The following is a 48,469-nucleotide window of genomic DNA, read 5'->3' as shown; positions in this document are numbered from 1 at the left end:
CAACCGCCCACTTTATTTCTTTAGAATAAACGTTTTTGCCCATGCAAAAACACCTCCGAGAATGTACTTAATTGATTGTACCATTTCGAAGGTGTTTTATATTGTCCCATTATTTTAGGTTAGTCCACTTATTAAAGAACCAGGGGGAAGTTTTTTTAATTAGCGCTCATCCATACCTTCCATAATCAGCTTGTTGACCATTTGCGGGTTTGCTTTCCCTTTTGTTTCTTTCATTACTTGGCCTACAAGGAAGCCGAGAGCTTTATCTTTTCCGTTCTTGTAGTCTTCAATAGACTGTGTGTTATTATCGAGGATACCCTCCACAATTTTTTTCAATTCGCCTTCATCCGAAATTTGCACCAGACCTTTGTCTTTTACTATTTTTTCTGGATTTCCGCCTTCTTTCATCATATCAGCGAATACCTTTTTGGCGATTTTACTTGAAATGGTTCCTTTTTCAATTAAAGTGATCAGCTTCGCAAGACTTTCTGGTGTCAGGGCGGTATCTTTTAATTCGAGGCCTTCTGCATTCAAATAACCATTAACCTCACCCATCAGCCAGTTAGCTGCCTGTTTTGCATCTGCGCCTTGATTGATCGTCTCCTGGAAGAAGTCAGACATGTTTTTAGATTGAGTAATTACACCTGCATCATATTCAGGCAATCCATACTCTTCGATGTAACGAGATTTTCGCGCATCCGGAAGCTCAGGAATATCTTCCTTAATTTTAGACTTCCAGTCTTCATCGATATAAAGAGAAACAAGGTCTGGTTCTGGGAAATACCTGTAATCGTCAGAGCCTTCTTTAACACGCATTAGAATTGTTTCTTTTTTCGCATCATCCCAGCGCCGCGTCTCCTGCAGAATTTCTCCGCCGGAAAGTAATTCTTGTTCCTGACGCTTCTCTTCAAAAGCAAGTCCCTTTTGGACATTGGCAAATGAGTTTAAGTTTTTCAGCTCGGTTTTTGTTCCAAACTCTTTTTGCCCTGCAGGCTTCAATGAGATGTTAGCATCACAGCGAAGCGAACCTTCTTCCATTTTACAATCTGACACTTCCGTGTACTGCAAAATAGCTTTTAACTTTTCCAAGTAAGCGTAAGCTTCTTCTGGTGTTTCGATATCCGGTTCAGAAACGATTTCAATTAATGGTGTTCCCACCCGGTTGAAATCAACAAGGGAATAATCTCCATATTCATCGTGAGTCAGTTTTCCAGCGTCTTCTTCCATATGGATACGTGTTATCCCGATCTTTTTCTTATATCCTTCTACTTCAATTTCAATCCAGCCATTCTCTCCGATTGGCTTATCAAATTGAGAAATTTGATAAGCTTTCGGGTTGTCTGGATAAAAGTAGTTTTTACGGTCAAACTTTGTTTCTTCTGCAATTTCGCAATTTAGTGCAAGAGCTGCTTTCATTGCATACTCTACTGCGCGTTTGTTTAATACCGGCAGCACCCCGGGGTGGCCGAGACAGACAGGGCACGTGTGGGTATTCGGCGGCGCTCCAAATTCTGTTGAGCAGTTACAAAAGATTTTAGTGTTCGTTTTGAGTTCAGAATGTACTTCTAGTCCAATAACCGTATCAAATTTCATACTTCTTTTCCCCCCTTACAGTTCCGGCTTTGCTTTGTGATGTTCCGTCGCCTGTTCATAAGCATGTGCTACTCGGTACACAGTACCTTCTTCAAATGGTTTAGCGATGATCTGAAGCCCCACCGGCAGCCCTTCTGAAAATCCACAAGGTACCGAAATAGCAGGAACACCAGCTAAGTTTACCGGGATAGTTAAAATATCATTAGCATACATCGTTAACGGGTCATCAATTTTTTCGCCCATTTTAAAGGAAGTGGTAGGCGCAGTTGGACCTATAACAACATCATAATCTTCCCAAATTTTATCAAAGTCTTGTTTTATCAAGGTACGAACTTTTTGAGCTTTTTTGTAATATGCATCATAATAACCGGAGCTTAACGCAAACGTCCCCAGCATGATACGTCGTTTAACTTCATCTCCAAATCCTTGACTGCGTGTTTCTTTATACATGTCAATTAAGTTATTTGGATTTTCAGCACGAACTCCGTAGCGAACGCCGTCAAAACGAGCAAGGTTGGCAGATGCCTCAGACGAAGCCAGCAAATAATAAGCAGCGACTGCATATTGAGAATGAGGCAAGGATACTTCTTCCCATGTCGCTCCTTGTTCTTCTAATACTTTTAAGGCATCGAGTACACGCTGCTTTACGTCCTCATTAACCCCTTCTCCAAGATATTCTTTCGGTACAGCAATTCGCAGTCCCTTCACGTCTCCTGTGAGTAAAGAAAGATAATCCGGGACTGCAACGTCAGCAGATGTGGAATCTTTTTTACAGTGGCCTGCAATTTGTCCAAGGATAAGGGCATTGTCTTCTACTGTACGTGTTAGCGGGCCGATTTGGTCAAGAGAAGACGCAAATGCAACAAGCCCAAAACGGGACACGCGTCCGTATGTCGGCTTCAAGCCTACCACTCCGCAATAAGAAGCTGGCTGGCGTATGGAGCCTCCTGTATCAGAACCAAGCGAAAAAGCTACTTCTCCTGCTGCAACAGAAGCAGCTGAACCGCCGCTTGATCCTCCCGGAACATATTCAATATTCCAAGGGTTGCGCGTCGTTTGAAAACCAGAATTTTCGTTGGAGGAACCCATCGCAAATTCATCCATGTTCAATTTCCCAATGGTAACTGATTCTGCCTGGTCCAGTCCTTTCATTACGGTGGCACTGTGTACTGGTTGAAAGTTGGATAACAGCTGGCTTGCGCAAGTCGTGCGCAGCCCATTTGTTACAATGTTGTCTTTTATTCCTGCCGGCAAACCAAATAAAATCCCTCTTGTTTCATCTTTATCAAGCGCTTCATCTAATTTTTTTGCCTGCTCCCTAGCACCTTCTTCATTTAATGTCAAAAAGGCCTGCACTTTATCATCTACTTCTTTAATACGTGTATAAGACGCATCAACAAGTTCAGAAACCTTTATTTCTTTATTGTGAAGCTTTTTATGTATCGATGAAAAGCTTTCTTCTAAAATCGACATCAATATTTCCCTCCTCTACTCTAGCACTGACGGAACTTTAACTTGTCCTTCTTCGTGGTCAGGCGCATTTTTTAATACTTCTTCACGATCTAATGAAGGACGCTGCTCATCTTCGCGTAACACATTATGGATATCAAGTACGTGAGTAGTAGGTTCTACTCCATCAGTATCAAGCTCATTAAGCTGCTCAGCAAATCCGATGATAGCATCGAGCTGTTCTGTAAAAGTATTCACTTCTTCTTCTGATACAGAAAGACGCGCAAGATGGGCTACGTGTTTTACTTGGTCTTTTGTGATACGGGCCATTTCCGGTCACCTCCACCTTATTCGTTCTTTTACAATATATAGATGATACCAAATAAGAATAGGACGGGCAACGTATCAAAGCCATCGCCCGCTAACTTATTTATCAATACACATGAATAAACGGCTCTTCTCCAGGCTCTTTTATTATCAATGCTTCCTGGCCGCCGGAAGAAGAAATTTCCACCTCAATATCCAGCTCATCCGGAAAGCGATTTTCTAATCGATCCGTTACATGCTGGGTGAACGCAATCACCTCAGTTTTACTGTAAAACGTAATAGGGATCTCAATAGAAAGACTTCTTAGATCATCATTTTGATAATACCCTTCTCCAACTACTCCAACATAGTTCTCGAAAAATTGATTCACATCATCTCTAAACTGATTAAAATTCTCTGCATCATCTCTCTGTTCTTCGTCTGCACTGCTGGACGGAAAGAGGTAGTGCTTTTCATTTATTGATTGCCAATTGCCAACCTCTTCTCCAGGCTGGGCTACAGCTGTTGCAATAAACTCCCCTGGAATGGCAGAGTCTCTTGCAGCTTCTCGAAAGACTGCAAACATTATAGGAACACTAGATAACGCTCCTTCCTCACGCTCTTCACTTCTTAACCTTTCAAGCACTTGATTGGCGATGTCTTTACTCTCTTCCAGGCTTGTTTCTTCATCTATGGTCTCATTCAGCCAGGGGCCGTAGGTGCCGTCGTCATTTTGTTCTCTGAAATAATAAACGCTGTTCATAGACAGTCCTATAACCAGCCCACCTACTTGTAAGTTTCCTTCATCATTTTCAAACACATAATTGTGTTCAAGAATATTAGACAGCACTCTTGGCTGTGAGCTTTCCCTTTCTTCAAAACTATCTCCGCTTCCCAGCGGCGGGTTCAGCCCTTCTGGATTTCCTTCTTCCTCTTCTGTTTCTTCTTTTTCTCTCATAAGCCAGCTGTTTAATTCATTTCTTTCAATAAATTGGCCTTCTCTAAAGAAATAGTCTTCTTGATTAAATTCCTCTAAAGCAATTTCCTGCATGCCCACTTCCATTCTTTCTAAATCCATCCGGTTGTAAACAACATCAGTATTAAAACCTCTTGTGTTACCATGAATATATTTACCGTCCTGTAAGATACTGCGATAATAATTGTCTAAACTTGGTATTTCCGGACTTACTTTCACTTCCGCCTCTTCGTCCGTCTCTTCTTGTTCAATGTCCACCCCTTCTTCATCTGGTTCTAAACCAGGTATACAGCCTGAAAGCAGTAGAAGAGAGGACAAGGCAAGTATCCCCGCTTTTTTCCACATGTTTCTATCTCCTCATTTCCCCGGGAACTTTCCATGGCTTGTGTATGTATATCACCTTATTATAAAACAGCTCAAATTCCATCATAGAATGACAGAAAGGGATTCTCAAGTGAAAAAAATAATGATTTCAAGGAGAAAGGGGTTATCCTCTCCCATTTTGAAAAATTAAAGAAGCCTAACAGGAATACACGGGTTTGTGCCGGAATTGTAATTATCTTAGTAATAATCCAAGATTATAATTCGGCTTCTTCTAAAAACCGGTCTTCTTCCCATATTTCTACGCCGTATTCTTTAGCTTTTGTTAACTTTGAGCCTGCATCAGCACCAGCGATAAGCAAGTCAGTGCTTTTACTTACGCTTCCAGTTACTTTTCCGCCAAATGCTTCAATTTTTTCTTTAGCTTCTTTTCTCGTTAACTTTTCTAAGGTGCCAGTTAAAACAATTGTTTTGCCATTAAAAATAGAATCAGATGCTGCTTCTGCTTTTTTCGGCCCTTTGTATTTCATATTGACACCGAGTGCATCCAGTTCGTCTAATAAAGCTGCAGCTTCGGGTTTATCAAAGTAACTAACAATAGAATCTGCCATCTTTTCACCAACTTCGTGAATGGCAAGCAAGTCATCGTAAGAAGCATTACGAAGTTGTTCCATTGTTTTAAAGTGCTCAGCCAGCGTTCGTGCTGCTTTCGAACCGACAAATCGAATACCGAGACCAAATATTAATTTTTCCAAAGAATTTTGTTTGGACGCTTCAATCGCGTTTAATAAATTTTGGACGGATTTTTCTCCCATACGTTCAAGCTTTAGAAGCTCTTCTTTTTCCAGTTTATACAAATCAGCAATCCCTGCAACCAGTTGATGAGTGAAAAGCTGCTGAATCACTTTTTCACCTAGACCGTCAATATTCATAGCATCTCTTGACACAAAGTGAATGAGGCCTTCTTGCATTTGAGCCGGGCACTGCGGATTGATACAGCGTAGTGCTACTTCTTTCTCAAGCCTAACGAGTTCACTTCCGCACGCCGGACATTCTGAAGGCATTTCAAAATCTTTTTCATGTCCTTCTCGTAAATCATCCAGCACTCTCACTACTTCTGGAATAATATCTCCAGCTTTTTTTACCACAACCTGATCTCCTATTTTAATATCCTTTTCCCGAATAAGATCCTCATTGTGAAGAGAAGCTCTTTGAACGGTTGTTCCAGCCACCTTTACAGCTTTCAACTCTGCAGTTGGAGTAACCACTCCTGTACGCCCAACCGATAGGGTGATACCAGTCAGTGTAGTAATTTTTTCTTCGGCCGGAAATTTATAAGCAATTGCCCAGCGGGGGCTTTTCGCTGTATATCCAAGTTCTTGCTGCTGCTTTAAGTTATCAACTTTTATAACAATACCATCTATTTCATACATTAAATCGTTGCGCCGGTCCACCCAGCTGTTAACATACTCGACAACTTCCTCTATGCTTTGGCAAAGCTGGCTTTCCGGATTTGTTTTAAACCCTAATTCTTTCATATAAGCAATAGCTTCGTGGTGAGTTTTCAAGCCCATCCCTTTATCATCAGCTATGGCATATAAAAAAATGTCCAGGTTTCTTCTAGCGGCAATTTTAGGGTCCAGCTGCCGTAAAGACCCTGCTGCTGCATTCCTAGGATTGGCAAATAGCATTTCGCCCGCTTGTTCTTTGTCTTTGTTTAAGTTTTCAAAGGAGCGTTTGGGCATGAACACTTCTCCGCGAACTTCAATGTCTGCTGCCTTTTGCAAACGGAGAGGTATAGATCCGACTGTTTTCAAATTACTCGTAATGTCTTCTCCGGTGGTGCCGTCTCCGCGTGTCGCCCCTTGAATAAAGCTTCCATTTTCATAAGACAACGAAACAGCAAGACCGTCTATTTTCAGTTCACACGTATATTGGACGTCGTCTCCTGTTACTTGACGAACTCTTCTATCAAAATCGTATAAATCCTGTTCGTTAAAAGCATTTCCCAGACTCATCATTGGGATTTCGTGCTGCACTTTCTCAAAGGCTACTAGCGGCGGCCCTCCTACACGGACGGTAGGGGAATCATTGCTTTGAAGCTCGGGAAATTCTTCTTCCAGCTTCATGAGTTCCTGCATTTTTTCATCATACTCAGAATCTGGAACAAGCGGTTGATCGAGCACATAATAGTAATAACCGTATTTATCTAGTAACTGCCGGAGCTCTTTGACTCGCTCTTCCGCATCTTTTCGGTCCATTGCCTACCTTCCTTTCTGGCACTATACGTTAAGCTTTTGTTATCGGGGCAAATTTGGCATAGAGCCGTTTAACCCCTTCTGTAGGAAAAGCAACATCAAGTTCAATATCTTCGCCTTCTCCTTTAATACTGACCACAGTACCGGTACCCCATTTTTTATGCTGTGCTTTATCGCCTACCTGCCAATCAAAACTGCTTCCTTCAGTGGAGGCAGATATCGTGCGCCCTCTCGCCGGTGCTACTGCAGCTTTGCGCTTTCGTTCAAATGGAGAAGCTGTATGACCAGAACCACCTATACTTGTTTTCATCCAGTCTGGCTTATTTTCTTTTTCCATTCCATCAATAACATCCTGCGGAAGTTCCTGAATAAAACGCGACATTGGATTAGCCTGTGTCCGTCCATACAATTGACGCATATGGGCATGAGTAAGATGGAGTTCTTCCTCTGCTCTTGTAATCCCTACATAAGCAAGGCGCCTTTCCTCTTCCATTTCTTCATTCTCAAATAAAGAACGGCTGTGAGGAAATACTCCTTCCTCCATACCAATTAAAAAAACAACTGGAAACTCGAGTCCTTTTGCTGAGTGTAAGGTCATCATAACGACTGCACTCTCATCATCGTCTTCTTCCTGATTTATATCAGAAACAAGCGCAAGATCTGTCAGAAATGCTATTAAAGATTTGTCTTCGTTTTTCTTCTCAAAATCTATTGTTACGGATATAAACTCGTCAATATTTTCTAGTCTGCTCTGAGACTCTAAAGACTTGTCTTCTTTTAAAGCATCACGGTAACCCGTTTTTTCAAGCAATTCCTCCACCAGCTCAGTAACCGATAAATAATCCTGCAATTGAATCCAGTGACCGAGCTGCTCAGCAAATTCCAGAAGTTTTTTAGTTGGGCGTGCACTTAATCCAATTTGGTCTGCTTCCTGCAATGCCGCAAACATAGATATACCCTGGCTGTTAGCATATGCAGCAATTTTATCTACTGTAGTAGCACCGATACCACGCTTTGGTACATTTATAATACGTCCAAGGCTGATATCATCATCCGGATTTGCTACCACTCGTAAATAGGCAAGTACATCCTTTATTTCTTTTCTGTCATAGAATTTGGTACCGCCAATCATGTTGTAATTAATATTCGATTTTAAAAACATTTCCTCAATAACACGGGATTGGGCATTGGTCCGATATAACACAGCAATATCAGAATAATCATAGTCCCCGTTTTGCACCGCTTCTTTTATTTTTTCCACTACATAGACTGATTCATCCCGTTCATCAGCAGCCTGAAAGTAGTGAATATTTTTCCCCTCATCATTTTCTGTCCAAAGGTTTTTAGGTTTGCGCCCGCTGTTGTTTTTAATAACTTCATTGGCTGCTTGCAAAATTTTCTTGGTGGAGCGGTAGTTTTGTTCCAAAAGAATCGACCTGCATTCTTCATAGTCGTTTTCAAAAGAAAGGATATTTTCAATATCGGCTCCGCGCCATTTATATATTGATTGGTCTGAATCTCCCACTACACATAAGTTTCTATGATTTTCCGCAAGTAAGTTTACAAGTATATACTGCGCTCTGTTTGTATCTTGATATTCATCCACGTGAATGTATTGGAATTTTCGTTGATAAAACGAAAGTACTTCTGGCACCTGTTGAAACAATTTAATTGTCATCATAATTAAATCATCAAAATCAAGCGCATGATTAGTGCGCAGACGACGCTGATATTCTTTATAGACGTCCGCTGCTGTTTCTTCAGCAGGTCCATAAGCTTTTTCTGCAAATTTTTCCGGTGTTTCCAGCACATTTTTAGCAGAAGAGATCATTCCAAGAATACTGCGGGGATCGAATTTTTTTGAATCGATATTTTGATCTTTTAAAATTTGTTTAATAACCGACAATTGATCTGAACCATCAAGTATAGAGAAATTTCGATTATATCCTATCCGGTCTATTTCACGCCGGAGTATTCTCACACACATCGAGTGAAAGGTAGACATCCAAATGTCTTCGGCCACTGGTCCGACCAATTCAGCAACACGGTCTTTCATTTCACGGGCTGCTTTATTAGTAAACGTGATGGCCAAAATAGCATAAGGAGGTACGCCTTTTTCACGAATTAAATAAGCTATCCTATGAGTAAGTACACGGGTTTTACCGCTCCCTGCCCCCGCCATTACCAGAAGAGGCCCCTCTGTGTGCTGTACAGCTTCTTTTTGTTCCGGATTCATTCTATCGAGCATCTTTTCTATAATTTGTCGTTGCATGGGAACACCACCTCAAACATATGTTCGAATATATTATACGTTTTTTCCGTCATCTCTTCCAATGTTTTTTACAGCCTCTACGGTTTTTAAAGCTGTCTTCACATCTTCATACACTATATTTCCTACGACTACGGTATCAGCATAAGCTGCCATTTCTGCAGCCTGTTCTGCACTGCGGATACCGCCGCCATAAAATAGTCTGGCGTTTTTTAAAGCATCAGCAGCAGCTTTGACGATAGCCGGGTCTCCATATACACCGCTGTATTCCAAATAAAAAACAGGAAGATGAAACAGACGGTCTGTAAGCATTGCAGCTGCTTCTACATCCTCTTGGTCAAGTGTTGTGTCAGCTTCTGTCAGTGCTGATACTTTTGCATCTTTATTTAGTATACAATACCCTTCTGTGACAATTTCGTCCCAATTCATCATCGTTCCATACTCTTTTAAGGCCTGCCGGTGCATACCGGTAATCCAGCGCGGGTCGCCTGCGTTAAGCACGGTAGGAATAAAAAAATAATCAAAGCCTGGAGTGATAGAGTCCAGCGTTGAAATTTCAAGGGCGCAAGCAACCGAATAACGGCGTACCTTCGCTAAAAGAGCGAGGGTATTATCTAAAGTAACGTTATCGCTTCCGCCGACTATAATAGCATCCGTTCCTGATTCGCACACCGCTTCTAAATCTTTATTATCCAGATCCTTTGCCGGATCAAGTTTAAATACATGTTTCCACTCTCTATATGAAAGCATTTCTGCTCCTCCAAATTAATAATGCAATACTTGTCTCAACGATTGATTATAGCAAACTTTATACATTTCCCTCAAAAGCTTTCACAGGATTCTTGGAGACTTCTTCACATTCTGTTTTTTTATTCCTTTTTTAAATTTTCATCGATTCTCCTTACGGTGATGATTTTATCGAGAATTTCATAAATTCCAAATCAATAGAATAATTATCCATATTATAGCCGATCACATCTATCTCTGAACGAGATAGTTTAGAATCTGGAATTCCTAAGAATTGTCTTGCCTGCCGTTTTGAAACGGTGGTGTTAATATGTTCGGAAGCAATGGCTTCTACAGCCAGAGCATCTTCATTACCAGGAACATAAAATTCACATTTTCCATAAGTATATTTCTGCATGCCGTTTTCACTCTGAACAGCGTCTGGAGGGCCTAATAATCCTACAAGGGATTCTGCTGTCAGGCCGGCCTCTAGCATCGTACACCCAGGTGCATAGCCGCTCCACTCTTTAACCGATAAAACAAGTTCTTCTAAAAAAAGATGTGCAGATTCCGTCATATAATCAATACCGCTGCTTTCTCCTGGATAATAATCTAAGCTTCCTTCTTTATCTGGCTGCGGCAAATTCAGCTCAACCATGTTATCGTTTGCATATATCCTCTCCTGTGGGGATAAAACTATTTTTAATAAGTGCGGACTTATTTCTCCTATTTCCACCTGAGTTAATTGTTCATTTTCGTCTTCTCCTTCGTATATAAAAAGTAAATGATGTTCCAGTATTTGATACAAAGCGCGTGTTTCCCGCTCATTCGCATTTATGCTTAATCCTTCAGGATTTCCGAGAAGTTCCATTATGTCTTGCGGAGAAGGCCCCCATTGCTTCACTTGGTTTCCGACAGAAAAAATATCTCCTGTGTTTTTATTATCTTTTTCATAATAGGTGCATGAATCAAATTGATAGTAAAAACGATCGTCGACTACTGATTCAGCGTCACTATAACCATACCTTGTCAACAAGTGCTGGAGCTTTCCTCCCTTATCTATCTCTTCACATCCAGGCATCACCAGCCTGCTTTCATACTCTCCAGTTTGCACCTTTTCAAGCCATTCCATCCATTCCTCTTTTGAGGGTTCTGTACTTTCGTCATTCGAATTACTTATTTGCGATTGGCTTCCAGATAAAACATTCATCATCCAGGCCGCTGCCAGAGTGGCTTTAATTCCTGCAATCACACTTTTTCTTCCACCATACAAAACTGCTCATGATTCTTCGAAGGAGGGGATTAAAAATCTTTTTTTACACTATGTTTTTTTCGGGCTGTAAAGTTTCTTCTAGCTCCGAAAATTTTTCGATTTTAGAGGTAAGATTTGGGAATCTCCAGTAGAGAGAGCTGCCAAGGAAGTCTGTTTCTTTTTATGATAAATTTGTAAAGGGTAAAGAAGGGGACAATTCCAATGGGGGTCTGTTTCATGAAATGGAGAATAATCATGGATAGCATGAACCCATGTTGAACTGCCCACCTGGCAAAAGGTTCAGTCAAATCCTTTTTTTCTTGCAAATGCTGTGTCCATTCTTCATAAGCAGAGGTGGAAGAAGGATTTATTTTTTGGAGTGAATAAACTGTCCCCTCTTCAAGCATATCTATCAATACTTTAATGTCCTGTCTGTCTTCTCCATACAAAGAATACGAGCGTGTTTAAGATGATTATCTTTTTGGCACCATTCAAGGCCAAAACGTTCACAAAGGAATGTGGACGCTGTTTCCTATATAATCTTTCATTTTAGCGGCCCTCCCTGTTTTGCTTTCTGATTACTATATTATCTTGTATTGTTTGCAAAAGCTAAAATTATGTGCTTGGGCTTTTTGAGTTATAAAAAATTTGCTTTGCTGCCAGGCCCTTTACCATACTGAGTTTTGGAAAAAATGCGTTCTAAGAACAAAAGCGCAAGCGCCCTGGTAAGCCTCGACAGGTAAATGTTCTCCAGGCAATAAAGGCACTCTTTGCCTTAAATGACTGGAGGTTATTTAACCCCGAGAGGCTAGGCGCTGAAGTTAGACGATAATCAAACAGTAGGGAGATCGTTATCACAATTCGAAAGATATAATTTCCTAAACAATAAATAAAACTACTCTTCTGGTGTTTCCTCTCACCAAAAGAGTAGTTTCTCTATTCCCACGACGTTTTTCTATTTTTGATTTTCTTTCTCTTCTTCCCGCACACGATCTAATGTCATCTGGTAGCTTTCATTGCCATAATTCAAGCAGCGTTTCACTCGAGAAATAGTTGCTGTGCTTGCCCCGGTTTCTGTTTCAATTTTATGATACGTATACCCGTGCTGAAGCATTCGAGCCACTTCAAGCCGCTGTGCGAGCGATTGAATTTCGTTAATGGTGCAAAGATCATCAAAAAACTCATAACACTCTTCTAAATCTCGCAGGGAAAGAATTGCTTTAAACAATTGATCTAATTCTTTGCCTCTTAACTTATCGATTTGCAATTAGCTCCACCTCGTTTCAGTCCAAATACTCTTAACGCAGCATTCAATAAATTAATGTAATCCTTCTACTATGTCATTAAGGGCAGATGCTGATGGAACAACATTAATCCAAGTTTGCCCTGGCACAAACGGTATTTCTTCTCCTTCTTTCATTGGAAGAATTCGACCGTCTTTATTTTTCCATTCTACCGTTAACGCTTTTCCTTTTTGAAGTAATAAACCTTTTCCCCCTGCTTCAATGTTTATTTGCCGGCGGCCTTTATTGTCGACTACTTGGTGAGGGGCTTCGATTATAAAAACATTTTCTGGAGCAACCCTTTTATTTTCTCTCTCATCTATGGTCGGCTCGTTATCACTGGAACGTTCGTAAGCTTCTTTTTTGTCATTGTACTCAAATTGAACCGAATATTTATCTTGATACCAAATTTGAATTTGTTTTCCCTCTTCTGCTTCCGAAGATGAAATGCCTTGGTCATTAAACAAGTTTGGCTCTACCTCATTTTTTAGTTCGTACCCTTTCCCTTCTAAGCCCTCCATTGCGTCTTCAAAAGAGATATAAGAGTTATGGGGCGGGTTCCGATCGGAAGAACGTTGAAAAAGAGTACCCTCATGAAACAATCCATTGAGAAACGGCGCTGTACCGCTTGACAGGTATTGTTCGGCTTCTGGACTCCAGCCATGTGTTACAAAAAACGACTTATACCCTTGAGCCAAATCAATAAAGTACTTTCGAGCGCTTCTAACGGGCCCAATTTTTTCAGGCTGTTCACTATGGTAAATCGCTAAAAATCTAGTTACGCTGCCTTCTGTGAGCACTTCGTAAACCATATCAGCGTCACTCAAGCTGCTTTGCGGCCGTGCAGCCGGATGGTTGTTTACCATTACTGCTATCGGACGATACGGTGAAACCTCTTTTTTTCTTTCTCCAGTTAAAGGGTATGTCTCATCATATAGCTGGTTTTCTTGGTTTTCTTGAGAAATTGATGGCTCTTCTTGTTTTCCAGCCCTGGCTTCTTCTTTTTTGGTATATACTGCTTCACTTTGGCTTTGTTCCGACTCTGACTTTTCTTGCTGCTCCCCTCCGAAACAGGCAGAAAGAAGAACACACAAAGCACATGAGGTTAAAGCCCATTTTTTCATACTCCCCAAATCCTTTTTTATCATTGTTGGTCAAGTGTGCTTTATCGATTGAACAGCATGTTTTTTAATCCCTGTACTTTTACAGTTTAACGCATAATCGAAGGAAAGAGTACCGTTTTCTTATGAACATCAAAAATTCCTCTTTGAGTCACCCTGATATAAGGAAGATGTGTGGAAGAAAAGAAAAGGAGGCTGTAGATCGGATCTTCATGCGGGTATCCTCTTTCCTTTAAAGCATGTTCTAAACTCGCATGCTTTTCGATCACGTCATCCATCGGTTCTAAAGACATAGCACCGAATAATTTTAAAGGAACACTTTCAATTAATTCTCCATCCTCCACAAGAAAAATTCCTCCATCATGCTGTTTCAATTCTTCAAATGCTTTTCTCATATCCCTTTTATTTTTTCCAATTAATACAATATCTCCTGTATTGGAAAAAGTAGTAGCAAGACCTCCAAGGTTGGTGCCAAATCCTTTTATTACAGTGTTAATGCGCCATTTTCCATGACGATCCAGCATCACAAAGAAACACTCATCATGTTTTTCTGAAAGATGTTCATTTGTAACATCTACACTTATCTGGTAAGGCTTTAAAATAACAGAGTTGACCAGCTCGATTCCCACCGGCATGGAAAAATGGAGATCGTCTTCAGTTAATTCCCAGTCAATCATAAAGGGATGCATCCCGTAGTCTTCCCATGAAAAATGCCGGTCAGGATAATGACTTTGCCCGTCTTTAAACACCCATTTCCCTTTAGCTAATACACTTTCAGGAACAGGATTATTAACATCCCTTAAAATATTCAGATGGGCAATACGACCTGGAGCAATCATTCCAATTTGATCATCTAAGCCGTAATGTCTTGCAGCATTATAACTTCCCATTTCATATGCTTCTATAGCTGGTACGCCTTTCTCTAAAGCAATAGCAATCGTTTTATCAATCACACCTTGTCTGTAAAACGCAGGGGTTGAACCATCTGTGTTTAAAGTAAAACGGCTGAAATCTGTAATCCCGGCCTCAAGTAATTCCTCTAATAATTTTGGCAAATCAGGCCGAATGGAAGAGTAACGAAGAGAAGTAGTCATTCCAGCATCTAATCTTCTTAATGCTTCTTCTCCGTTCATGGCTTCATGATCACCGCTCACACCTAACAGAGCCATTTGTGTAATAGTGCTATATGAAGCACCCGGCAGGTGGCCTTCAATCGGTTTGTTTAATTCTTTTGTATGCTGCATCCAGTGAAGTACGGTTTCGTCCCCTGTCATTACTTTTGGCCATGACGTTAATTCTCCACCCTGGACCACAAGAGGATGCTCAAGCCATGACTTCATGTTTGACGGTGAAAACAATGCATCTTCTTCCTCCAATTCGGTCTGGGCATCATACCTGCCCCACCAAAACATTGAAGTAGGTAATTCATTTAACTCTTCAATGAGTGAAAGCGCTTTCCTTTTTTCGATATTTAAAAAGAAAAACATGTTGTCATTAATTAATGTAGTTGTTCCGCGCACAGATGCATATTCCGCAAGTGTGTGGGGATTATATAACTGGAATGGATGGGCATGCGGTTCGATATAACCGGGCACTATGTGTTTTCCTTGACAATCGACAATCTCTGTCCCTTCCGTTTTCTCAGGCAAATATTTACCTGTGTAAACAATTCGATCTTCGTATATCCAGATATGGCCCTCCATCCATGTTTTTCGTGCGCTGCTTAGATAGGTTGCGTTTTTTAGTACAATGGTTGGCGCCATTTCACCGCGAATTACGGAAAGCTGGCGTCTTAATGTTTGTTTATTCCAGCGAAATAGCTGAGTTGCCATAATCGTCACCTGCTTTCTTAATGTCCTTTTTGCATATTGCTCTTTAAAAAATTGACTTATCACCGTGTTAAAGGAAGCTAACACCAGCAGCCAATCCGTTAGGAATATAACGACAGTAGTTGCATTAGAACTTCTGCTGAACACACACACGCCCTGTAGCATTGTAGTACGTCCTGTGCGTTATGTTTCCCTATCGTATCATATTTTCACTCATTACTCCATGAAAGTAAGTGACAAGATTTCAAAGATTTTTTTAAGGAGGCTAGTCATGAAACCTAATATTGGCACTTTAAATGCAATGGTTCGAATCACTTGCGGTTTAACTATTCTGGCATGGTCCACAGCAGAATTAACCAGATACCGCCGTAATAGCAGACATCTTGTATGCACCATGATGGGAGCGATGAAAGTAGCAGAAGGTATTACTCGTTTTTGTCCGCTGACTAAGATGATAACAGACAGTATTTCTGCGCAAAGAAATCATGCCGAATCAGAAGTATCCCCAACAGATCCTTCGATGAATGAATTGTAAAAAATATAACTTAAGAAAACAATATGATGATAGTGTAGCAAGAGATTCTGGTTTTTTCCTACTGATTTAAGAGATTATCTAACAAACAAATGTAAATTCACATTATTAGGAACAAAAGCGCAAGCGCCCTGATCAGCCTCGACAGGTAAATGTTCTCCAGTCACTAAAGGCGCTCTTTGCCTTTAATGACTGGAGGTTATTTAACCCCGAGAGGCTGGGCGCTGAAGCTAGACGCGGATCAAACAATATGGAGATAGTTATCCACAACTCGAAAAATATAATTTCCTAAACACTCAAAAAACCGGTCCGGCACGGGAATATCCCAATACCGACCGGTTTCTTTTAAAAGGCGAAAGCCAAGATTTTCTAAGAAAGGAGAATTGGTTATGCTTGTACCTTTTCTGCGGGATTTTGCTCTTGATACATTATTTGTTTATGCCATGATTATTGGTACAATAGCGGTGCTTATCATAGGTTTCACTAGGTATCGTCGCGAAAGATAGCTTTATCCCCAATATCTGTTCGGTAAAAAAGATATTCAGTTTCGAGCTTTTCAAGCTTTTGATATACTGCTTCTTTTGCTTCTTTCAACCGGGAGGCTTTTTCCGCTGCTAAAAGTACACGGCCTCCCGCAGTTAAAAGTTGGTCTCCTTCTTTCTCTACTCCTGCATAATATAGATATTCCGAAGAAGGCAGTGAAGTTAACGGTTTATATTTTTCATAAGAACCTGGGTAGCCTTTAGAAGCTGCGACCACTCCTAAAACAGCTTCACTCGACCATTCCAGCTCCGGGACTCCTCCGTTTAACAGCTCAAGAATGACTGAAGAAAGATCTGATTTTAACCTGGGAAGTACCACCTGTGCTTCAGGGTCTCCGAAACGAGCATTAAACTCAATAACTTTCGGTCCTTCCTCCGTCATCATCAGTCCCGCGTATAATATTCCGGTGAAGGAGCATCCTTCTTTTACTAAGCCTGAAGCTGCCGGCTGCAGCACCTCGCGGACAGCTCTGTCAATATCATTATTTGTAAATTGCGGAACCGGGCTGTAAGCTCCCATTCCTCCGGTGTTTGGACCTTCATCTCCGTTATATGCTCGTTTATGGTCCTGTGCCCCGACCATAGGAATAACTGTTTCTCCGTGAACAAAAGCCATCAAGGAAAGCTCTTCTCCTTCAAGATATTCCTCTAAGACAACTTCTGAACCGGCATCCCCAAACTTATTGTCTTCTAAAATGTCAGACAGAGCTTCTAATGCTTCTTTTTTGGAAAAAGCTACTGTTACGCCTTTTCCTGCCGCCAATCCGTCTGCTTTAATTACAATAGGAACTCCATTTTTTTCAATATAATCAGCAGCCTCATCGTATTGGGAAAACACTTTATAAGAGCCTGTCGGAATGTGATAACGCTCCATTAACGACTTAGCAAACGACTTGCTGCCTTCAATAAGAGCCGCTTCCTGAGTAGGGCCAAAAACTTTAAGGCCGGCTTCTTGAAAATGATTTACTATTCCATCAAGCAGCGGGGCTTCAGGTCCGACTACGGTAAAGGTAACCTCATTATCTTTCGCAAAATGGATTAAACGCTCATGATCGTTTTCTTTCACATCTATACACTCTGCCGTATGCTGCATTCCCGGATTTCCAGGGGCAGCGTACACTTTATCCACCTTATTACTTTCAGCTAATTTTGCAGCAATAGCGTGTTCTCTGCCGCCGCTTCCGATTACCAGCACTTTCATTTATAAAGGATCCTCCTTTGAACATAACAACCCAATTTAGTGTTTAAAGTGGCGCATCCCTGTAAAGACCATTGTAATCCCTAGTTCATTTGCTTTTTCAATGGATTCTTCGTCTCGAATTGAACCACCTGGCTGAATGATAGCGCTAATACCAGCTTTTCCTGCTTCCTCTACTGTATCTTTCATTGGGAAAAATGCATCGGATCCCATCGCGCTTCCATTTGCTTTCTCGCCGGCCTGTTCAATTGCTATTTTCGCAGCACCCACGCGATTCATTTGTCCGGCACCAACACCAATAGTCATATCATCTTTTGTAAGCAATATTGCATTTGATTTAACATGTTTTACCACTTTCCAAGCAAGCTTCAGATCCTGCCATTCTTGTTCTGTTGGTTCCCGTTCTGTTACAACGCGCACACCTGCATCTAAGAACCCTTTTCGATCTTCTTCCTGAATAAGAGCCCCTCCATGAACCGACGTGATTTTAGAGCGCTCTTGAGGCTCTTCGTCCAAAGTAACTGTTAATAAGCGAAGGTTTTTCTTTACTGTCAAAATATCGAGTGCTTCTTGTGTAAAGGTTGGAGCGATAATAATTTCAAGGAAAATTTCTTTCATTTTCTGTGCCGTTTCTTTATCTACTTCCCGGTTCAGGGCGATAATACCACCAAAAATGGAGACAGGATCGGCTTCAAATGCTTTTTCATACGCATCAAAAATATTTTCTCCTACCCCAACTCCGCATGGATTCATATGTTTTACAGCTACAGCTGCCGGCTGGCCGAATTCTTTCACAATAGAAAGGGCTGCCTCAGCATCATTTATATTATTGTATGAAAGTTCTTTTCCGTGCAGCTGAATGGCGTTAGCAATAGAACTTAACGGACCAATTGGCTCACGGTAAAAAGCAGCGTTCTGATGAGGATTTTCCCCATAACGAAGATCTTGTTTTTTCTCATAGGTGACCGTATATGTTTCAGGATACAGCTCTCCTGATTGTTCCGTTAAATAATTAGCAATAAGGGCATCATAGGAAGCTGTGTGCCGAAACACTTTTGCAGCAAGGCGTCTTTTCGTTTCCGTTGAAACGTCTCCATCTGTAAGCCACTCTTGCAATACTGTTTCGTAATCTTCGGGATCCGTTACTACGGTGACATACTTATGGTTTTTAGCCGCTGCGCGCAGCATGCTTGGACCGCCAATATCAATGTTTTCAATAGCTTCTTCAAAATCTGTATCTGGTTTTTCGATCGTTTGCTTGAAGGGATATAAATTGACTACAACAAGATCAATGGGGGCAATTCCTTGTTCCTTTAACTCGGCAGCATGCTCTTTTTTATTACGCATAGCAAGAAGTCCACTATGAATATTAGGATGCAGTGTTTTGACTCTCCCATCAAGGATTTCTGGAAATCCGGTAACTTCCGTAACTCCAGTAACATTAACGCCGCCTTCTTTTAAAATACGGCTCGTCCCGCCTGTAGAAATAATTTCTACACCCTCTTCTTCCAGCTGTTTAGCGAAAGGAAGAATGCCTTCCTTATTTGAAACACTAATTAATGCTCGTTTAATGCTCATTTTTAATTTGGCTCCCTTCCAACGTACGTTTCTCAATAATTGATTGAATCGTGTCCGGATATAAGCGATGTTCTACGGCTTGAATAGCTTTTGTCAGTGACTGGAGAGAATCCGTAGCTTTAACCGGAATTGCTTCTTGTGCAATTATTGTTCCAGTATCCATTCCTTCGTCTACCATGTGAATAGTAGCACCCGTTACTTTTACCCCTGCCCGCCATGCCTGGCCAATCGCATCCTTTCCAGGAAATGCCGGCAGAAGAGAAGGATGAATATTAAAAATACGACCCTCGTAGGAATGAAGAAGTGTTGGACCAATTAGTCTCATATATCCAGCTAATATTATCATATCAATTTCTTGCTGCCGAAGCTGCTTTACAATTTCTTCTTCAAAAGCAGCTTTGCCGGAATACTCTTTTGGGTGAAAGGAAAAAACAGAAATGCCATGTGTTTGAGCTCTTTTTTCTGCGTATGCCCCTGGTTTATCACATACAAGCAAAGATATTTCTGCTTGAAGCCTTCCTTCTTCAACTGCATCTACTATAGCTTGAAAGTTAGATCCGCTCCCTGATGCAAAAACAGCCAGTTTCATGAGAGACTCCCCCTCTCAATCACAAGCTCCCCTGCTTCCGTAACCGCACCAATGATACAAGCATCTTCTCCATTCTCTTTTAAAACAGCGACTGCTTTTTCTGCCTCTGCTGCATCAACGGCAGCAACTAAACCAATTCCCATATTGAAGGTACCATACATGTCACGCAGAGAAAGATTTCCGTGTTTCTCGATAAACGAAAAGATTAGCGGCAGTTTCCAATTGGATGGATCAACAGCTGCTCCTAAACCGTTTGGAAGCATACGAGGAATATTTTCATAAAAACCTCCGCCGGTAATATGAGCCATCCCTTTCACTGCCGCATTTTCTCTTAACGCTTTTATTGCTTTCACATAAATGCGTGTAGGTTCTAAAAGTATTTCTCCAAGCGGCCGGTCAAACGGAGAATACGTCTCATTTAGATCCAGCCCAGCTTGTTCAATCAGCACTTTCCGCACAAGGGAAAATCCATTGCTGTGAATACCATATGACGGCAGCCCTATTAAAATATCTCCAGGGGAGATATTTTCCCCTGTAATAATAGAGCTTTTTTCGGCCGCCCCGACGGTAAAACCAGCCAGGTCATATTCATCTTCCTCATACATTCCCGGCATCTCCGCCGTTTCTCCGCCAATCAGCGCACATCCTGCTTCTTCACAGCCATCAGCAACGCCTTTTACAATTGCTTCAATCTTCTCAGGCTCTGCTTTTCCACATGCAAGATAATCTAGAAAATAAAGAGGCTCTGCGCCTTGAACAGCAATGTCATTCACGCACATGGCAACCGCATCTTTTCCAATCGTATCATGTTTGTTCATGGCAAAGGCGAGCATAAGCTTTGTCCCAACCCCATCTGTGCCAGAAATAAGGACCGGTTCTTTATAAGGCAGGGAGGAAAAATCAAACATTGCTCCAAATCCTCCCAGTCCCCCCATTACTTCCGGCCGAAGCGTGCGGCTGGTGTGTTTTTTCATTCTTTCTACTGCTTCATAGCCAGCTTCTACGTTGACACCGGCTTTTTTATATGCCTCAGACATGAAAATGAGCCTCCTCTTATTGCTCTAAAATCTTAACAGTTCGTCACTTTATCATGGGGATGAAGAGTATCTTGATAAATTTCCGTCGGATAATTTCCGGTAAAACAAGCCAGGCACTGACCACAATTGGAATCATAATGTTCCCGGCCGATTCCATTCAACATGCCGTCAATACTAATAAAGGATAGAGAATCTGCGCCCATTCTTTCTTTCATTTCCTCTACGGAATGACTGGCTGCAATAAGTTCTGACTTAGTAGAGGTGTCTATTCCATAAAAACAAGGATGGGTAATAGGAGGCGAACTAATTCGCACATGAACTTCTGCTGCCCCGGCATCTTTTAGCATACGCACGATGCGGCGGCTAGTAGTTCCCCGAACGATGGAATCATCCACCATCACTACACGTTTTCCTTCTACGACTCCACGTACAGGTGAGAGTTTCATTTTTACCCCTTGTTCACGAAGCTCCTGAGATGGCTGGATAAACGTTCGTCCCACGTATCTATTCTTAATCATTCCTAATTCGTAAGGAATGCCGGTTTGTTCTGCATAACCGATCGCGGCAGAAATAGAAGAATCAGGCACCCCTGTTACAACATCTGCTTCTACAGGAGCTTCTTCCGCCAATTTTTTTCCAAGGTTTTTACGAGCAGTATGAACGTTAATCCCATCTAAATTGGAATCGGGACGTGAAAAGTAAATATATTCCATACTACAAAGACGACGCGGAGCTGCATTGGAAAATAGTTCAGAATGCATGCCGTTTTCATCAAATGTAATGATTTCACCTGGCTGCACTTCGCGTTCGTATTCTGCCCCTACTACGTCAAACGCACACGTTTCGGAAGCAACGACATACGCATCTCCAAGGCGGCCTAGTGATAGCGGACGCAAACCGTTCGGGTCTTGAGCAACCATTAGCTTATCCTCAGTCATTACCGCAAATGCATAGGCGCCCTTAAGCATGGACAAAGCGTTTGTAAGCTTATCTTCAAGACGCGGATATACACTTCGCTTAATAAGATGAGCAAGAACTTCAGTGTCTGAAGTAGATTGAAAAATACTTCCCTGGTTTTCAAGCTGGTGTTTTACTCCGTGTGCATTGACTAAGTTTCCATTATGAGCTATGGCAAGGCTGTCGGTTTGCGAACGAAACAAGAGAGGCTGGCAGTTATTTAACCCACCGCCTCCGGCTGTCGCGTAGCGAACGTGACCAATTGAAGCATGGCCGTTCAACTGGTCTAGTTCTCCTTCTTTAAATGCTTCTGTTACCAGGCCAAGCCCTTTGTGAATAGATAACTGCTCTCCATCACTTACAACAATTCCTGCTCCTTCTTGTCCACGATGCTGTAAACTGTGCAGTCCATAATACGTAATTTGCGCAGCATCCTTGTGTCCCCATACGGCAAAAACTCCACATTCTTCGTTTAGTCCTTTGATTTCACCAAGCATGGAATAGCTCCTTTCCAGGCGCTTTCTAATTCTTCTGCTTCCGCCTGAAGCACGATTTCTCCTGATGGACTATGAATCTCAAGCTTCTCCTCCTGTGTTACCGTTCCAATAGCACGAGCTTCCGGAATAACACCTTCAAATTCTTCTTTTTTGTTCTCTGGTACTGAAACAAGAAAACGCGACTGTGTTTCAGAGAAAAGCTGAGCGGCAATATCTTCTTTGATTGTCAGCTTTGCTCCTAAGCCTGTGCCAATCAGGCTTTCAGCTGCTGCTACAGCCAGCCCTCCTTCAGCTATATCATGTGCTGAAGATACAAGCTGCTTTCGTATAGCATTTAAAAGCTTTTGCTGACGTTCTTTTTCTATCTCCAGGTTGATTGATGGAACTTTTCCTGAAATATCGCCTTCTAACAGCTTTTGCAGCTCACTGCCTCCGAATTCGGCTTTCGTCTCTCCGATTAAATAAATCAGGTCGCCTTCATTATTAAAGGATTGGGTGGTGATATGATCTAAATCTTCAATGAGCCCCACCATCCCTACAACGGGAGTTGGATAAACAGCTCCTTCTTTTGTTTCGTTATAAAGAGAAACATTTCCGCCAATAACAGGAGTTTGCAGCTGTTCACAAGCTTCGCTCATTCCATCTGTCGACTTCTCAAGCTGCCAGTATATTTCAGGATTCTCTGGACTGCCATAATTCAGACAGTCTGTAAGACCGAGTGGAACACCTCCAGAGCAAACAATGTTTCTCGCTGCTTCTGCAATAGCAATTTTACCGCCAGTTTCAGGGTCTAAATATATATAACGGCTGTTAGAGTCTGTTGTCATGGCCAGTGCTTTATTTTTCCCGCGCACACGTAGGACAGCAGCATCAGAACCTGGCTGGACGACGGTGTTTGTTTGTACCATATAATCATATTGATCATAAACCCATTCTTTGCTTGCGATTGTTGGCTGCTTTAGCAGGTCAAGCAGTGTTTGTTTCATATCGTCAATATAAAAAACGGTTTCTGTAATCTGCTGATTAAACTGAAAAGCAGAATGCTCTTTGGAAGGCGGGTGATAAACAGGGGCTTCTTCTGCCAGAGCATCAACAGGTACATCCGCTACAAGATCCCCTTTATGCCATAAACGAAGTTGTTTTTCATCCGTTACGTGCCCTACTTCTGCTGAGAGGAGACCCCATCGATCACATATCTCTTTGATTTCTTGTTCGCGGCCTTTTTCAACAACAAGAAGCATACGCTCTTGAGACTCTGAAAGCATCATTTCATATGGCGTCATGTCTTGTTCACGCTGCGGCACCTTGTCTAAATCCATTTCGATACCAGAACCGGCCTTACTTGCCATTTCTGCTGAAGACGATGTCAAGCCAGCTGCTCCCATATCCTGAATTCCAATCAGAGCATCTGATTGAACAAGTTCTAAGCAAGCTTCAAGCAGCAGTTTCTCCATAAACGGATCACCAACTTGAACAGAAGGGCGTTTGCTTTCTGATTCTTCACTTAACTCTTCGGATGCAAACGTAGCTCCGTGGATACCGTCTTTCCCAGTACTTGCGCCTACATACATCACGGTATTTCCTGCACCTTTAGCCTGTCCTTTTTGAATATCTTTATGGTCAATTAACCCTACGCACATTGCGTTTACGAGAGGATTTCCTTCATAGCATGGATCAAACTGAACCTCTCCGCCAACTGTAGGAACACCGACACAGTTCCCATAACCTGCAATACCAGCTACGACTTCTTCAAATAGATAACGAACCTTCGGGGAAGTAAGCTCTCCAAAGCGAAGAGAATTTAATAGCGCTACCGGCTTTGCCCCCATTGAGAAAACGTCACGTAATATGCCGCCTACCCCGGTCGCAGCTCCCTGGTAAGGTTCAATGGCAGAAGGGTGGTTATGACTCTCAATCTTAAATACAACCGCCTGCTCGTCTCCAATGTCGATAATTCCAGCGCCTTCTCCTGGTCCCTGGAGCACTTTTTCACCGCTTACTGGAAATTTTTTCAGCAGTACTTTTGAGTGTTTATAACTGCAATGTTCAGACCACATTACTGAAAATAAACCAGTTTCTGTGTAATTAGGCTGACGGCCGAGAATTTTCTCTGCAAATGCAAATTCTTCGTCTGTTAAACCCATTTCCTGATATATTTTCTCTTCTTTAATTTTCTCGGGTGACGGTTCAAGAAGTAAGGACATGAGATTCCCTCCAGTGGTTCAAGATCGATTGGAAAAGCTTTAAGCCATCACTGCTTCCTAGTAAACTCGTTGTTGCACGTTCCGGGTGTGGCATCATACCCAGAACATTTCCTTTTTCATTAATAATACCGGCGATACCATCTACAGAACCGTTGATATCATCTTTGTAAGTGAACACAATTTGATTATTTTCTTTTAATTGCTGTAAGGTTTTGTTATCACAATAATAATTGCCATCGCCATGAGCAACCGGAATCGTAATAGATTCCCCTTTTTGATAACTTCCCGTAAAACCGGTTTGATTATTTTCTACGGAAAGCCCTACTGGACGGCAAATAAATTTCAAATCTTTGTTTCGCTGCATTGCTCCGGGCAGAAGACCTGCTTCAAGCAGCACTTGAAAGCCATTGCATACGCCTAATACGGGTTTCCCTTTTTCTGCTTCTTCGATGACACTCTTCATTACTGGTGCAAATCGTGCAATAGCTCCAGAGCGCAGATAATCACCATAAGAAAAGCCGCCTGGCAGCAGAATCGCATCATATTCTGCAACACTTTTTTCTGTATACCAAACTTTATCTGCCTCTTCTTGCAATCCTTCTGTAATTGCATACACCATATCGTCGTCACAATTGGAACCAGGAAAGACAATGACTGCAAACTTCATTAAGATACAGCCTCCCCGATTTTATAAGTGTAATCTTCTATGACCGGATTGGAGAGAAGCTTTTCGCACATTTCTTCTACACGCTCTTCCAGGTTTTCTGTTTTTTCTACTTCCAGCTCTATATATTTACCAGTTTCTACACTTTTCACTTCTTCGTAGTTCATTGTGTGAAGAGCATTAGTAATTGCACTTCCCTGCGGGTCTAAAACTCCTTCTTTAAGCGTTACATATACTTGAACTTTAACCACGTACAGCCCCTCCCAGTCTTTTTAAAATTTCATTGTATCCGTCCTGCAGCGAACCAAGGCCAAAACGGAATAAATCTTTGTCGAATTTTTCTCTTGTTTCTTTATCCCACAACCGACATGTATCGGGAGATATTTCATCAGCTAACAGAAGTTCGCCATCTGCAGTCATACCAAATTCCAGCTTAAAATCTACCAGCAGAAGTCCGCAGTTATCAAAGTGCTGTTTCAGTGTTTCATTAATTGCTAATGCCTGTTTCTTCATATTGCTTACCTGTTCAGGCTCTGCAGCTTGAAGAATACGAATGTGATCGTTGTTGATAAGTGGATCACCAAGGTCATCGTCTTTGTAATAAAATTCGACAATTGCCTGCTCAAGTTCTGTGCCTTCGTCTATTCCAATTCTTTTATGAAGACTGCCTGCAACAATATTCCTTACTACTACTTCTAAAGGATTTATGCTGGTTTGCTTTACCACCTGTTCAGTAGCCGAGATTTTTTTGACAAAATGACTGGAGATACCAGAATCATTAAGTTTTTGAAACAACAGAGAGGAAATTTCATTGTTGAGCCTTCCCTTGCCGTGAAGCACTTCTTTTTTTTCTCCATTAAAAGCGGTTGCGTCATCTTTGTATTCCACCCATAAAAGCTCTGGTTCATCCGTTTGGTAAAGCTTCTTTGCTTTCCCTTCATATAACAGCTCTTCTTTTTGCATCGGAGAGCGCCTCCTTGCTATACTTTAAGATTAAAAATACCTGTAAAATCGAGGGGGCTAACTGGCCCCGCTTTATTTTAAACCTGCTCTGGAGAAAATCTCATCTACTCGCTGCAAATGGTGATGATAGTCAAAACAGTCATCGATTTCTTCTGCTGTCAGTGTTTCTGTAATACGAGGCTCTTGTTCCACCAGCGTACGGAAAGGAACTCCTTTTTCCCATGCTTCCATTGCTTTTGGCTGCACGAGGTCATACGCTTCTTCCCGCACCATTCCTTTATTGATAAGCGTAAGAAGAACCCGCTGCGAATAAATAAGTCCGTACGTCCTTTCCATATTCGCTTTCATATTTTCTGGGAAGACAGTCAAATTCTTTACGATATTTCCAAATCGGTTCAGCATGTAATTGAGTGCTATCGTGGAATCAGGCAAAATAATTCGCTCTGCTGAAGAATGAGAAATATCACGTTCATGCCATAGCGGTACATTTTCATAAGCTGTCATCATATGGCCGCGAATCACCCTTGAAAGACCAGTCATGTTTTCAGAGCCTACCGGATTGCGTTTATGAGGCATAGCGGACGATCCTTTTTGTCCTTTAGCAAAAAACTCTTCCACTTCTCTTGTTTCGCTTTTTTGCAACCCTCTAATTTCTACTGCCATTTTTTCAATTGATGTTGCAATAAGTGCAATGGTGCTTAAATAGTGAGCGTGCCGGTCTCTTTGCAAGGTTTGAGTGGATACTGGCGCTGTCTCAAGCCCGAGCTTTTCACATACATAAGACTCAATAAACGGCGGGATGTTTGCAAACGTTCCAACTGCCCCGGACAGCTTTCCTACCCTTACACTTTCAGACGCTGCTTTAAACCTTTCTAAATTTCGTTTCATTTCCTGATACCATAACGCAAGCTTCAGACCAAACGTGGTTGGTTCAGCGTGAACCCCGTGTGTACGCCCCATCATCACAGTATATTTGTGTTCGAGCGCTTTTTCTTTCAAGATAGTAAGAAAACGTTCAAGATCTTTTTCTAATATATCGTTTGCTTGCTTTAGTAAATAAGAAAGAGCTGTATCTACAACGTCTGTGGAAGTCAGTCCGTAATGAACCCACTTTCTTTCTTCGCCAAGGGTTTCCGATACTGCACGGGTGAATGCAACTACATCGTGCCTTGTTTCCGCTTCAATCTCGTTAATACGTTCCACATTAAAGCCGGCATTTTCCCGAATTTTTTTCACATCATCTTTTGGTATATCTCCAAGCTCTGCCCAAGCTTCACATGCAGAGATTTCAACTTCCAGCCAGGCATTAAAACGATTTTCTTCTGTCCAAATGGCCCCCATCTCAGGGCGCGTATACCGTTCGATCATGAGATTTCCTCCACTCTCTATCCTTTTTTCTAATGTCTTATTTAATAGAAGAAGCTTGTTTATCCCAAATGCGGTTGGTTTTTGTAAGAGCTTCTTCTGTATCTTTCCCAAGCACTGTCCAATGTCCCATTTTCCTTCCGTATTTTGCTTCATCTTTTCCGTACACATGAAGATGTCCGGTTTCAGTGAAACTATCCACATTATCATAGACAAAAGGAATATGCTGTCCGAGCAGATTAGTCATTACAACAGGCTTTAATAAATTAGTCGACCCGAGCGGCCATCCGCAAATTGCTCGTATATGCTGTTCAAACTGGGATGTTTCACATGCTTCTATCGTGTAATGACCGGAGTTATGGGGACGTGGGGCTAGTTCATTTACATAAATATCCCCATCATCTAATACGAACATTTCCACAGCCAGAGTCCCTTTAAGTTCGAGTATTTCTGCTAATTCATAAGCAATGTTTCTTGCTTTTTTTTCCGTGTCAGAATTGATTCTCGCTGGCACAATGGTTTGGTGCAGAATATTGTTCTGATGGATGTTTTCTCCGACAGGAAACGTTGAGACTTCCCCAGTCGTGCTTCTTGTAACAATTACAGAAATTTCTTTTTCAAAGGGCACCCAAGCTTCTAACACTAAATCTTTTTCATTTCCATTAAGTGTGTCGAACGCTTCTTCCGCATTCATATTTTCTTGTATCACTACCTGGCCTTTTCCGTCATATCCGCCCTGGCATGTTTTCAACACGGCAGGCCTCCCAAGCTCTTCCAAAGCTTTGGTTAAGTCTTCTTTGGATTGTACCGGACGATATGGCGATACAAAAACGCCTGCTTCTTCAATCGCAGTTTTTTCTCTTATGCGGTGCTGCGTCGTGTAAAGCAGATTGCCGCCCTGCGGAAGGTAAAGAGTTTTTTCAAGAAAAGCAGCAGTGGGGGCATCGATGTTTTCAAATTCATAAGTAAGAACATCACAATATTTAGCGAGTTCTTCAGCTCCTTCTCTATCATCATAAGCCGCCTCTACTTCAATGTCAGCTGTTTGACCAGCTGGTGAATCCGTTTTTGGTTCTAGCACTGCAATTCGAAATCCCATCGCTTTCGCTGCTAATGCCATCATCCTTCCGAGCTGGCCGCCTCCTAAAATACCAATGGTTTTCCCAGGAGGGAGAAGAGTACTCACGATAAATCACCCGTTTCTATAACTTTTTGTCGAAGTTCTTCTCGCCTTTTTTCGAGCTGGTCTGCAAGCTTAAGATCGAAAGCTGCCAGAAATTCTGCGGCAAGCAGTCCTGCATTTACAGCTCCAGCCTTTCCAATCGCTACCGTTGCAACAGGAACACCGCCTGGCATTTGCGCAATGGACAAGAGAGAATCCATGCCGTTTAAAGCCCTCGATTGTACAGGAACTCCAATCACTGGAAGGGTTGTTTTAGCGGCTACCATGCCAGGAAGGTGGGCGGCGCCGCCTGCACCGGCAACAATTGCTTTCAACCCTTTTTGGCGGGCTTTCTCCGCGTATTCAAACATCATATCAGGCGTACGGTGAGCTGATACTACTTTTTTTTCATAAGGAACAGATAGTTCTTCAAGCACCTCACAAGTATGTTTCATTGTTTCCCAATCAGAAGTGCTTCCCATAATTACTCCTACTTGCGGTTCCATTATTTTCTCCCCTTTAAATCGCACATTAGAAAACCCCGGTATGACAGATCTCTTCCTATGAGAGAAAGCTGCCAGCCTGCCGGGGTAAACTTACTTATTTGGACATGATGAACAGGCGATGCCTCCGGCTGTTTCATGCTCCGGTGCTTGCATATCTTCCCCCATAGTCCGGCGATTTACGGTCGCCAGGTAGAAACTTATCAGGCCTTATTCCTGACATTATATGAGGTATATTTAATTCTTCCGTTTAGTTACATGTATAGCTTAACAAGTTGTCACGAAATCTGTCAATCAAAAATCGAACATTAAAACTTATGACAAGTTTAATGTTCGGTTATTTAACCTTAGCTTCGAATATTATTTGTTGTTTCACAGGAATATTATCTATTTTCCCATTTTTCTTTACTTCTTCGAATACAGGTTTTTCCATGCGGCGAACAGGAAAATACCCCTCCTCTGCTATCCTTTTTAGACAATCATCAATGGTTTCTTCATCTCTTACTTCGAATCTTTTTTTCTTTAATTTCTTAGACATTTATTTTTCCTCCTGTAACATCCACTTGAATAACCTAACGTCTGACTCCTTTTACCCAGAAGCCTCCGAAAAATGCTTTCGGTTCGTGTGAAATGATAAAAGCTTTTGGGTCTAATTTTTTAATATTATTATATAAATCCGTTTCGGACTTTCTTGACGTTAAAATTTCCATCATCAAGCGCTCGCCTTCCCGCCCGTAAGCTACCCAGTTTGTTACTCCATATCCTTTATCCCTGAGAGCATTTGGAATGTCAGGCTCATATTCTTTCGTAATAACATTTACCGTAATATAACCTAAGGCCAGCTTCTCTTCAATTTTCATCCCTACTACGACTCCGGTGCCGAAACCAATCGCATATGCTGCTAAGTTCCAAATATTATCGAGGTTATCCAGTACGAGTCCTAAACCGAGAACATATATAACAATTTCTATCATACCCACTGCACCGGCAAAATAATGCTGCCCTTTCAATGTAAAAATCATCCGCAGCGTAAATAAAGTCACATAGATAATGTTGATAGTAAAAATAATAAAGATCATAGACAAGGCATTTTCAAGGAGAGCTTCAAACATATTAAACCGCTTCCTTCCCCGCTAAAAGCGCATTCATGATGAATTCGGGAAAAATATATCACGTTTTAGATAGTGTGGGAAGTACTAATCATTCGTCATTTTTTTTAAGTGTTCGAGTGCTCTTTCTTCGGCGGGAATTCGAACAGTTAGAAGGATAATTGTATTGGCTGCAAAGAAAAATAAAGCAGTTATCCAAGCACCAAATATAAGAGGCAAGATTATAATTTCAACACCCACAATGACGTAATTCGGGTGGGAAAGCCAGCGGTACGGTCCCTGGCTTACTTTTTTTTCTCCCGGCAGGACGATAATCTTAGTGTTCCAATATTGCCCTAATGATACAAGCGTCCAGATCCTGAGACATTGGACAATGAAAAAAAGCAGTAAAAATACCTGCCAACCCTTACCAAGCTCAAATTGTCTTCCTGACACTTCTGTTATTAATGAAAGGAAGAAAAAAATATGCAGCATAACAATCCATTTATAATGAGAGGCTCCGATTTCAACAGCTCCCTTTGCCTTCATTCTTTTTTCATTTTGATGTGCATATATCACTTCTGCAAGCCGCTGCAATACGACAAATGTAAATAATATTAAAAAAAGAGTCATATCCCTTTTTCTCCCCATTCAATCCACACCAGTTCTGAACTAAAACCCGGGCCTAATGCTGTGACCAGGCCATTATCTCCCTCGGAAGGCTGCTGATTCATTATTTTTTTCAAAACGTATAAAACCGTAGGAGACGACATGTTTCCCTGAACAGCTAATACTTCTCTTGATGGTGCTGTTTTTTCTTCTGTAAATGCAAGTGCCTTTTCATAAGCTTGCAGTACTTTTTTCCCGCCTGGGTGAGCAACAAAATGAGTAATGTCAGCTGGCTTTTTATTAAGCTTGTCTAGAAAGGTTTCGACATTTGGTTTAAGCCACTCTTCTATAATTGAAGGAATGTCTCTAGAAAAAATCACATGAAGGCCTTCATTTTTAATATCCCACCCCATAACATCTTCCGAGTGAGGCATTAAGGTTGACATCGTATCTATGGTCCGTGGGGAAATCTTTTCTTGTTTAATATCTTCCCCAGTCATAAGTGCACAAGCAGCCCCATCTGCAAACAAAGAAGTACCAATTAAATTACTTTTTGATGTGTCGCCGCGTTGAAAAGTAAGGCTGCACAACTCAAGACAAAGTACAAGCACTTTAGCAGAAGGATAAGCCAGTAAAAATTCATGGGCACGACTAAGGGCTGCGGCTCCTCCTGCACAGCCGAGCCCCCAGATCGGAATACGTTTTATATGAGAAGGAAAAAGTAATTCATTCATTATACGAGCATCAATTGTTGGAGTCGCCATCCCGGAACTTGAAATAAAGAAAAAGGCATCAATTTCTTCTTTGGCTGTATTCATCTCCTGTAAACACCCTGTTACCGCCTGGATTCCCATTTTTATAGCTTCATTTATATATAATTCATTTTTCTCTTCTAAGTCATGGCTCTGTTGGAACCATGGTAATGGTGCAGCAAAATAGCGGCTTTCAATCTGACCGTTTCCAAACACTTTTAATAAACGATCGATGTCTGAAAAATGCTCACCAAATAACTCGCGAACCACTTCAACTGTTTCTTCTTGGTTTACACGGTAAGGGGCATTTACAGTCTCTACATGCTGTATAAATGGCATCGTTTCACCTTCTCTTTATTTCTATGGTATAGTTTTTCCTCGGCTGTTAAAAAATACACTATTTACATGAGTATCATCATTTAACACCCTCTCCTATATTTTGTAAGGTTTCTTTTAACGCTGCTGCACCGTTCATACAATCCTTTAATGCCGTAAATTCTTCCGGTGTGTGACTTTTTCCTTTATAGCTTGGTACAAATATTAACCCGGAAGGTACGTACTTCCCTAAAATCATCGCATCATGTCCGGCACCGCTTGGTAAAAAATCATAGGAAAGTTCCAGTTTTTCTGCCACCTTTTTTGCATTTTCCTGAATCCAATCGGGGACAAGGACAGGTGGTATTTTAATCTGAATCTTTGTTTCTGAGTTAAGTCCTCTTTCTTCAGCTATTCGCTCTGCTTCTCTCTTTATTTCGATTAGCATATTATCCCGAATTTCTTCATCAATGTCTCTCACATCTACAATCAACTCTGCTTTACCTGCAATCACATTAGAACCGTTTGGGAAAAGCGCCAATTTTCCTACTGTAGCGACAGCAGTCGAGTTTATTTCCCGGGGAATACGTTCAATAGACAGAACCAATTCAGATGCTCCAGCTGCGGCGTCTGCCCTCATATCCATGGGTGTATTGCCTGCATGGTCTGTTTCTCCTTCTAAAAGCACTTCAAGCCAAGAAGGTCCCGCAATTCCATTTACAATTCCGATATTTTTCCCGTGCTGTTCTAATCGTTTGCCTTGTTCAATGTGAAGTTCTAAAAATGCATGTATCTCTTCTTTCGGGTACACACAATTTTTTAGCTTATTTGGCGCATAACCTTGCCTTTTCATTGCTTCTGCAGCCGTAACACCGTTTCTATCACGCATCTGGAACAAGTCTTCCTTGTTCACTTCTCCCATCGCTGCGCGGCTCCCAAACAATCCACTTCCAAACCTAGAACCTTCTTCATCTGCAAAAACTACTAATTCAAGCGGGCGTCTCAACTGTCCTTGCTCTTGAATAATCGCTTCAATGGCCATTAAAGAGCTGACACATCCTAAAGCTCCATCAAACGCTCCCCCATTAGGAACGGTGTCAAGATGAGACCCTGTAAGGACAGCAGCAAGGTGAGACTCTTTTCCTTCGAGCCTTCCATACATATTTCCAACTGCATCTTCCCTTATTTTTAATCCCGCATTTTCCATCCACGAACGAAATAAACTTTTGGCATCTGCTTCTTCTTGAGTATAAACATAGCGAGTAACACCGCTCTCTTTCGTTTTTCCAATTTCAGCCAATTGAGCTAGTCGGTCTGCCATGATTTCCGGGTCAAGAGATTCAATTAGTGTCACATTTTCATTTGAAGTTAGCAATCGTTCTTTAGAAAATACATTCATACGTATCCTTACCCCTTTTTTTATGCTATACAAACTCATTTCCCTCACCTAGCTTCTAGAGAGAAGAGCTTAATCCTTTTTCTTTTTTCTTATTGACTTTTACGTTAACGTAAATTATTATGTGAGAAAATTCCGACTAAATTGAGGGGGATGTATAAAATGACCTTTTCGATTTCTGATTTAGCGGAGACTTTTGTTATTAGCACGCGATCAATTCGATATTACGAAGAAAGAGGATTAATTACTCCAGAGCGTACAGCAGGCGGCCAGAGAATCTATTCTAAAAAAGACAAAACGAGATTAAAACTTATTTTAAGAGGAAAAAGATTCGGATTTTCATTAATCGAAATTGAAGAGATGATTGAACTGTTTGATGCAGACCGCTCAGGAAAAAAACAATTAAAGCGAACCATTGAATACGGAGACAGAAAACTGCAGGAGATAAATGAAAAAATAGATGACATGATTGCTCTTCGTGATGAATTAAATGACTTGCACCACGATTTCAAACAAAGGCTGGACCGCCTGGAAAAAGAGACTAATTCGGGAGGCGCTGTTAAATGAATATTTTCGAGAAAGATTCCAACTTGTCTTATATTCTTCACCGATATCTTAATGACAAAGAGATGCTTCAATATGCAAAAGAACGCTTATCTGCCTTTGCTGACCGATGTGAAGTGTTTGATGAAAGAGCTCGTCATACTGACCGGGAAGGACAGCCTAAACTAATAAAATATAATAAATTCGGAGATGACATATCAGAAGTATGGCTGAATGAAGGATATAAAAATACTGTAAAAGAAACTTATAATACCGGGATTGTAGGTTATATTCATAAAAACATACCTGAGCTCGGGCGAAAAGGAAATTATACTTACTCTTATGCGCAAGGTTATCTTCTTTCTCAAGTAGAACCCGGCTTCTATTGTCCGGTTACTTTAACGATGGCGACTGCTTACTTGATTGACCAATATGGAAATGATGAGCTGAAACAAAAATTTCTGCCGCATGTGCTGTCCACTGAGGAAACTGAATTATATGAAGGAGCTACCTTTTTGACTGAACGGCAAGGCGGTTCAGATGTTGGGGCTAATGAAACCCAAGCTTTTCAGATGGAAAGTGTTACCGACTGTATGGAGAAAAATATTTTGCTTCTAATGCTGGGGCATGCGGGGTGGCAGCGGTGCTCGCCCGCCAGGAACATGCTCCCGCTGGCACGAAAGGATTAAGTCTTTTTCTCATCCCGTGGAAAAACAAAGACGGAACAAACAATAACCTTTCCATTCGCCGTCTGAAAGATAAATTAGGGGTTCGGGCAGTGCCATCAGCTGAAGTACTTTTAGAAGGAGCTAAAGCTTACTTAGTCGGTGAAGCAGGAAAAGGTTTTTATTATATGATGGAAGCTTTAAACCTTTCGAGAGTGTGTAATGCGGTAGCTTCTGTTGGCATCATGCGCCGTGCTTATCATGAAGCACTCGAATATGCCCATTACAGAGAAGCGTTCGGCAAAAAGCTTACTGATTACCCAATGGTTCGAGAAACGTTAATGAGTATGCTGTCGCGGCAAGAAGTACAAACGAGCGCCTGTTTTCGTATCATTCAATTGTTTGAAAAGGTTATGACTTCCCGGGACACATGTACGGAGGAAGAAATTACGCTCAACCGGCTTTACATTGCTCTTATAAAATTGAGAACGGCCGAAGAAGCTGTTACTTTTTCTCATGAAGCAATAGAAATGCATGGAGGAAATGGTTATATTGAAGATTTTGTCACGGCGAGACTATTACGTGATGCTCAAGTTTTAACGGTGTGGGAAGGAACAGCAAACATTCTTGGCCTTGAAGTTCAAAGGCTGCTGCAAAAATATGATGCAGGCCATCTCTTCCTCTCTGAAATGGAAAATTCCTTAAGCAAGTTGACAAAAGTAAATAAAAATGACACAAACATGGTAAACACCGCTCTTCAAGATTTGCAATCATTTTTATTACAAATTCAGCAAACAAGCGAAGATAAACAAACTTATCATGCCAAAAAGCTGGCCAGCAAAATGACGGACATTTTTATGGCGGTTACTGCTTTAGAAGATGCAGAAGCAGAGCCCGAACGAAAGCCTCTCATTTCAGAAATTTTTCTGGAAGAGATGTTTTCCCAGAGTGATTTTCATGAAACCCCTGCTTCATTAGCACATTTTGATCAGCTGGTGAATGAAAACGCTTTGACTAAATAATACGACCTTAATTCGCCGGGACCTTTTTGGCACAAACAAAGAAGACGATCCCCGCTAATGTCGGGGACCCTCTTCTTTTATATTTTTATAAACGAACAACTTTTCTGCCCCGCACCTTACCTTGAAGAATTTGGTCTAATGTTTCTGGCAGCTCATCTAACGTAATCTCACTTGAAATAGTTTCAAGCAGACGGTCCATTTTCAAATCAGCTGCCAGCCTGTTCCAGACCTGCTTTCTTCTATCCATTGGACAGTAAACCGAATCAATACCCACTAAATTAACACCTCTTAAAATAAACGGAAATACCGTGGCTGGAACCTTTGTCCCTCCAGTCAACCCGCTGACTGCTGCCGCACCGCCGTATGAAAGTGTACTTAAAGCATAGGCCAGTGTTTCTCCCCCGACTGGATCTACTACCCCGGCCCAGCGCTGTTTATCAAGAGGCCGAATTTTCTCTGGCTGAACATCTTCTCTTGAAAGGATATCTTTTGCCCCAAGTACTTTTAAGTACTCATGTTCAGAGGCTTTTCCGGTACTTGCCGCCACGTTGTATCCGAGTTTTGCAAGCATTGCCACTGCCATACTTCCTACCCCTCCAGTAGCCCCGGTTACAAGGACCGTGCCGCTTTCTGGAGTAATCCCTTCTTCTTCAAGACGCAAAACCGATAAGCCAGCTGTAAAACCAGCCGTTCCATATATCATTGCTTCTTTTAAATTTAATCCTTCTGGAAGCGGTACAACCCACTCTGCCGGTACTCTTGCATATTCAGCAAAGCCTCCGTAGTGAGAGACACCCAGCTCATAACTCGTTACAATTACCTGATCCCCTTTAGAATAACGGGAATCCGATGAATCCTCCACTACTCCTGATAAATCGATACCAGGCACCATAGGGTATTCTTTTACAATGTTTCCGTTTGCCATCGAAGCCATACCATCTTTAAAATTCACACTGGAGTAATGAACTTTTACGAGCACTTCTCCTTCTGGCAGATTATCCAATGTAAGGGTATGAATATTTTTTTCTACTTCCTTATTGCCTGTTTCTTCTACCATCATTGCTTGAAAACTAGTCATTGCATTTATGCCTCCTTATTATTCGTGTTCCTCAGACAACCTTCTACAAAATCATTTACTTTCCTTTATTTTTTTTCTTACTTTCTTTACCCGAAATCACTCTGTTTATAAAGGGGTGTTTCCTTTACAATTGGCCATACTGAAAAGAGAACCTTCTTTGTTGGGCTGATTGTTTTTTTATGTTATACTGCTCTGGTTGTAGAACAGGCTTTATGAGGTTTATTATGACAGGGAAAAGGAGGATACTCGGCTTGAAAAATCTGTTTGAAGGAATCCGGTTAACCAATATATTGATTATATTTTTAGGGACGGTCGTTTTCGGTTTCGGCCTTATCCATTTTAATCTGCAAAATGGACTGGCCCACGGCGGTTTTACAGGTCTTACTCTCATCATTTACTATTTGTTTACAATTGAACCTTCGATATCAAACCTTGTCTTAAACATTCCATTGTTCTTTGTCGGTTACAAGCTGCTAGGGCGGAGAGTTTTTATATACAGTATTTTCGGAACGGTAATGCTTTCCGGGTCGCTACATTTTTTTGAAAAATATTGGCATATGCATGTTGCTCTGCAAAACGATATGATTCTTGTATCTTTATTTGCGGGGGTTTTTGCTGGAACTGGACTGGGAATTATTTTTCGGGCAGGAGGAACAACAGGCGGAGTAGATATACTTGCCCGTCTGGCGGAGAAATACTTCGGAACGGGGCTTGGCACGTTTATGTTTATGTTTGACGCCTTTGTGATTACATTTTCTTTAGTTCACTTAACACTGCCTGAAGCTATGTACACTCTGGTTGCAGTCTTTATTGCTGCCCGTGTTATTGACTTTATTATTGAAGGGGCAAACGCAGGCAAGTCTGCAATGATTATTTCCAACCATACCGATGCTATATCTGATGCAATTATTAAACGTATGCACCGAGGATCGACTGTATTAACCGGAAGAGGTAGTTTTACGCGTGACGAGCGTAATGTGTTGTATTGTGTCGTAAATCGAAATCAACTGATTCAGCTAAAATCCATTATTAATGATGTGGACCCTTACGCTTTCGTAGCTGTTCATGATGTAAAAGAAGTAGCTGGTGAAGGTTTCACCTTTGATCCGGAAACCCGGAAAACATAAGTAAGCGCAAGCGCCCGGTAAAAGGCGCGCGCTTTTTGATATATTTGAGACAAAGAGTTTTTATAATTTTTTTGAAGCATATTTCTTCTGACGTCTTTTCTTATCTTCCGAGCTTGAGATATAGTTCGTAAGCATAAGCAAACCATTGCCTTCCATGCTGCGGCTGTTTCCTAACGATTCTGTTCTTTTCACTACTTGCGAATAGATTTGGGGTTCTGTCAGTTCCCTGTCAAAATCATCTTCGCATTGATTGATAATCAGCGCAGCTGCACCAGCTACATGAGGAGTGGCCATCGAAGTGCCTGACAATCTGGCAAACTTGTTGTCCGGGTAGGTAGAAAGTATATTTACACCTGGAGCCACTAAATCAATTTCATCATTAAAGTTTGTAAATTCAGCCAGATTACAGTCAAAATCAACCGCTCCTACTTGTACCACTTCTTTATAATATCCGGGATATGCAATTTCTTCTGTGCTTTCATCTTGATCTCCTTCATTGCCAGCTGCACAAACGACCAAAATATTATTCTCTACCGCTCTTTTTATCGCTTCATGCATTTCAGGTATATCGTTTGGACCGCCAAGTGACATAGAAATGACTCTTACTCGTTGTCCGTTATCTCCCCGCCAGTCTATGGCATAGTGAATAGAATCTATAATCCCCTGATAGGAGCCATATCCTTCTCCAGAAAGAGCTTTTAGAATTAAAAGATTCACTTCCGGGGCTACTCCAACGACTCCAGAGTCATCCAAAGTAGCTCCAATAGTCCCAGCTACATGTGTTCCATGACCCTGGTTGTCTGAAAAATTTTCAGGGTCGCTATTGTAATCATCTGTGAAGTTTCTTCCTCCAATGATGCGGTCTTTTAAATCAGGGTGGTCCGGCTGGCACCCCGTGTCTATAATGGCGATAACATTTCCTTCACCTTTATAGTCTTCATCCCATAGTTCAGGGGCTCGTACCATTTCAATACCTTGAGGAATTTTTTCTTCGGATTTATTCAGCACTTCCTCAACACGATAAGGAATTAACCGTACTTCTTTCTTCAAACCTACCCCTCCTTATCTGAATTTTTCAACTCTAATTTTACCTTCATTTTCCATTCATTTCACTCCGCCTTTATTCTCGATTCTTTGCCTTATTAAAAAAAAAGACTGCGGCTTAAACCGCAGTCTTTTGGCCTATTCTCCTAAGAAAGCAAAATAAGCAATAAACACAAAGAATAACACGTACATAACGGGGTGAATGTCACGACCCCTGCCTTTCAGAAGCATGGTTATCGGATAGAATATGAAACCAAGAGCAATACCAGTAGCGATACTATACGTTAACGGCATGGAAACGACCGTTAAAAATGCAGGCAGAGCAATTTCTAGCTTGTTCCACTCAATTAACCTTAAAGAAGAAGCCATTAGTACACCTACAAGAATAAGAGCCGGAGCTGTCACTTGTTCCGTTACCACGACAAGAAGCGGTGAAAAGAACATAGAAAGAAGAAACAAGCAGGCGGTGATGATAGAAGCAAAACCTGTTCTTCCGCCAGCTGCCACACCGGAGGAGGATTCAATATATGCAGTCGTCGTAGACGTACCAAGAATCGCACCAATAGAAGTGGCGGAGGAATCAGCAAGCAATGCTCTTCCAGCACGCGGCAATTTATTATTTTTTACAAAACCTGCTTGATTCGCCACCGCGTACAATGTTCCTGCCGTGTCAAAAAAGTCAACAAATAAAAAGGTTAGTACGACTACTAACATTTGTATGATAAGCTGGCTGGTCCATTCCAATTCTCCTAAAATGGTAAACGCAGATCCAAATGTAGGCGCCAGGCTTGGGACAGACCCCACTACTCCTTCCGGTAAACCGATTAAACCAGTAATGATCCCGGCAGCAACAGTAATAACCATTCCATAAAAAATCCCGCCCTGTACACCGATCACCATTAATACAGCCGTTATAACTAAGCCAAAACAAGCAAGCAGGGTCGCCGGATTGGTCATAGTGCCAAGCGCCACTGCTGTATCTTCATCAGGAACCACTATTCCTGCATTTTGCAGCCCAATGAATGCTATAAACAAACCTATACCCGCAGCAGCTGCATATTTTAACTGGGCCGGGATAGCATTAATAATTTTCTCTCTAATTCCTAACATTGTTATAAAAATAAAAATAATACCAGACAGCAATACTCCAAATAAAGCGAGCTGCCACTCAATGCCAATACCCAACACCACCGTATAAGCAAAAAATGCATTTAATCCCATCCCTGGGGCAAGAGCAATAGGGTATCTGGCAATCATTCCCATAATAAGTGTACCGATTGCAGCCGAGAGAGCAGTTGCTGTAAACACCGCTCCCTGATCCATTCCAGCATCAGCTAAAATAAGAGGGTTTACAAATAAAATATAAGCCATAGATAAAAACGTCGTTAATCCAGCAACGCTTTCCTGCCGGTAATTCGTCTTCCATCTTTCAAACTCAAAATAGCGATTCACCATAAGCTCCTCCATTTCAATATATTGGTCTCTGTAATACAATCCGCTTAATTTGGGCAAATAATTCACATCAAAAAACTCCAGGCAGTGTATACTACCTGGAGCTTGTTTGATACAAAAAATCAACCCTTAGAAATATATGTTTATATATCCTAAACCGCAGATTTTTCGTAGTCAAGCTATTTACGGTAGCCTGTAGAGACTCACGAGCCCTATCCTCGTGATTATACGAAAAGATAAGCTTATATTACTTTTTACCCACTAATAGTTTAGCAACTGGCCTCTATGAAGTCAACCAATATCCGAACATTGTAATGTTTTCTAACATAATTATTCGCCTTATGATTTTTCTTTACTCCCATTCAATAGTAGAAGGCGGCTTAGAGGTAATATCATACACAACTCGATTCACGTGCTGGACTTCATTTACAATACGGGTAGAAATTTTCTCTAATACATCATAAGGGATACGTGCCCAGTCTGAAGTCATTCCATCAATAGAGGTCACTGCACGAATGCCGACTGTATAGTCATAGGTTCTTGCATCCCCCATTACTCCGACACTTCTCATGTCAGGAAGAGCTGTGAAATACTGCCAAATTTCACGATCCAATCCAGCATTTTTAATTTCCTCCCGCAAAATTGCATCAGATTCCCGAACAATTTCAAGCTTTTCTTCTGTAATTTCGCCCAATACTCTGATCCCTAATCCTGGACCGGGGAATGGCTGCCGCCATACAATTTCATCTGGCACACCAAGCTCTGTTCCCAGTTTACGAACTTCGTCTTTAAATAAACTATTTAATGGTTCAATGAGTTCAAAATTCATATCTTCAGGCAGACCGCCGACATTATGGTGAGATTTAATGGTTTGTGCCGTGTCGGTGCCGCTTTCGATAATGTCTGTATACAGGGTCCCTTGAGCTAAAAAGTCCATATTGGTCAGCTTCCCAGCTTCTTCTTCAAATAAATAAATGAATTCATTTCCAATAATTTTCCGTTTTTGTTCTGGGTCTGACACCCCTTCAAGCTTGTTCAGGAACCGATCCTGTGCATCAATTTTAACCAAATTCATATTGAAATCTTCACCGAAGGTCTTCATTACACTGTCCGCTTCATTTTTTCGCAGCAGGCCGTGATCGATAAACATACATGTAAGCTGATCACCAATAGCTTTATGAATCAAAGCAGCAACTACTGATGAATCAACGCCTCCGCTTAATGCACACAATACCTTTTTATCTCCGACTTGTTCGCGAATAACTTCTACTTGTTCATCAACAAAATTACTCATCGTCCAATTGCCGTCACAGCCGCAAATTTCAAACGCAAAGTTCTTTAAAAGATCATCACCAAATTGAGTATGGCGGACTTCCGGATGAAACTGTACCCCATACATACGGCGCTTCTTATCACTCATTCCAGCTACAGGACACGATGGATTCGTTACATCGATTTCGAATCCTTCCGGAGGTGCTACAATAAGATCTCCATGGCTCATCCAGACAGATTGCTCATCAGGAAGACCGCGGTATAAATCAGAATCATTTTTTACTTTAATAATTGCTTTTCCATATTCTCTATGGTTAGCCGCTTCTACCTTGCCGCCAAAATGGTGGGTTAAAAGCTGCATTCCATAACAAATTCCAAGAATCGGCACTCCCATTTCAAAAATCTCCGGGTCACAAGAAGGAGCTCCTTCAGCGTAAGCACTGTTAGGGCCTCCAGAAAATATAATTCCAGCAGGGTTTACCTCTTTTATTTGTTCAGCACTGATTGTGTTTGGGTGGAGTTCACTATAGACTCCCAGGTCTCTGATTCTGCGGGTGATTAATTGGTTATATTGGCCCCCGAAATCGAGCACAACAATCATTTCATTGTCTTGTTCCATGCTTATTCCACCTCTATTGTAGTCTTATATTTAAAAGTGTAAACAACATTTCTAAATTGAAACCTAGAAGAAACATTTTAGTTTACCGCCAAAGCTTTGGCGCAAACTTCTCCCATCGGTTTTTCCTATTATAAAATAACCCGGACCTGCCGCGTTTCCCTATGAAACGAAGGCAGGTCCGGGAACTAAGTACAACAGATACCAACATAATAGGAACTGCCTTCGTAGTCCAGTCATTTAAGGTGACCGGGTAGAGACTCCCGAGCCTATTCCCGGGGATATACGAAGCAATATTCAGCTGTAAAACATGCCTACCATTCTAGCAGGCGCTTATAGGGCGGTCAAGCCTTTATTCGATTCACCATGTTTTCCCATGCGGATAACGAAAAAGACCAGTTAACTGCATGTGATTGTTTCCCATAATGAATCTTTTCGTATTCGTAAGCAAGATAAGACATATCTTTCGTTTCAAACAGCTGATCCATCCGCCATGCATATTCGCGGAGCGTTTCGCTTTCTTCTTTTTTAAAACCGGCGTATCGAAGCAGCCATAAAAGAGAATGAAACGCCTTTGTAAAAGAAGGGGAGTTATTTGCTCTTTTAAATCGGTAAAGAAGAATCTTTTTCATTAAACGGAATCGGAAAATAAAAGCAAGGCTTACGATGAAAGTACCGCCCGCGAAAAATGGCCAGGTGGCAATGCTAGAAGAAGCAGAGGAAACGTCTTCTTCCTCTTCTTGTTCTTTAATGTCTTCTTCCGTTTCTTCCTCTTCTTCTTGATCTTCCTCTTCTTCGTTTTCGTCTTCAACATCAGTGCTGTTTTCCTCGCGACTGTAATCAAATTCAGCAGTGAATCCGCGTGTCGGTTCAAAAGGCACCCATCCAACACCGGGGAAGTACACTTCTACCCAGGAATGAGCATTAGCGTTTGTAACTTCATAGACTGTTTCTTCACCGGTATGATCTATCTCTTCTCCTTCTGTAAATCCTTTCACCCACCTTGTTGGTATATCAAGAGTTCGAAGCATCACAGCCATACTAGTGGAGAAATTATCGCAATACCCTCTCTGTGTTTCAAACAAAAATTGTTCGACGTAATCTTCTCCTTCTTCTGGCACGGCAATATTAGAGGTGTCATACACAAAGTCCGCCCCATGAAAATAATCTTCTATCGCACGTACTTTATCATAACGGTTGTCTTCCTCTTCTGTTAGTTCTTTCGCAAGTTCTTGAATGGAAGCAGGCAAATCATCCGGTAAAGACAAGTAGTGTTCCTTAATATCTTCCGGATCTTCTTGTGAATTGTCTTTCATTCTTTCAATCGGAAACTCAGGATCTTCATAATTTAACCAGTAAGCTTCAGCTTCATAAGGTTCTTCGTTAACCTGAATACTAGCTTTTCCCGAATACCTGTCTACCTCTGTTTGAACATTTTCCTCTCCTGAAATATCTAAAGAACGAAAAGCCCCTGGATAAAAGGCAAAATCGAATGCTCTGTTTTCTACCATTTCTACTTCAACTGTCCTGTCTTCCGTTTGCACGGTATCTTGAAAAAACGTGCTCCGGCCAGCAGATTCCTCCGGGGTGTCAGAGTCCCAGCCATGACCGGTGTATACATTTTTCGACTCCCCGCGCCAATACCCGCTTTCTTCCCCTCTAGCAGTAAAAACTGCAGAATCATCCATCTCAAACCCGCCACCTAGTCGCTCGTCATTGTCACCGTAACCAATTTTTCTTATGTTATTACTTCCTAGTCCTTCTTCTCCATCGAATCCGGCTTTTGATTCAAGAAATGGAACGGGGTCCGGCCATTGCGGGTCTGCTTTTGGGGCAGCCATACCAACTCCGGCTGCTACTAATAAAAGAAAGGCAGAAAGAAATGCCCATCGAAACCACAGCGATTTTCTTTTGGCCCCTGGAAAAAAAGCAGCCAGCCTGTCCCATTGAAGTAAAGCCATAAGCACGAAGCCAATAATGAATATTCGTATCACTGCCCGACTGCCGTCATAAGGAAGAAAGGTGTCCATTATTCCTATATAAATTACCGTAAAGGCAAAAAAGAACAATATTCGCCGGGCATGAATAACCCAAAAATAAATTAAGTAACTCATAATAGCCAGCAAAAGCAAGAATAAAAGGCTTCGAAATAAATCACTTAATGCATCCCACTGCCCGTTCATCATAAAACCTACATTCGTAGAAATATCAGTAGACAGAGTAGTCCACCATTCGCTTCCTAAAAAAGTACTGTTAAAAAATATCGTATGAAGACCAAACAGAATCCCTATACAAAAAAGCAGCAAAGTGCCCCACCATGGAAACCCTAGAAACATCACTAAAAAAAAGAAAGCAGCTCCAGCCATAAATACGGGCACAAATGCTGTCTTTGTTACTTCCGGCAATGGAAGGAGCCACTCCATTAATAACAAATAACCCAGCATATATAACAGAAAAAGGCGCGGCGTTCTCTTAGAGCTTTCCATAAACAGTTTCCCCCTCTTTAAGAGGTGACTTCGTAACCAAGTCCCTTTAATTGAATTAAATAAATAGCAGCCCCCTGCCTTTTTAACCGTTGAAGACGCTCTTTTTCCAGCGTATTATTTGTTTCATTTGTAAAATAGCAGATAACCAGCTTATTTCCATTGCCGGCCAATCTTTGCAGTTCATCTAGCCTCTGCAATGTTAAACAAGAAGATATATAGACAAGAGAGCGCCCGGAAAAACGCTTAGCTAAAGGAACAGTTCCTGTTGGAAGTGTTGTTTCTTGTTGGACTCTTGCCAGTTCACGGTAAATACGTTGAAAGTGACTTTTTTTTGATTTCTCCTCAAGCCGAACATCATCTTTTGCTGAAAGTGTAAAACCTGCCGGTATATCTTGCTTATAGCAGTAATCTATTATAGAAGCAGAAAATTCTACTGCCCCTTCAAACTTTTCGGTCAGCTCGTTTGATTTATTATTTTCAAGCACCACCATATATCCTTTTCCATCTTGGGATTCAAACTCTTTCGTAACAAGCTTTGCTACCCGTGCCGACACTTTCCAATCAATGCTGGTCATTTTATCACCGGGAATATACTCCCGCACCCCAGCCACAGAAAAGGTCTCTTCTAATGGTTTGGCAGGGGCCGGATTAGCTTCAAGCTGATCATTCACAGCTGCTGCGTTCCATTGCTGCAAAGGCCGAAGTCTCGGAAGAACCGTTAATGTTTCAGGGAGCTCGACCGTTCGTTCTTTTTGAAAAAATCCAAAGAGATCTCCAGCCTGCAAATGAAGAGTAGAAAAATAGTACTCTCCCCGTTTGCTTCCTCGAATTTCATACGAATAATAAAGTTTTTTAGCTCCAGCAAAGAAAAATATAGTTCCAGGTATTTGTCCAAGTCCTTCTAACCCATAAGGAACCTCATCTTGAATGCTCAAAAAAATAAAAGGAAAAGGTATTTTCTTTTTCATGATGAGCTCAACTTTCACCGTTTCATTATAAGAAAGAAGACTTCTATCGATTCGCCGCTCTACTTCTATTAAACGCAGCGGATAAAGAATAAAAACAGCGTTAAATACAATAATTACTAACACACTGTAAAACAAAAACCAGCTGACATACCCTCCCTGAAACATGGCATAAGCATACAAAGCCCCTGTCATTAATAAAATGGACAGAAGCTTTAATGCTTTAACGACTGGAGACCATATTTTCATTTCACCGCACCGCTTCCTGTTCAGATAAAGGTACACGAAGCGACGTAAGGACTTCACGGATAACGTCTCCCCCTGTTTTTTCTGCCATTTCAAGATCAGCTCTTAAAATAAGGCGGTGAGAAAGTACATAAGGAGACAAATACTTTACATCGTCTGGAATGACATATTCCCTTCCATGAAGATAAGCATAAGCTTGAGCAACTTTCATTAATGCGATAGATCCGCGGGGACTGACCCCCAGATGAATGTCACGATGGGTTCTCGTTTCATTGATAATGGCGATAATATAATGTTTTATAGAATCATCTACGTATACTTTTGTTACGTCATCCTGCATAGATTGCACTTCTTTAAGCGAAAGAACATCTTTTAATTCTTCAATCGGATGCTTTTCTGCAACACGGTTTAACACTTCTAATTCTTCATCATAGCTTGGATAGCCCATTTTCAATTTTAATAGAAACCGATCGAGCTGTGCTTCGGGAAGTGGATAAGTACCTCCGTATTCAATCGGGTTCTGGGTTGCCATTACAAAAAAAGGGTCATCCAGGGGCCGTGTCTGTCCATCAACCGTTACACTTTTTTCTTCTAATGCTTCTAATAATGCAGCCTGCGTTTTCGGAGAAGTACGGTTAATTTCATCTGCAAGGACAACATTTCCCATGATCGGCCCAGGCCGAAATTCAAACATTTGGGTTTTCTGATTATAAATAGATACACCTGTGACATCAGAAGGTAACAGATCCGGTGTAAACTGAATGCGGTTAAAATCTGCACCGATTGAGCGGGCAATTGCCCGCACCATCATCGTTTTCCCTACTCCAGGAACGTCTTCGAGCAAAACATGGCCTTTTGCTAAAAGAACTGTCAAGCTTAATTCTATTTCTTCGCGCTTCCCTACTACTACGCGTTCAATATTTTCAATTACAGTTTGCAAGGCAGAACGTTTTTCATTCACTGTGTAATTCCTCCAATAATCTGCTGCACCGTTTCATTACCTTTCATATTATCATATATATCTACATTTTTGGGTATTGGCGAAGTGATATCCACTACTTACATTCCGTAAAAACTTTCCCCTTTCAATGCAAAATGCCGGGGCAAAACAATAGTTTTTTCTCTAAAATCCTATGTTTCTTTCCCTTTTTCTGGTTGGGCAGTATTAGCTTATCGAAGAAAAGAAAAAAATTCTTCAGGAAAGTCAGCTTCTGCCTCAAGATACAAAACAACCATTACAAGTCCTCTAATGAACAAGTAATGGCATGTTTTAAAAATACTAAAATCATTGAATCATTTTAAAATTAAATTTTGCCTTTCTAAGAAATTATTAATCACTTTAGATACTGTTGCAATAAAAACTCCTGATGCTTTCGCTACATCATAAATTGTAGTTTTCATATTTAATCACATCCATGTATGTTATATTCTCCACTTCACTCAACCCATACTTTTGTAAAAATTCAGGAGTTAGTCCAACATGTTCTTAATCATAAAATACGGACTGCAGTAAAGACAGTGATAGGATTCTCATCATCATTATTACGAATAAGAAGCTTATATTTTCGTCTTCTTAAGCATTGGTATAGTCTATGATGAAGCAATGGAGACTTTTGTACTCGCATGACTATTCAAGAAGAAGTGGAAACTCTTGTTGGTTCGTCCAGATACTTCGGAACTAATGATATTCTTTGAAAATAGGAGTTCTAAAAAACTTAACACCAGAAAGAACAGCTCAAACTCCAATTCCATTGCACCTGGTTGCAGAGAAAAATCTTGAGGAAGAAGGTTTACTTGAAGAATAGCAAATAAATATCAATCCACCCCCGTGATCCTTTGTTATGTTCACAGGAACTTGCATATTGGGACTGTATTATGTCGGTACAGCAGGTTGATGACGCCACTTATGCTGACCCACAACCGCTTATTGGAGTGTTGACAATTTTGGTATGAAACAGGGAGATACCGTAATCATTCTAAGCTGTGGTCCTGTGGAACTCTTAGCACAAAAGTTTGCCTGGCTGAAAGGTGCAGGCCGAGTGATTTGCCAGAGATTATGTTGAATACCGTTTAGAACATGCTAAGCGAACAAATAACGTTCATGTATTAATAGATAACTTAATCGGTATAACCTCATTTGATTGGGACGTAACTGATCTGGAGTGGTGGTTGACTCTGGGTTGAAAGTGCAAGAGCACTCTTCCACTTTATCGTTAAAATAATATTTTGCTCCTTAAAATATCTTTTTCATTCCTTTCTTATTTTTTAATAGGTCAAACACATTGGATAACTTATTATTAGCCCATTGTGTTTGATCGCAATTACCTCGAAAAAGATTTACTTTATCCTGTAAAAAGACGCTTTCTTTATTTTTGAAAGCGCCCGTATACCTCAGAATTAATTACACTTTTTACAGTTTTCTTTTATATACTATGTTATCAATCTAACCCTTTATAAAAACTGTTTTAATGGAAGTAAAGAATTCGATGGCAGCTTCCCCTTGTTCACGGGAGTGAGAGCTTGATTTCTTCATACCGCCGAATGGAGCCTGCAGTTCTACGCCGGCACTTTCAGCGTTGACACGAACAAGCCCTGCTTCCATGTCATCGACAAAGTCAA

At 41.3% G+C, this 48,469-nt stretch carries 40 protein-coding genes, 3 pseudogenes and 3 riboswitches; of the genes and pseudogenes, 6 read left to right on the top strand and 37 right to left on the bottom strand.

The window, feature by feature from the left end; genetic code table 11:
- Positions 1-159: 159 nt before the first annotated feature.
- The 11 genes from gatB to ACE1TI_RS16985 all read right to left on the bottom strand — a co-directional run bounded on the left by gatB (position 160) and on the right by ACE1TI_RS16985 (position 15,386).
- The gene (gene gatB / locus ACE1TI_RS17035) at positions 160-1,593 is read right to left on the bottom strand and encodes an Asp-tRNA(Asn)/Glu-tRNA(Gln) amidotransferase subunit GatB (RefSeq protein WP_375008753.1); all 1,434 of its coding nucleotides are present in this window, start codon (positions 1,591-1,593) and stop codon (positions 160-162) included.
- Between the two features lie 15 nt (positions 1,594-1,608).
- The gene (gene gatA / locus ACE1TI_RS17030) at positions 1,609-3,066 is read right to left on the bottom strand and encodes an Asp-tRNA(Asn)/Glu-tRNA(Gln) amidotransferase subunit GatA (RefSeq protein WP_375008752.1); all 1,458 of its coding nucleotides are present in this window, start codon (positions 3,064-3,066) and stop codon (positions 1,609-1,611) included.
- Between the two features lie 15 nt (positions 3,067-3,081).
- Positions 3,082-3,372 (bottom strand): Asp-tRNA(Asn)/Glu-tRNA(Gln) amidotransferase subunit GatC, encoded by a 291-nt coding sequence (gene gatC, locus ACE1TI_RS17025; protein ID WP_375008751.1) that lies wholly within the window; start codon positions 3,370-3,372, stop codon positions 3,082-3,084.
- Between the two features lie 103 nt (positions 3,373-3,475).
- Positions 3,476-4,669 carry a CamS family sex pheromone protein gene (locus ACE1TI_RS17020; protein WP_375008750.1) on the bottom strand — a complete coding sequence of 398 codons (1,194 nt, stop codon included), beginning with the start codon at positions 4,667-4,669 and terminating at the stop codon, positions 3,476-3,478.
- Between the two features lie 233 nt (positions 4,670-4,902).
- On the bottom strand, positions 4,903-6,906 hold the full coding sequence (gene ligA, locus ACE1TI_RS17015; protein ID WP_375008749.1) for an NAD-dependent DNA ligase LigA: 2,004 nt from the start codon (positions 6,904-6,906) through the stop codon (positions 4,903-4,905).
- Positions 6,907-6,934: 28 nt separating this feature from the next.
- The gene (pcrA, locus tag ACE1TI_RS17010; protein ID WP_375008748.1) at positions 6,935-9,175 is read right to left on the bottom strand and encodes a DNA helicase PcrA; all 2,241 of its coding nucleotides are present in this window, start codon (positions 9,173-9,175) and stop codon (positions 6,935-6,937) included.
- A 33-nt stretch (positions 9,176-9,208) separates the two neighbouring features.
- Entirely contained in the window at positions 9,209-9,922 is a 714-nt protein-coding gene (gene pcrB, locus ACE1TI_RS17005; RefSeq protein ID WP_375008747.1) for a heptaprenylglyceryl phosphate synthase, read from the bottom strand.
- Positions 9,923-10,073: 151 nt separating this feature from the next.
- Positions 10,074-11,150, bottom strand: coding sequence for a hypothetical protein (locus ACE1TI_RS17000; protein ID WP_375008746.1), 1,077 nt, complete (start codon positions 11,148-11,150; stop codon positions 10,074-10,076).
- A gap of 955 nt (positions 11,151-12,105) precedes the next feature.
- Positions 12,106-12,417, bottom strand: a complete 312-nt coding sequence (locus ACE1TI_RS16995) for a YerC/YecD family TrpR-related protein (RefSeq protein WP_375008745.1) — start codon at positions 12,415-12,417, stop codon at positions 12,106-12,108.
- Positions 12,418-12,468: 51 nt separating this feature from the next.
- Positions 12,469-13,557: a DUF3048 domain-containing protein gene (locus tag ACE1TI_RS16990; protein ID WP_375008744.1), complete on the bottom strand. Its 1,089-nt coding sequence runs from the start codon at positions 13,555-13,557 to the stop codon at positions 12,469-12,471.
- A gap of 86 nt (positions 13,558-13,643) precedes the next feature.
- Entirely contained in the window at positions 13,644-15,386 is a 1,743-nt protein-coding gene (locus tag ACE1TI_RS16985) for an adenine deaminase C-terminal domain-containing protein (protein ID WP_375008757.1), read from the bottom strand.
- Between the two features lie 268 nt (positions 15,387-15,654).
- On the opposite strand from ACE1TI_RS16985, the gene ACE1TI_RS16980 reads away from it, so the two are divergent.
- Together ACE1TI_RS16980 and ACE1TI_RS16975 are read left to right on the top strand one after the other, a co-directional pair.
- Entirely contained in the window at positions 15,655-15,918 is a 264-nt protein-coding gene (locus ACE1TI_RS16980) for a YgaP family membrane protein (RefSeq protein ID WP_375008743.1), read from the top strand.
- A 386-nt stretch (positions 15,919-16,304) separates the two neighbouring features.
- Entirely contained in the window at positions 16,305-16,421 is a 117-nt protein-coding gene (locus tag ACE1TI_RS16975) for an EYxxD motif small membrane protein (RefSeq protein WP_375008742.1), read from the top strand.
- On the opposite strand, the gene purD is transcribed toward ACE1TI_RS16975, so the two are convergent.
- From purD to ACE1TI_RS16890, 17 genes are all read right to left on the bottom strand, one after another.
- The gene (gene purD, locus ACE1TI_RS16970) at positions 16,399-17,658 is read right to left on the bottom strand and encodes a phosphoribosylamine--glycine ligase (protein ID WP_375008741.1); all 1,260 of its coding nucleotides are present in this window, start codon (positions 17,656-17,658) and stop codon (positions 16,399-16,401) included. The genes ACE1TI_RS16975 and purD overlap by 23 nt on opposite strands.
- A gap of 36 nt (positions 17,659-17,694) precedes the next feature.
- Positions 17,695-19,233: a bifunctional phosphoribosylaminoimidazolecarboxamide formyltransferase/IMP cyclohydrolase gene (gene purH, locus ACE1TI_RS16965; RefSeq protein WP_375008740.1), complete on the bottom strand. Its 1,539-nt coding sequence runs from the start codon at positions 19,231-19,233 to the stop codon at positions 17,695-17,697.
- Positions 19,223-19,822, bottom strand: a complete 600-nt coding sequence (gene purN / locus ACE1TI_RS16960; protein WP_375008739.1) for a phosphoribosylglycinamide formyltransferase — start codon at positions 19,820-19,822, stop codon at positions 19,223-19,225. Before purN ends, purH begins: the two co-directional genes overlap by 11 nt.
- Positions 19,819-20,859: a phosphoribosylformylglycinamidine cyclo-ligase gene (gene purM / locus ACE1TI_RS16955; protein WP_375008738.1), complete on the bottom strand. Its 1,041-nt coding sequence runs from the start codon at positions 20,857-20,859 to the stop codon at positions 19,819-19,821. The genes purN and purM overlap by 4 nt, the downstream gene beginning before the upstream one ends.
- Before the next feature lie 32 nt (positions 20,860-20,891).
- Complete coding sequence (gene purF / locus ACE1TI_RS16950) at positions 20,892-22,313, bottom strand: amidophosphoribosyltransferase (RefSeq protein ID WP_375008737.1); 1,422 nt, start codon at positions 22,311-22,313, stop codon at positions 20,892-20,894.
- A complete protein-coding gene (purL, locus tag ACE1TI_RS16945) occupies positions 22,289-24,517 on the bottom strand; it encodes a phosphoribosylformylglycinamidine synthase subunit PurL (protein WP_375008736.1) in 2,229 nt (742 codons plus the stop codon). Before purL ends, purF begins: the two co-directional genes overlap by 25 nt.
- A complete protein-coding gene (gene purQ, locus ACE1TI_RS16940) occupies positions 24,501-25,184 on the bottom strand; it encodes a phosphoribosylformylglycinamidine synthase subunit PurQ (protein ID WP_375008735.1) in 684 nt (227 codons plus the stop codon). Before purQ ends, purL begins: the two co-directional genes overlap by 17 nt.
- A complete protein-coding gene (gene purS, locus ACE1TI_RS16935; protein ID WP_375008734.1) occupies positions 25,184-25,432 on the bottom strand; it encodes a phosphoribosylformylglycinamidine synthase subunit PurS in 249 nt (82 codons plus the stop codon). The genes purQ and purS overlap by 1 nt, the downstream gene beginning before the upstream one ends.
- Positions 25,425-26,144 carry a phosphoribosylaminoimidazolesuccinocarboxamide synthase gene (gene purC, locus ACE1TI_RS16930; protein ID WP_375008733.1) on the bottom strand — a complete coding sequence of 240 codons (720 nt, stop codon included), beginning with the start codon at positions 26,142-26,144 and terminating at the stop codon, positions 25,425-25,427. The genes purS and purC overlap by 8 nt, the downstream gene beginning before the upstream one ends.
- Positions 26,145-26,216: 72 nt before the next feature.
- Complete coding sequence (purB, locus tag ACE1TI_RS16925; RefSeq protein WP_375008732.1) at positions 26,217-27,512, bottom strand: adenylosuccinate lyase; 1,296 nt, start codon at positions 27,510-27,512, stop codon at positions 26,217-26,219.
- A 37-nt stretch (positions 27,513-27,549) separates the two neighbouring features.
- Positions 27,550-28,695, bottom strand: coding sequence for a 5-(carboxyamino)imidazole ribonucleotide synthase (gene purK, locus ACE1TI_RS16920; protein WP_375008731.1), 1,146 nt, complete (start codon positions 28,693-28,695; stop codon positions 27,550-27,552).
- A complete protein-coding gene (purE, locus tag ACE1TI_RS16915) occupies positions 28,692-29,177 on the bottom strand; it encodes a 5-(carboxyamino)imidazole ribonucleotide mutase (RefSeq protein ID WP_375008730.1) in 486 nt (161 codons plus the stop codon). The genes purK and purE overlap by 4 nt, the downstream gene beginning before the upstream one ends.
- A gap of 144 nt (positions 29,178-29,321) precedes the next feature.
- Positions 29,322-29,424: riboswitch (purine riboswitch) on the bottom strand.
- Between the two features lie 87 nt (positions 29,425-29,511).
- A complete protein-coding gene (locus tag ACE1TI_RS16910; protein ID WP_375008729.1) occupies positions 29,512-29,712 on the bottom strand; it encodes an NETI motif-containing protein in 201 nt (66 codons plus the stop codon).
- Positions 29,713-29,746: 34 nt separating this feature from the next.
- Positions 29,747-30,286 (bottom strand): DUF2179 domain-containing protein, encoded by a 540-nt coding sequence (locus ACE1TI_RS16905; protein WP_375008728.1) that lies wholly within the window; start codon positions 30,284-30,286, stop codon positions 29,747-29,749.
- Positions 30,287-30,370: 84 nt separating this feature from the next.
- Positions 30,371-30,895 (bottom strand): isoprenylcysteine carboxyl methyltransferase family protein, encoded by a 525-nt coding sequence (locus ACE1TI_RS16900; protein WP_375008727.1) that lies wholly within the window; start codon positions 30,893-30,895, stop codon positions 30,371-30,373.
- On the bottom strand, positions 30,892-31,962 hold the full coding sequence (locus ACE1TI_RS16895; protein WP_375008726.1) for a type III polyketide synthase: 1,071 nt from the start codon (positions 31,960-31,962) through the stop codon (positions 30,892-30,894). The genes ACE1TI_RS16900 and ACE1TI_RS16895 overlap by 4 nt, the downstream gene beginning before the upstream one ends.
- A 76-nt stretch (positions 31,963-32,038) precedes the next feature.
- Positions 32,039-33,337, bottom strand: a complete 1,299-nt coding sequence (locus ACE1TI_RS16890; RefSeq protein ID WP_375008725.1) for a Zn-dependent hydrolase — start codon at positions 33,335-33,337, stop codon at positions 32,039-32,041.
- 159 nt (positions 33,338-33,496) lie between these two features.
- Here ACE1TI_RS16890 and ACE1TI_RS16885 point away from each other — a divergent pair, with 159 nt between their 5' ends.
- Complete coding sequence (locus ACE1TI_RS16885) at positions 33,497-33,901, top strand: MerR family transcriptional regulator (protein ID WP_375008724.1); 405 nt, start codon at positions 33,497-33,499, stop codon at positions 33,899-33,901.
- Positions 33,898-35,564, top strand: a pseudogene (locus ACE1TI_RS16880) (acyl-CoA dehydrogenase family protein). Before ACE1TI_RS16885 ends, ACE1TI_RS16880 begins: the two are co-directional and overlap by 4 nt.
- A gap of 85 nt (positions 35,565-35,649) precedes the next feature.
- Here the strand turns inward: ACE1TI_RS16880 and ACE1TI_RS16875 are convergent.
- A complete protein-coding gene (locus ACE1TI_RS16875) occupies positions 35,650-36,642 on the bottom strand; it encodes an NADPH:quinone oxidoreductase family protein (protein WP_375008723.1) in 993 nt (330 codons plus the stop codon).
- A gap of 260 nt (positions 36,643-36,902) precedes the next feature.
- Here ACE1TI_RS16875 and ACE1TI_RS16870 point away from each other — a divergent pair, with 260 nt between their 5' ends.
- A complete protein-coding gene (locus tag ACE1TI_RS16870) occupies positions 36,903-37,769 on the top strand; it encodes a YitT family protein (protein WP_375008756.1) in 867 nt (288 codons plus the stop codon).
- A 60-nt stretch (positions 37,770-37,829) separates the two neighbouring features.
- Here ACE1TI_RS16870 and ACE1TI_RS16865 read toward each other — a convergent pair whose 3' ends face one another.
- The 7 genes and pseudogenes from ACE1TI_RS16865 to ACE1TI_RS16835 all read right to left on the bottom strand — a co-directional run.
- Positions 37,830-38,819, bottom strand: coding sequence for a S8 family peptidase (locus tag ACE1TI_RS16865; protein WP_375008722.1), 990 nt, complete (start codon positions 38,817-38,819; stop codon positions 37,830-37,832).
- Between the two features lie 132 nt (positions 38,820-38,951).
- Positions 38,952-40,265 (bottom strand): NCS2 family permease, encoded by a 1,314-nt coding sequence (locus ACE1TI_RS16860; RefSeq protein WP_375008755.1) that lies wholly within the window; start codon positions 40,263-40,265, stop codon positions 38,952-38,954.
- A 151-nt stretch (positions 40,266-40,416) separates the two neighbouring features.
- Positions 40,417-40,517, bottom strand: a riboswitch (purine riboswitch).
- Positions 40,518-40,617: 100 nt separating this feature from the next.
- The gene (guaA, locus tag ACE1TI_RS16855; protein WP_375008721.1) at positions 40,618-42,156 is read right to left on the bottom strand and encodes a glutamine-hydrolyzing GMP synthase; all 1,539 of its coding nucleotides are present in this window, start codon (positions 42,154-42,156) and stop codon (positions 40,618-40,620) included.
- 205 nt (positions 42,157-42,361) lie between these two features.
- Positions 42,362-42,462: riboswitch (purine riboswitch) on the bottom strand.
- 35 nt (positions 42,463-42,497) lie between these two features.
- Positions 42,498-44,639: a transglutaminase TgpA family protein gene (locus ACE1TI_RS16850; RefSeq protein WP_375008720.1), complete on the bottom strand. Its 2,142-nt coding sequence runs from the start codon at positions 44,637-44,639 to the stop codon at positions 42,498-42,500.
- Between the two features lie 17 nt (positions 44,640-44,656).
- On the bottom strand, positions 44,657-45,853 hold the full coding sequence (locus ACE1TI_RS16845) for a DUF58 domain-containing protein (protein ID WP_375008719.1): 1,197 nt from the start codon (positions 45,851-45,853) through the stop codon (positions 44,657-44,659).
- Between the two features lies 1 nt (position 45,854).
- The gene (locus ACE1TI_RS16840) at positions 45,855-46,811 is read right to left on the bottom strand and encodes an AAA family ATPase (protein WP_375008718.1); all 957 of its coding nucleotides are present in this window, start codon (positions 46,809-46,811) and stop codon (positions 45,855-45,857) included.
- Between the two features lie 365 nt (positions 46,812-47,176).
- Positions 47,177-47,251 (bottom strand): annotated as a pseudogene (locus ACE1TI_RS16835) (LacI family DNA-binding transcriptional regulator); the annotation flags it as partial.
- A gap of 515 nt (positions 47,252-47,766) precedes the next feature.
- On the opposite strand from ACE1TI_RS16835, the pseudogene ACE1TI_RS16830 reads away from it, so the two are divergent.
- Positions 47,767-47,959, top strand: a pseudogene (locus tag ACE1TI_RS16830) (glutathione-dependent formaldehyde dehydrogenase); the annotation flags it as partial.
- 334 nt (positions 47,960-48,293) lie between these two features.
- On the opposite strand, the gene ACE1TI_RS16825 reads toward ACE1TI_RS16830, so the two are convergent.
- On the bottom strand, positions 48,294-48,469 hold a 176-nt coding region (locus ACE1TI_RS16825), incomplete at its 5' end, for an aldehyde dehydrogenase family protein (RefSeq protein WP_375008754.1).

Source organism: Alteribacillus sp. JSM 102045 (assembly GCF_041949975.1).
Classification (GTDB): domain Bacteria; phylum Bacillota; class Bacilli; order Bacillales; family Marinococcaceae; genus Alteribacillus.
The sequence above is the reverse complement of the archived record's forward strand: the minus strand, read 5'-3'. Positions and strand labels throughout refer to the sequence as shown.

What these genes read in the sequence shown, in the direction of transcription:
- gatB (WP_375008753.1), bottom strand. Translation starts at nt 1,593, where the DNA reads ATGAAATTTGATACGGTTATTGGACTAGAAGTACATTCTGAACTCAAA.
- gatA (WP_375008752.1), bottom strand. Translation starts at nt 3,066, where the DNA reads ATGTCGATTTTAGAAGAAAGCTTTTCATCGATACATAAAAAGCTTCAC.
- gatC (WP_375008751.1), bottom strand. Translation starts at nt 3,372, where the DNA reads ATGGCCCGTATCACAAAAGACCAAGTAAAACACGTAGCCCATCTTGCG.
- ACE1TI_RS17020 (WP_375008750.1), bottom strand. Translation starts at nt 4,669, where the DNA reads ATGTGGAAAAAAGCGGGGATACTTGCCTTGTCCTCTCTTCTACTGCTT.
- ligA (WP_375008749.1), bottom strand. Translation starts at nt 6,906, where the DNA reads ATGGACCGAAAAGATGCGGAAGAGCGAGTCAAAGAGCTCCGGCAGTTA.
- pcrA (WP_375008748.1), bottom strand. Translation starts at nt 9,175, where the DNA reads ATGCAACGACAAATTATAGAAAAGATGCTCGATAGAATGAATCCGGAA.
- pcrB (WP_375008747.1), bottom strand. Translation starts at nt 9,922, where the DNA reads ATGCTTTCATATAGAGAGTGGAAACATGTATTTAAACTTGATCCGGCA.
- ACE1TI_RS16990 (WP_375008744.1), bottom strand. Translation starts at nt 13,557, where the DNA reads ATGAAAAAATGGGCTTTAACCTCATGTGCTTTGTGTGTTCTTCTTTCT.
- ACE1TI_RS16985 (WP_375008757.1), bottom strand. Translation starts at nt 15,386, where the DNA reads ATGGCAACTCAGCTATTTCGCTGGAATAAACAAACATTAAGACGCCAG.
- ACE1TI_RS16980 (WP_375008743.1), top strand. Translation starts at nt 15,655, where the DNA reads ATGAAACCTAATATTGGCACTTTAAATGCAATGGTTCGAATCACTTGC.
- ACE1TI_RS16975 (WP_375008742.1), top strand. Translation starts at nt 16,305, where the DNA reads ATGCTTGTACCTTTTCTGCGGGATTTTGCTCTTGATACATTATTTGTT.
- purD (WP_375008741.1), bottom strand. Translation starts at nt 17,658, where the DNA reads ATGAAAGTGCTGGTAATCGGAAGCGGCGGCAGAGAACACGCTATTGCT.
- purH (WP_375008740.1), bottom strand. Translation starts at nt 19,233, where the DNA reads ATGAGCATTAAACGAGCATTAATTAGTGTTTCAAATAAGGAAGGCATT.
- purN (WP_375008739.1), bottom strand. Translation starts at nt 19,822, where the DNA reads ATGAAACTGGCTGTTTTTGCATCAGGGAGCGGATCTAACTTTCAAGCT.
- purM (WP_375008738.1), bottom strand. Translation starts at nt 20,859, where the DNA reads ATGTCTGAGGCATATAAAAAAGCCGGTGTCAACGTAGAAGCTGGCTAT.
- purF (WP_375008737.1), bottom strand. Translation starts at nt 22,313, where the DNA reads ATGCTTGGTGAAATCAAAGGACTAAACGAAGAATGTGGAGTTTTTGCC.
- purL (WP_375008736.1), bottom strand. Translation starts at nt 24,517, where the DNA reads ATGTCCTTACTTCTTGAACCGTCACCCGAGAAAATTAAAGAAGAGAAA.
- purQ (WP_375008735.1), bottom strand. Translation starts at nt 25,184, where the DNA reads ATGAAGTTTGCAGTCATTGTCTTTCCTGGTTCCAATTGTGACGACGAT.
- purC (WP_375008733.1), bottom strand. Translation starts at nt 26,144, where the DNA reads ATGCAAAAAGAAGAGCTGTTATATGAAGGGAAAGCAAAGAAGCTTTAC.
- purB (WP_375008732.1), bottom strand. Translation starts at nt 27,512, where the DNA reads ATGATCGAACGGTATACGCGCCCTGAGATGGGGGCCATTTGGACAGAA.
- purE (WP_375008730.1), bottom strand. Translation starts at nt 29,177, where the DNA reads ATGGAACCGCAAGTAGGAGTAATTATGGGAAGCACTTCTGATTGGGAA.
- ACE1TI_RS16910 (WP_375008729.1), bottom strand. Translation starts at nt 29,712, where the DNA reads ATGTCTAAGAAATTAAAGAAAAAAAGATTCGAAGTAAGAGATGAAGAA.
- ACE1TI_RS16905 (WP_375008728.1), bottom strand. Translation starts at nt 30,286, where the DNA reads ATGTTTGAAGCTCTCCTTGAAAATGCCTTGTCTATGATCTTTATTATT.
- ACE1TI_RS16900 (WP_375008727.1), bottom strand. Translation starts at nt 30,895, where the DNA reads ATGACTCTTTTTTTAATATTATTTACATTTGTCGTATTGCAGCGGCTT.
- ACE1TI_RS16895 (WP_375008726.1), bottom strand. Translation starts at nt 31,962, where the DNA reads ATGCCATTTATACAGCATGTAGAGACTGTAAATGCCCCTTACCGTGTA.
- ACE1TI_RS16890 (WP_375008725.1), bottom strand. Translation starts at nt 33,337, where the DNA reads ATGAATGTATTTTCTAAAGAACGATTGCTAACTTCAAATGAAAATGTG.
- ACE1TI_RS16885 (WP_375008724.1), top strand. Translation starts at nt 33,497, where the DNA reads ATGACCTTTTCGATTTCTGATTTAGCGGAGACTTTTGTTATTAGCACG.
- ACE1TI_RS16875 (WP_375008723.1), bottom strand. Translation starts at nt 36,642, where the DNA reads ATGACTAGTTTTCAAGCAATGATGGTAGAAGAAACAGGCAATAAGGAA.
- guaA (WP_375008721.1), bottom strand. Translation starts at nt 42,156, where the DNA reads ATGGAACAAGACAATGAAATGATTGTTGTGCTCGATTTCGGGGGCCAA.
- ACE1TI_RS16850 (WP_375008720.1), bottom strand. Translation starts at nt 44,639, where the DNA reads ATGGAAAGCTCTAAGAGAACGCCGCGCCTTTTTCTGTTATATATGCTG.
- ACE1TI_RS16845 (WP_375008719.1), bottom strand. Translation starts at nt 45,853, where the DNA reads ATGAAAATATGGTCTCCAGTCGTTAAAGCATTAAAGCTTCTGTCCATT.